The organism is Allobosea sp. BK604 (assembly GCF_004341515.1).
Lineage (GTDB): Bacteria > Pseudomonadota > Alphaproteobacteria > Rhizobiales > Beijerinckiaceae > Allobosea.
Genome location: NZ_SLZF01000009.1, coordinates 173,015 through 229,814, shown reverse-complemented (window position 1 = coordinate 229,814; position 56,800 = coordinate 173,015). Strand labels below are relative to the sequence as shown.

Annotated in this window: 54 protein-coding genes (1 of these 54 only partly in view); 28 read left to right on the top strand and 26 right to left on the bottom strand. The window is 63.9% G+C overall.

Annotated elements, in window-relative coordinates:
- The first annotated feature begins 687 nt into the window (after positions 1 to 687).
- The 3 genes from EV560_RS26165 (at position 688) to EV560_RS36730 (ending at position 1,651) form a co-directional block, all read left to right on the top strand.
- The gene (locus tag EV560_RS26165; protein WP_131858768.1) at positions 688 to 963 is read left to right on the top strand and encodes a hypothetical protein; all 276 of its coding nucleotides are present in this window, start codon (positions 688 to 690) and stop codon (positions 961 to 963) included.
- Between the two features lie 91 nt (positions 964 to 1,054).
- The gene (locus EV560_RS26160; RefSeq protein ID WP_131858767.1) at positions 1,055 to 1,303 is read left to right on the top strand and encodes a hypothetical protein; all 249 of its coding nucleotides are present in this window, start codon (positions 1,055 to 1,057) and stop codon (positions 1,301 to 1,303) included.
- 213 nt (positions 1,304 to 1,516) lie between these two features.
- Positions 1,517 to 1,651 (top strand): hypothetical protein, encoded by a 135-nt coding sequence (locus tag EV560_RS36730; RefSeq protein WP_282568878.1) that lies wholly within the window; start codon positions 1,517 to 1,519, stop codon positions 1,649 to 1,651.
- A 288-nt stretch (positions 1,652 to 1,939) separates the two neighbouring features.
- Here EV560_RS36730 and EV560_RS26155 read toward each other — a convergent pair whose 3' ends face one another.
- Positions 1,940 to 2,593: a lipocalin family protein gene (locus tag EV560_RS26155; protein WP_248312215.1), complete on the bottom strand. Its 654-nt coding sequence runs from the start codon at positions 2,591 to 2,593 to the stop codon at positions 1,940 to 1,942.
- 260 nt (positions 2,594 to 2,853) lie between these two features.
- Here EV560_RS26155 and EV560_RS26150 point away from each other — a divergent pair, with 260 nt between their 5' ends.
- Positions 2,854 to 3,591, top strand: coding sequence for an SDR family oxidoreductase (locus tag EV560_RS26150; protein WP_131858766.1), 738 nt, complete (start codon positions 2,854 to 2,856; stop codon positions 3,589 to 3,591).
- Here the strand turns inward: EV560_RS26150 and EV560_RS36900 are convergent.
- Both EV560_RS36900 and EV560_RS26140 read right to left on the bottom strand, forming a co-directional pair.
- Positions 3,542 to 4,003 carry a LysR substrate-binding domain-containing protein gene (locus EV560_RS36900; protein WP_165923632.1) on the bottom strand — a complete coding sequence of 154 codons (462 nt, stop codon included), beginning with the start codon at positions 4,001 to 4,003 and terminating at the stop codon, positions 3,542 to 3,544. The genes EV560_RS26150 and EV560_RS36900 overlap by 50 nt on opposite strands.
- A 367-nt stretch (positions 4,004 to 4,370) precedes the next feature.
- A complete protein-coding gene (locus EV560_RS26140) occupies positions 4,371 to 4,688 on the bottom strand; it encodes a hypothetical protein (protein ID WP_131858765.1) in 318 nt (105 codons plus the stop codon).
- 851 nt (positions 4,689 to 5,539) lie between these two features.
- Here EV560_RS26140 and EV560_RS26130 point away from each other — a divergent pair.
- Positions 5,540 to 7,117 (top strand): arylsulfatase, encoded by a 1,578-nt coding sequence (locus tag EV560_RS26130; RefSeq protein ID WP_131858882.1) that lies wholly within the window; start codon positions 5,540 to 5,542, stop codon positions 7,115 to 7,117.
- 775 nt (positions 7,118 to 7,892) lie between these two features.
- Positions 7,893 to 9,146: an HWE histidine kinase domain-containing protein gene (locus EV560_RS26125; RefSeq protein ID WP_131858764.1), complete on the top strand. Its 1,254-nt coding sequence runs from the start codon at positions 7,893 to 7,895 to the stop codon at positions 9,144 to 9,146.
- Here the strand turns inward: EV560_RS26125 and EV560_RS26120 are convergent.
- Positions 9,143 to 9,496, bottom strand: a complete 354-nt coding sequence (locus tag EV560_RS26120) for a response regulator (RefSeq protein ID WP_131858763.1) — start codon at positions 9,494 to 9,496, stop codon at positions 9,143 to 9,145. The two genes, EV560_RS26125 and EV560_RS26120, sit on opposite strands and share 4 nt — an antisense overlap.
- 372 nt (positions 9,497 to 9,868) lie before the next feature.
- The gene (locus tag EV560_RS26115) at positions 9,869 to 10,507 is read right to left on the bottom strand and encodes a GntR family transcriptional regulator (protein WP_248312222.1); all 639 of its coding nucleotides are present in this window, start codon (positions 10,505 to 10,507) and stop codon (positions 9,869 to 9,871) included.
- Positions 10,508 to 10,784: 277 nt separating this feature from the next.
- On the opposite strand from EV560_RS26115, the gene EV560_RS26110 reads away from it, so the two are divergent.
- From EV560_RS26110 to EV560_RS26070, 8 genes are all read left to right on the top strand, one after another.
- Positions 10,785 to 11,981: an enolase C-terminal domain-like protein gene (locus EV560_RS26110; RefSeq protein WP_131858761.1), complete on the top strand. Its 1,197-nt coding sequence runs from the start codon at positions 10,785 to 10,787 to the stop codon at positions 11,979 to 11,981.
- 7 nt (positions 11,982 to 11,988) lie between these two features.
- Positions 11,989 to 13,200, top strand: a complete 1,212-nt coding sequence (locus EV560_RS26105) for an enolase C-terminal domain-like protein (protein WP_131858760.1) — start codon at positions 11,989 to 11,991, stop codon at positions 13,198 to 13,200.
- On the top strand, positions 13,152 to 14,846 hold the full coding sequence (locus EV560_RS26100; RefSeq protein ID WP_165923630.1) for an ABC transporter substrate-binding protein: 1,695 nt from the start codon (positions 13,152 to 13,154) through the stop codon (positions 14,844 to 14,846). Before EV560_RS26105 ends, EV560_RS26100 begins: the two co-directional genes overlap by 49 nt.
- Positions 14,847 to 14,892: 46 nt before the next feature.
- Complete coding sequence (locus tag EV560_RS26095) at positions 14,893 to 15,825, top strand: ABC transporter permease (RefSeq protein ID WP_131858758.1); 933 nt, start codon at positions 14,893 to 14,895, stop codon at positions 15,823 to 15,825.
- Position 15,826: 1 nt separating this feature from the next.
- Positions 15,827 to 16,642, top strand: coding sequence for an ABC transporter permease (locus EV560_RS26090; RefSeq protein WP_131858757.1), 816 nt, complete (start codon positions 15,827 to 15,829; stop codon positions 16,640 to 16,642).
- Positions 16,639 to 17,646 (top strand): ABC transporter ATP-binding protein, encoded by a 1,008-nt coding sequence (locus tag EV560_RS26085; protein WP_131858756.1) that lies wholly within the window; start codon positions 16,639 to 16,641, stop codon positions 17,644 to 17,646. The genes EV560_RS26090 and EV560_RS26085 overlap by 4 nt, the downstream gene beginning before the upstream one ends.
- Entirely contained in the window at positions 17,586 to 18,617 is a 1,032-nt protein-coding gene (locus EV560_RS26080; RefSeq protein WP_248312213.1) for an ABC transporter ATP-binding protein, read from the top strand. The genes EV560_RS26085 and EV560_RS26080 overlap by 61 nt, the downstream gene beginning before the upstream one ends.
- A 1,176-nt stretch (positions 18,618 to 19,793) precedes the next feature.
- On the top strand, positions 19,794 to 20,225 hold the full coding sequence (locus tag EV560_RS26070) for an OsmC family protein (RefSeq protein WP_131858881.1): 432 nt from the start codon (positions 19,794 to 19,796) through the stop codon (positions 20,223 to 20,225).
- Between the two features lie 1,120 nt (positions 20,226 to 21,345).
- Here EV560_RS26070 and EV560_RS26065 read toward each other — a convergent pair.
- From EV560_RS26065 to EV560_RS26045, 5 genes are read right to left on the bottom strand one after another with little or no spacing between them, the layout of a single operon-like run.
- Positions 21,346 to 22,086 carry an amino acid ABC transporter ATP-binding protein gene (locus EV560_RS26065; protein WP_131858753.1) on the bottom strand — a complete coding sequence of 247 codons (741 nt, stop codon included), beginning with the start codon at positions 22,084 to 22,086 and terminating at the stop codon, positions 21,346 to 21,348.
- Positions 22,086 to 22,730: an amino acid ABC transporter permease gene (locus tag EV560_RS26060; protein WP_131858752.1), complete on the bottom strand. Its 645-nt coding sequence runs from the start codon at positions 22,728 to 22,730 to the stop codon at positions 22,086 to 22,088. Before EV560_RS26060 ends, EV560_RS26065 begins: the two co-directional genes overlap by 1 nt.
- Complete coding sequence (locus tag EV560_RS26055) at positions 22,730 to 23,455, bottom strand: amino acid ABC transporter permease (RefSeq protein ID WP_131858751.1); 726 nt, start codon at positions 23,453 to 23,455, stop codon at positions 22,730 to 22,732. Before EV560_RS26055 ends, EV560_RS26060 begins: the two co-directional genes overlap by 1 nt.
- 22 nt (positions 23,456 to 23,477) lie before the next feature.
- Positions 23,478 to 24,659, bottom strand: a complete 1,182-nt coding sequence (locus tag EV560_RS26050) for a pyridoxal phosphate-dependent aminotransferase (protein WP_165923629.1) — start codon at positions 24,657 to 24,659, stop codon at positions 23,478 to 23,480.
- A gap of 41 nt (positions 24,660 to 24,700) precedes the next feature.
- The gene (locus EV560_RS26045; RefSeq protein WP_131858749.1) at positions 24,701 to 25,624 is read right to left on the bottom strand and encodes a transporter substrate-binding domain-containing protein; all 924 of its coding nucleotides are present in this window, start codon (positions 25,622 to 25,624) and stop codon (positions 24,701 to 24,703) included.
- 194 nt (positions 25,625 to 25,818) lie between these two features.
- On the opposite strand from EV560_RS26045, the gene EV560_RS26040 reads away from it, so the two are divergent.
- From EV560_RS26040 to EV560_RS26020, 5 genes are all read left to right on the top strand, one after another.
- The gene (locus EV560_RS26040) at positions 25,819 to 26,724 is read left to right on the top strand and encodes a LysR family transcriptional regulator (protein WP_165923628.1); all 906 of its coding nucleotides are present in this window, start codon (positions 25,819 to 25,821) and stop codon (positions 26,722 to 26,724) included.
- 116 nt (positions 26,725 to 26,840) lie between these two features.
- Entirely contained in the window at positions 26,841 to 28,949 is a 2,109-nt protein-coding gene (locus tag EV560_RS26035; protein WP_131858747.1) for a hydantoinase/oxoprolinase family protein, read from the top strand.
- Between the two features lie 2 nt (positions 28,950 to 28,951).
- Positions 28,952 to 30,742 carry a hydantoinase B/oxoprolinase family protein gene (locus tag EV560_RS26030; RefSeq protein WP_131858746.1) on the top strand — a complete coding sequence of 597 codons (1,791 nt, stop codon included), beginning with the start codon at positions 28,952 to 28,954 and terminating at the stop codon, positions 30,740 to 30,742.
- Between the two features lie 576 nt (positions 30,743 to 31,318).
- A complete protein-coding gene (gene motA, locus EV560_RS26025) occupies positions 31,319 to 32,176 on the top strand; it encodes a flagellar motor stator protein MotA (protein WP_131858745.1) in 858 nt (285 codons plus the stop codon).
- A gap of 130 nt (positions 32,177 to 32,306) precedes the next feature.
- Positions 32,307 to 33,179, top strand: a complete 873-nt coding sequence (locus tag EV560_RS26020; RefSeq protein ID WP_131858744.1) for a flagellar motor protein MotB — start codon at positions 32,307 to 32,309, stop codon at positions 33,177 to 33,179.
- Between the two features lie 79 nt (positions 33,180 to 33,258).
- On the opposite strand, the gene EV560_RS26015 is transcribed toward EV560_RS26020, so the two are convergent.
- The gene (locus EV560_RS26015; RefSeq protein WP_131858743.1) at positions 33,259 to 34,137 is read right to left on the bottom strand and encodes an aldo/keto reductase family oxidoreductase; all 879 of its coding nucleotides are present in this window, start codon (positions 34,135 to 34,137) and stop codon (positions 33,259 to 33,261) included.
- A gap of 91 nt (positions 34,138 to 34,228) precedes the next feature.
- On the opposite strand from EV560_RS26015, the gene EV560_RS26010 reads away from it, so the two are divergent.
- The 4 genes from EV560_RS26010 (at position 34,229) to EV560_RS25995 (ending at position 37,610) form a co-directional block, all read left to right on the top strand.
- The gene (locus EV560_RS26010) at positions 34,229 to 35,131 is read left to right on the top strand and encodes a LysR substrate-binding domain-containing protein (protein ID WP_131858742.1); all 903 of its coding nucleotides are present in this window, start codon (positions 34,229 to 34,231) and stop codon (positions 35,129 to 35,131) included.
- 72 nt (positions 35,132 to 35,203) lie between these two features.
- Positions 35,204 to 35,392, top strand: a complete 189-nt coding sequence (locus tag EV560_RS26005; protein ID WP_131858741.1) for a hypothetical protein — start codon at positions 35,204 to 35,206, stop codon at positions 35,390 to 35,392.
- A gap of 303 nt (positions 35,393 to 35,695) precedes the next feature.
- A complete protein-coding gene (locus EV560_RS26000; protein WP_131858740.1) occupies positions 35,696 to 36,496 on the top strand; it encodes an alpha/beta fold hydrolase in 801 nt (266 codons plus the stop codon).
- Entirely contained in the window at positions 36,489 to 37,610 is a 1,122-nt protein-coding gene (locus EV560_RS25995) for a sensor histidine kinase (RefSeq protein ID WP_131858739.1), read from the top strand. Before EV560_RS26000 ends, EV560_RS25995 begins: the two co-directional genes overlap by 8 nt.
- Here the strand turns inward: EV560_RS25995 and EV560_RS25990 are convergent.
- Both EV560_RS25990 and EV560_RS25985 read right to left on the bottom strand, forming a co-directional pair.
- Positions 37,607 to 37,963 carry a response regulator gene (locus EV560_RS25990; protein ID WP_131858738.1) on the bottom strand — a complete coding sequence of 119 codons (357 nt, stop codon included), beginning with the start codon at positions 37,961 to 37,963 and terminating at the stop codon, positions 37,607 to 37,609. The two genes, EV560_RS25995 and EV560_RS25990, sit on opposite strands and share 4 nt — an antisense overlap.
- 491 nt (positions 37,964 to 38,454) lie before the next feature.
- Complete coding sequence (locus EV560_RS25985) at positions 38,455 to 39,300, bottom strand: alpha/beta hydrolase (protein WP_165923627.1); 846 nt, start codon at positions 39,298 to 39,300, stop codon at positions 38,455 to 38,457.
- 158 nt (positions 39,301 to 39,458) lie between these two features.
- Between EV560_RS25985 and EV560_RS25980 the strand changes: the two genes are divergently transcribed.
- Complete coding sequence (locus EV560_RS25980) at positions 39,459 to 39,866, top strand: DUF2177 family protein (protein WP_131858736.1); 408 nt, start codon at positions 39,459 to 39,461, stop codon at positions 39,864 to 39,866.
- A 225-nt stretch (positions 39,867 to 40,091) separates the two neighbouring features.
- Here the strand turns inward: EV560_RS25980 and EV560_RS25975 are convergent, their stop codons facing one another.
- From EV560_RS25975 to EV560_RS25950, 6 genes are all read right to left on the bottom strand, one after another.
- A complete protein-coding gene (locus EV560_RS25975) occupies positions 40,092 to 41,114 on the bottom strand; it encodes an SAM-dependent methyltransferase (RefSeq protein ID WP_131858735.1) in 1,023 nt (340 codons plus the stop codon).
- Complete coding sequence (locus tag EV560_RS25970; RefSeq protein ID WP_248312212.1) at positions 41,111 to 41,866, bottom strand: DUF1295 domain-containing protein; 756 nt, start codon at positions 41,864 to 41,866, stop codon at positions 41,111 to 41,113. The genes EV560_RS25975 and EV560_RS25970 overlap by 4 nt, the downstream gene beginning before the upstream one ends.
- A gap of 44 nt (positions 41,867 to 41,910) precedes the next feature.
- Positions 41,911 to 42,531 carry a ChrR family anti-sigma-E factor gene (locus tag EV560_RS25965; protein ID WP_131858733.1) on the bottom strand — a complete coding sequence of 207 codons (621 nt, stop codon included), beginning with the start codon at positions 42,529 to 42,531 and terminating at the stop codon, positions 41,911 to 41,913.
- The gene (locus EV560_RS25960; protein WP_248312211.1) at positions 42,528 to 43,052 is read right to left on the bottom strand and encodes a sigma-70 family RNA polymerase sigma factor; all 525 of its coding nucleotides are present in this window, start codon (positions 43,050 to 43,052) and stop codon (positions 42,528 to 42,530) included. The genes EV560_RS25965 and EV560_RS25960 overlap by 4 nt, the downstream gene beginning before the upstream one ends.
- A gap of 153 nt (positions 43,053 to 43,205) precedes the next feature.
- Positions 43,206 to 43,574, bottom strand: a complete 369-nt coding sequence (locus EV560_RS25955; RefSeq protein WP_131858732.1) for a DUF2147 domain-containing protein — start codon at positions 43,572 to 43,574, stop codon at positions 43,206 to 43,208.
- Between the two features lie 28 nt (positions 43,575 to 43,602).
- Positions 43,603 to 44,226 (bottom strand): hypothetical protein, encoded by a 624-nt coding sequence (locus tag EV560_RS25950; RefSeq protein ID WP_207908119.1) that lies wholly within the window; start codon positions 44,224 to 44,226, stop codon positions 43,603 to 43,605.
- 107 nt (positions 44,227 to 44,333) lie between these two features.
- Between EV560_RS25950 and EV560_RS25945 the strand changes: the two genes are divergently transcribed.
- From EV560_RS25945 to EV560_RS25935, 3 genes are read left to right on the top strand one after another with little or no spacing between them, the layout of a single operon-like run.
- Positions 44,334 to 45,689 carry an NAD(P)/FAD-dependent oxidoreductase gene (locus EV560_RS25945; protein ID WP_131858731.1) on the top strand — a complete coding sequence of 452 codons (1,356 nt, stop codon included), beginning with the start codon at positions 44,334 to 44,336 and terminating at the stop codon, positions 45,687 to 45,689.
- The gene (locus EV560_RS25940) at positions 45,686 to 46,489 is read left to right on the top strand and encodes a DUF1365 domain-containing protein (RefSeq protein WP_131858730.1); all 804 of its coding nucleotides are present in this window, start codon (positions 45,686 to 45,688) and stop codon (positions 46,487 to 46,489) included. Before EV560_RS25945 ends, EV560_RS25940 begins: the two co-directional genes overlap by 4 nt.
- The gene (locus tag EV560_RS25935; RefSeq protein ID WP_131858729.1) at positions 46,486 to 47,721 is read left to right on the top strand and encodes an SAM-dependent methyltransferase; all 1,236 of its coding nucleotides are present in this window, start codon (positions 46,486 to 46,488) and stop codon (positions 47,719 to 47,721) included. Before EV560_RS25940 ends, EV560_RS25935 begins: the two co-directional genes overlap by 4 nt.
- Positions 47,722 to 47,771: 50 nt before the next feature.
- Here the strand turns inward: EV560_RS25935 and EV560_RS25930 are convergent, their stop codons facing one another.
- The 5 genes from EV560_RS25930 to EV560_RS25910 form a co-directional block, all read right to left on the bottom strand.
- On the bottom strand, positions 47,772 to 48,518 hold the full coding sequence (locus EV560_RS25930; protein ID WP_165923626.1) for a GntR family transcriptional regulator: 747 nt from the start codon (positions 48,516 to 48,518) through the stop codon (positions 47,772 to 47,774).
- On the bottom strand, positions 48,511 to 49,395 hold the full coding sequence (locus EV560_RS25925) for an ABC transporter permease (protein ID WP_131858727.1): 885 nt from the start codon (positions 49,393 to 49,395) through the stop codon (positions 48,511 to 48,513). The genes EV560_RS25930 and EV560_RS25925 overlap by 8 nt, the downstream gene beginning before the upstream one ends.
- Entirely contained in the window at positions 49,395 to 50,324 is a 930-nt protein-coding gene (locus EV560_RS25920) for an ABC transporter permease (RefSeq protein ID WP_131858726.1), read from the bottom strand. Before EV560_RS25920 ends, EV560_RS25925 begins: the two co-directional genes overlap by 1 nt.
- Before the next feature lie 7 nt (positions 50,325 to 50,331).
- Positions 50,332 to 51,936 (bottom strand): ABC transporter substrate-binding protein, encoded by a 1,605-nt coding sequence (locus tag EV560_RS25915; protein ID WP_131858879.1) that lies wholly within the window; start codon positions 51,934 to 51,936, stop codon positions 50,332 to 50,334.
- A 197-nt stretch (positions 51,937 to 52,133) separates the two neighbouring features.
- Positions 52,134 to 53,306 (bottom strand): enolase C-terminal domain-like protein, encoded by a 1,173-nt coding sequence (locus tag EV560_RS25910; RefSeq protein ID WP_131858725.1) that lies wholly within the window; start codon positions 53,304 to 53,306, stop codon positions 52,134 to 52,136.
- A 358-nt stretch (positions 53,307 to 53,664) separates the two neighbouring features.
- Here EV560_RS25910 and EV560_RS25905 point away from each other — a divergent pair, with 358 nt between their 5' ends.
- On the top strand, positions 53,665 to 54,711 hold the full coding sequence (locus EV560_RS25905) for a DUF4238 domain-containing protein (protein WP_165923625.1): 1,047 nt from the start codon (positions 53,665 to 53,667) through the stop codon (positions 54,709 to 54,711).
- Between the two features lie 175 nt (positions 54,712 to 54,886).
- Here EV560_RS25905 and EV560_RS25900 read toward each other — a convergent pair whose 3' ends face one another.
- Positions 54,887 to 55,462: a DUF3800 domain-containing protein gene (locus tag EV560_RS25900; RefSeq protein WP_131858723.1), complete on the bottom strand. Its 576-nt coding sequence runs from the start codon at positions 55,460 to 55,462 to the stop codon at positions 54,887 to 54,889.
- A gap of 98 nt (positions 55,463 to 55,560) precedes the next feature.
- A protein-coding gene (locus EV560_RS25895; protein ID WP_131858722.1) for an ATP-binding protein crosses the window boundary here: on the bottom strand, positions 55,561 to 56,800 show its 3' portion. It continues 740 nt past the right edge of the window; only the last 1,240 of its 1,980 coding nucleotides appear in the window; the start codon falls outside the window, past its right edge — the gene reads right to left on this strand; its stop codon occupies positions 55,561 to 55,563.

Here is a 56,800-nt window from a genome sequence, read left to right as displayed (position 1 = left end):
AAGGGCATCGGAGCCTGCCGGGGCCTGCGGCGTTCGTCTCGCGGCACTCATCCAGCGCCAGCCTACCGCCGACCGCTGCGAGCCGCGGATGTACCGGCCGCCCGGTCGGAGGTAGCACCGAGATCGAAAGCGACAGTTCGCACGCGCGACGACGGTCAGAAGGCCCGGCACTCCTAACGGAGGCTGGGCCTTTTCTCTCGCGAGGGTTGTTCGATCACCTCAATGGTCGGTAAGGACAAGGCGATTCTCAGGGGAACGGCTGCGCTTCCTGGTCAGTTCGCGTCATGCTGGAATTCAATGGGAGGGTTCAATGGGCCTTGTCGAATTCACGATCCTGATCGGGTGCGTTTCAGTCCGCTCGGTTCCTTAGGACGGGTAGCTGAACAAATCTCGCCGCGCCGCGTTCCGCTCGCATTCCCTTGAGATGCCACGACTTGGCCCACCGTTGTGAAAATAACGGTGGGCCTTTTCGCGGAACACATCCGCGTCGTCAGCGTTCTGCGAGTGGGAATGCCAGTCCCACGTCATGAGACTAAAGCCCCGCCAGGCCATGCTGGTGGGGCCTTTTCTTTGGCGACGGTTCAGGTGTCGAGGAATTGCTTGCGAGTTCGGATGAAATATTGTTTGGAACCAATATAAAGAAGCGATGTTCTGTACTCAGATATCCACCCCATCCGGAGTGTACAGATGAAGAAGTTCCTGCTGCTGGCCCCCCTCGCTTTCATGGCACTCCCGATGGCGGCTGCGCCCGCTTCGGCGGAGACGGTCGTTGTCAAGGAGCGCCGCCACGTGGATTCCGGCCTCCATCGTGGCTGGCGTAACGGTCACGGCCATGGCGTTCGAAAGGTCGTTGTTCGGCGCGACGTCGGCCATCGTGGGGCCACCCGCGTCACCAAGAAGGTCACCCATACGAACGCCTACGGCGATCGGGTGACCCGGAAAGTGACACGCGAAGTCAATTGACCGTTCACTGTGGGAACGCCGCCCGGTGTTCCCACTTCATCGCCGACGGCTTGCCGTCTGCAGATCAACTGACCCGAGACTGTGGCTGCATATGAAGAACGCTATCCTGACCTTGAGCCTCGCTTCGCTCCTCGCATTCGGCACTGCCGCATGGGCGGGCGAGAATTTCGACACGACCGCCTTTGCAGGAATCCCTGGGATCGAGCTGGGCGCGCGGCTCAACTCCGAGCCCAAGGGCAAGGTTCAGCCCACTTCGGAAGAGGCCAGCGAGACCTCCGTGACGACGCGGCAGGCACCGAACCAGCGCAAGGTGAGGATCGTCTATCCCCTGCCGAGATGAACGGCTCGCCGGCATGGACATCGCGCAGCTGAGCGATCGCTATCCTTCGGAGCAAAAGTTCGGCACCCCGATGGGATAGGCTCGCATGTGGCGGGAAAAACGCCCCCATGGCCACGGATGAACGCATTCTCTTGCCTTGAAGACTCGGCCCGGATGGCCCCAACGGAGCGGTTATAGGTCAAGCGTCTCGCCGCCTTCTCCGGCTCCAGCGCCTTGGTCGAAGCCGGGCTCGACCTCGCGATCAGCAAGAGCGCGACGCTCGGTGTCTCCTATACCGGGAAGCTCGCGCAGGATGCCCAGGACCACGCCTTCAAGGCGAATCTCGCGGTGAGGTTCAGCGGGGCATAGTCGCGCGGTGGCTTGGTGTAGCCTCCGCTCGGCATGTTCAGGTGGAGACGTCATCGGATGAAGTCTCATCTCGTGAACGTCCGCTTTCGGGCAGTAACCCAACGTCCGCTTCTCTAATCGGGCAGCTGGGTCAAGCTCGGATTATCTGTGCAGGGGTCTCGTTCACGCGGGTCACGCTTCTCTTCGCAGTCTGGTGGCTTCTTTTGTCGAGCAAAGCCGCTGCACGCATGCATCGGATCGGGTCTGTAGAGCCTCTGCGAGCGCCGCAAGAAGCGATGAAAGCGCGCCTCAGTGGCGTGGCTGCTCGGGGAATTCCAGCTTGCCGACATCATAGCCAAGCGCAGCCGCACGCGCGACCAACCGCTTACGCTGCGCGGCGCCAATCTGCGGATCACGCGTGAAGATATAGAGGTCGCGCAAGGTCGGATCGGCCGAGATGAACCAGCTGTAGTCGTCGGCCCGGTCCAGCACCCAATAGTCGCGCTGCACCGGCACGAAGCCATAGAGCTTATAGTCCACCCTGAGCTTTGCGTTAAAGCCGGGGTCAAGGATCGTGCCGGGGCCGCCGACCGTCTTGAGCTCGCCGCGCGGACCGCCCATACGACAGGAATCGAGCACTTGGATGCCACCGGCGCGGTCCCGCCCATATTCGGTCGCGCCGGCAACGCAGCCATCAGTGATCGTCATCGGGCGGCGGGCGATCTCTCGCCAAGTACCCGAATAGAAGCGCTGAACGTCAATCCGCTTGCGCGGCTCGGGCGCCTTCTGCGCCTGAGTCATCGAGTTCCCCGCGCAGCCGGCGAGCGAAACGGTGGCGACGGCGGCGAGCAGAATCGATTTCATGGAGGCCTCCCGGGCGACGAGCGGCCGTCCTAGCGGGCGCCTCTTGAGGGTTACGCGCGAGCCCGCCCCGCGGATCACCCATGGGGCGATTTCTGACACGGCAAACTCCGCGACACAGGTCCGCGCTCGGCAACCGTCCAATGTCCTCAACGACACAGTTTAGAGTCGGTGCCGACAGGCTTTCGGGCGGGTATCCGAGAGGTTCAGGCCTGCGCACTGCCGCCTTGATTTGTTCGCCCCGCCAACTGACTTGCGCTACGCGGCCTATCGGCAACGCCGATAACATCATCGGATCATTCCGTTTCCCAACGAGCGCCCAAAGCTGGAACACAGCCGGCAGATCGGAAATGGAGACCGAGATGACCAGCAATAGAACGAGCCCGCGCCGTATCCTCATCGCCGGCGGGAGTTCCGGCATGGGCTTCGCCTTGGCGCGACGGCTGACAGGGGCCGGTGACCATGTGGCGATCGTCGGTAGGGATTCCTCTCGGCTCCGGCGCGCACGGGATGAGCTCGGGGCTTCGCCGTTGATCACGACGTATGCAGCCGATATCACCTCCGAGGGCGAGGTGCAGGCGCTGTTCGCGAACAGCGAATGGTTCGACCATATCGTTTGTACGGCTGCCGATTTTACGGGCGCTTACGAACTGCTCCCTGCGCTCGACCTGGATGCAGCCCGGCGCGCTATCGAGAGTAAGATCATCGGCCCGATCCTGCTCGCCAAGCACGGCAGTCCGAAACTCGCCGCCGGGGGATCGCTAACCTTCACATCCGGCATCGCAGCCTACCGGCCGATGGCACGGGGAACCGTCGTCGCGACTATAAACGCGGCACTCGAAGGTCTCGTCCGAGCCCTGGCCGTCGAACTGGCTCCCATTCGCGTGAATGCAGTATCGCCGGGCTGGGTCGATACACCGATATGGCAGGCGGTCGCGGGCGAAAGGAAGGCACCGGTTCTCGCCGGGATGGCGGAGCGCCTGCCGGTCGGTCGCGTGGGTCAACCGGAGGATATCGCTGATGCCGTGGCTTTCCTCATCGGCAACGGCTTCACGACGGGCACGGTTCTTCACGTCGAAGGCGGTCATCGTCTCGTTTGAGAGAACGCCGCGCTCGTCCCGCCCGGGTCAGAAGGAGCGTCAGGCTGGGCGGTTGAACGCGACGGCGGCGCCATACCATGTCGAGTGTCGCAACGAGCTCAAACCCGGACGATGGGATCGCAGCAATGGCACCACGCTCGAACGCTTCCCTGGCCGCGATCCGAGGCACGAGGGCATAGCCGCTGCCGGCCGCGACGAGACGTACAATTGCCTCGATGCTGCCGACCTCCGCAAACGGCCTCGGTGGCTTGAGACCGATCTGGCGCCAAGCCTGATCGAACAAATGTCGATAGACGCATCCGGGCTCGGTGGTGATGAACGTTTCGGCGCGAAGTGCATCGGGATCGAATATGCTTCCTGCCGCCGGCGGTCCGATCATGACCAGCGGCCCATGCCGTGCTGAGAACGCCAATCGCAAGCGCTCCAGTCCAAAACACCAGGCGCGGCTTCCAGAAGCGCGGTGAGGTTGCCAGAGTTCGAGAGCGCCGGAGCAACCGGATTTTCGTTACGCGCCCGATCATTCAACTCTCTTAAGGCGACAACCCGATTGATTTCCAGTTGTGCTTCGACCTGGCTGGAGCGCTACGCTGAGCTGCCGAACTTGCAGCAGAGGGGCGAGCGTCGGAGAGCGATCGGATAACTTTGCATCGTCCATGCCATTCATTGATGGGCCCTCCATCGAGGACCTGTCGAAGCGGCACTGTCCCCCGGACCGGCGCCATTCTTGACGAGGATACAAGCATGGGTCTGCGAGACCTGCGCGGCCTGGCGGCGCGTCACTAGGCGAGCCGCCCAAGCGTCCGCCGCAGCGCCTTGATCTCGTCGGCCTCGGTCACGCCGGGGGGCGGTTGCGGCGCCACCTTGAGTTGGTCCGTCGTTATGCCCTGGCCGGCGCCCGTGTCGTCGCGGACCACGAAGAGCATTCCGGGCTCTTTCAGAACGAATGCCAGCGCGGCATCCAAATCCGTGGTCGAAACCTCGAACGTCAAACGCGTTCCCTCCGGCCTTGAAGCCTTGAAAATATTGACGAATCGCCGAAGCGCGGCACGGCGCTCTTCGTCGGTACCGCAAGCGGGTTTCACTTCGCTCTCAACCAAATCCGCGTCCCTTCACGTCGCGTGCCGCCCACTTGAAGTAGGCGGCGCACCTGAAAAGGGATCAACCCCGCCACGCTCATTGCGGCGTTGGCTTCAGTGCATGGGCACCGGACGGTTGCCAGAAGCTGCGTCTCCTACCATCGGTCTCAAAATGCGTTGTGGTCGCCTCGACGACAAGCCGCGGCGTCTCGCCCCTGGGGCGACCAGGTCAGTTCGCGCGGGCGAGCCGTACAGGCAACTCGGCGAGGGCGCGAATGCCGAGACGCTTCCGCCAGCGGATCTGTCCGATGGGCTTCGCAAGATGGAGATCAGGATAGCGCGCGATCGCGCGCTCCAGCGCGACCGCCGCCTCGGCGCGAGCGAGCTGAAAGCCGAGGCAGAAATGCACGCCCGTCCGTGACGGGCGAAGACGCTCGCCGGCAAATCGCCGCCCGTGATCGCCTCGCTCGCAGGCCGACTTTTTCAACGGTATCGGTCGGGAGCGGACACTGCGCGCCGTCAGCTCCAGCCGGCGGGGCCCTTTTTGCTTTCGGGCGAATGTCCGGGAACTGACCGACGAGGCACGTAAGCAACACCCCCTTGTATGAGTCGGGCGAAATGGCAGACAGTGCCCGGGGGCGTTGGAAGTATCCCCTTGAAACAGAAGTGGACCCTAAGCGACATCATCCAAAGTCAGAACGCCTTCGAAGTTGGACTGACTAATCTGATTGAGCTTGCATGGGAGACCAGTAATGGAAGCCAATAAGCCACGTAATTCAGATCAAAGTTCGTCGAATTCCACACAAAACTCCACTGCCTTGGAGCCGGACGAGAGAGGCAGCCCGTCCAGGGCAAAACTGACGCGGCGCGGGATGTTGCTAAATGGGGCGACTCTAGTGACCGCGTCTGCCCTCGGAGCGGCTGCGCAGCTTCAGAACGTGCAGGCCCAATCGCAGCCCACGGCTGCTCCTGGCGCCAAGCCGAATATCCTCGTTATCTTCGGTGACGATATCGGTCAGACAAACATTAGCGCCTATTCGTTCGGATTGATGGGTTACAAGACGCCGAACATCGACCGCATCGCCCGAGAGGGGATGATGTTCACCGACTACTATGCTGAGCAGAGCTGCACAGCTGGCCGCTCAACCTTCATTACTGGGCAATGCACCCTTCGCACTGGACTTTCCAAGGTCGGTATCCCCGGCGCTCACGCTGGCCTGCAACCGCGCGACGCCACCATCGCGGAACTGCTGAAGCCATTGGGCTATTCGACCGGTCAGTTCGGCAAAAACCATCTGGGTGATCGCGACGAATTTCTGCCAACCAACCACGGATTCGATGAGTTCTTCGGCAATCTCTACCATCTCAACGCCGAGGAGGAGCCGGAGAAGCGTACCTATCCACGCGATCCAGAATACAGAAGGAAATTCGGTCCGCGCGGTGTCCTGAAGTCATCCGCCGACGGGAAAATCGAAGATTCCGGCCCGCTTACTCGCAAGCGCATGGAAACCATCGATGACGAGACGTCGTCGGCGGCGATTGACTTCATCCAGCGTCAATCCAAGGCCAACCGTCCCTTCTTTTGCTGGTACAATTCAACACGGATGCACGCCCGAACTCACGTGCGCGAGGCGCACCGCAGCCCGCCGGGGCTCACATCCTTGACCGAGTATGCCGACGGCATGGTCGAACACGATGCAGTAATCGGAACCATCCTGAAGTCTCTCGACGATCTCAATATCGCAAACAACACGATCGTCATTTACACGACCGACAACGGGCCGCATCAGAACACTTGGCCCGACGCGGGAACGACCCCGTTCCGCAGCGAGAAGAATACCAATTGGGAAGGCGCGTTCCGCGTGCCAGCCTTGATCCGTTGGCCTGGAAAGATTCAGGCGGGATCGATCTCGAACGAACTTTTCAGCGGGCTCGACTGGATGCCGACGCTGCTGGCGGCGGCAGGCGAGCCGGACATCAAGGAAAAGCTACTGAAAGGTCACCAGGCTGGCAATAAGTCCTTCAAGGTGCACTTGGATGGGTACAATCAGTTGCCGCACCTTCTGGGCCAGCAACCCAAAGGAGCGCGCAAGCAATACATCTATTTCAATGACGATGGGGATCTCGTCGCGATAAGGCACGAGAACTGGAAGGCTGTCTTCGAGGAGCAGCGTGCGACCGGCACTATGCGCATTTGGGCAGAGCCCTTCACGAAGTTGCGCCTAGCCAAACTATTCGACCTGCGTTCGGATCCTTACGAGCGCGCGGACATCACGTCGAACACTTACTGGGACTGGGTTTTCGACAATGCTGGTCTGATGTACGGCGTGCTGGCGGAAGCTGGTGAGTTTCTCCAAACCTTCAAAGAGTTTCCGCCAAGCCAGCGGCCCGACAGCTTTAGCGTCGATCAAATGGTCGAGAAGCTTCAACGAAGCTTGGACTCCAAGTAGCGGAGATAAGCTTCGGTCGGCCGGCTCCAATGCCGGCCGACAATTGCAATTGCCTCCGTCGACCGGATGTTTCGAACGCGGTGGAGGGTGCGTTTTCAATCTCTGCGTCATTAGCAGCGCTATCCGAATTGGGCCGAAGTGGCGCCTTTAGCCCAGTGCCGCCAATGTCCGCTTGATGGCAAGGCTCCAATGTCCGCACTTGGCGCATCTGACTGCGAGCCGATGACGTAACGACTCCGGATGCGGCATTCTGGAGGGAGGATGCGATCATGGATATTGCTCGACAGCCATCGATACGTCCCGCCTGGAATACCGGACGGATAATCGGTCCGAAGCCGCCTTTTCCAAGCCTGGAACAAGCCCTGCCGCGATGGCCGCGCCGGCTACAGTGCTGATACCCGCCTTCATCGTGTCGCGACGGGTCAGTGATGGGGACTTCATGCGCGATCCTCTCCGTTGAGAACGTGAGTAAGGACGTCGTCCTGATCGCGCAGCCAGTCAGCGAAGCTCGATCCGGGCCTATCGGGCATACCTGACGGGTAGATTGCTGCCGGATGAGCCTCGGAGCAATGCGGATAAAGCGGGAATGCCCCCCGAAAGGCGCAAGGCTAGCGACGCCAGGCGCATAGCGGGCATCGACGGACGTCAGCGGATCAGAAGTCGTCAGCCGGCGCGGTCGATCGTTCACGGATTCTTCGTTCGCAAGCTGGTGGCAAGTTGGTAGTGTGATGCGATGCGCAATTCATTTGACGCCTCGGGTTTGTCCGGAGGAACCATGGCAAGCCAGCTCCAAGCCCGTTCGGACGATCTGCAACTTGTCCCGCCCGCGGCTCCGGAGATTGGACCGGACGACGTCGATCTCCTCCATCAGATCAGCGTCGAGCTGATCGGCGAACGCGATCGAACAGAGCTCTACGGCAAGATCGTCGATGCCGCAGTTTCGATCACGCGTTCCCAGTTCGGCACGATGCAGTTGCTGTGCCCCAAGGATGATCCGTCCGGCCATGGCGGCCAGTTGCAGCTTCTCTGCCACCGCGGACTGCCGCCTCATGCCGTCAAGTTCTGGCAATGGGTCAAGCCAACCGCCCACAGCAGTTGCACGGTTGCGCTCAAGGTGGGCCAGCGCGCGATCATTCCCGATTTCGAGGCGTGGGACGACATCGCAGGCACTCCCGATCTCGTTGCGTTCCGGGAAGCGGGGATCCGTGCCGCGCAGACCACGCCGCTATTGTCGCGGGACGGCGCTCTGCTCAGAATGATTTCCACCCATTGGACCGAGCCGCATCGTCCGTCCGCCCGCGACCTGCGCCTTCTCGACATTCTGGCCCGGCAGGCAGCCGATCTGCTCGAACGCACGATCCGCGAGGAAGCCCTTCAGACACGCGAACAGGAATTGGAACGCGCCTGCGAAGCTCTCCGGGACAGCGAACTGCGCCAGACGATGCTGACCGGCGAGATGAGTCACCGCGTCAAGAATCTCTTCGCGCTGGTCAACACGATGATCCGGTTCGGCGCAAAGAGCGCGACGGACAAGGATGATTTCGCGAGAAGTCTGTCAGGACGTCTTCATGCGCTGGCCGAGGCGCATCATCTGGTTCTCGCCGGGGAAGCAACAGCGTCGGTCTCGGAGCTTGAGCATATCATTCGATCGGTGGTCGAACCCCATCAGTCGGCGGACAGCCTTCGTTTCGACCTTACGGGGGCGGCGGTGTCGGTGAGACCGGAGTCGATCAGCGGTCTGGCGCTGGTGATCAACGAGCTCGCCACGAACGCAATCAAATACGGAGCGCTGGCCTCCGACGAGGGTACGGTCGCCGTTTCATGGAGCACGGAAGACGACCATCTTTCGGTTCGTTGGGAAGAACGAGGCGGAGCTGCGGTCGAGGCCGCGCCGGAGCGCATCGGCTTCGGGAGCCGCCTTCTCGACAGCACCATCGTCCGTCAGTTCGGTGGCGCGTTCTCACACGATTGGCAGCGTGAGGGTGTGGTAGTGTCGATCAAACTGCCGCTGACGTCGATCCTCGGCTAGGCGGCGGCCCGCAGGGCGGCTTCGATCTGCGCTGGCTGATACGGCTTCGCGATGAACGGCACGTATTCCGGGAGTTCGTCCGCTCCGGGCCTCATTCTTCCCGACACCACGATCACGTGGATCGGCGGCCATCTGTCACGGATGGCGAAGGCGAGCTGGATCCCGTTCATCGAACCGGGCATTTCGACATCGGTCAAGACGATCGCGATCGCGGGATACTGTTCCAGCCGAACGATCGCCTCGTCAGCGTTCGCCGCCTCGAAGACTTCGTATCCGGCGGATTGCACGATCTCGACGGCGTCCATGCGGATGAACGCATCATCTTCGACGACCAGAACACTGATTTTCAAGATTTTTGCCTAAAGCGAATCTCGGCCCCAAAAGCCCTTAACGAACCAAACCCTGCTTGGTTCGCGACAGCACAAGATATTCCTCACAGGAGCATATTCACGCCGTACGACGGAACGCTCTGCGGACTCTATCCGGAAGGCGCTCCGCCCTGCCGCTTTTGCCCGTTATGGCGCTCGCTCGGCGACATTTTTGGGCTCTGCCTCTCGAGGCATCAGCTCTATGCAAGCTCCTTCTGAGGGGGGCTGCACGTCATCTGACGCCACGCCTGTTCTTCGAGCTCGAGATCGTCACCGGGGCGGGCGTCTCAACATTCAATCTCCGCTTCGGGGCAGCAAGCCAACGTCCGGTCATGGCGCCCACGCGAAGGTCGATTAACGCGGCAATCGTTCGATGAGCTCGTCGATCGAGCGCTGGATATGGCTGCGCATCAAACGCCGGGTCAGTGCTTCGTCATTGGCTGCGCAAGCTGCGATAATCGCTTCGTGCTCGGGTATCATGTCCTGCAGGCGATGGTCCGGAAAACCGAAGCGCCGCCTCGTTGCGCCGACGAAAGCATCGTGCTGCTCGAGCAGGACCAGCGCGGATCGGTTGGGGCGGATCCTGAGGATCCTGGCATGAAAGGCGCCGTTGGTCGACGAAATCGCGGCCACGTCCCGTGCTCCGATGGCCTTGGCATAGTCGACATGGATGGCCCGGAGCGCATCGATGTCCGAAGGTCTCGCAACCGCCGCGCTATAGCCCGCCAGCGGTGGTTCGAGAGACAGCCTGATCTCGAAGAGTTCGCGGATGAAATCACGTTCGATCGAACGCACGCGCGCGCCACGATTGGGCAGGATTTCGATCCAACCCTCGCCCTCGAGCTGTCCCAGTGCCTCGCGGATCGGCGCCGGGCTGGTGCCGTAGCGCTCCACCAGCGTCGCCATCTTGAGATGCTCCGCCGGCCCATAGACGCCGGTGATGATGTCGGCGCGGATCGCGTTGCGCAGCCGCTGATAGGTCGTCGCCTGCATCGGCATGATCGGGATGACTGAACTCATTGCGACCGCCTTTCCGACCAAAGAGCTCCTGCCGACCTGAACCCAATCATATGCGGGCCAGAAGCCTACCGGCGCCGAGACTGACAAGGCCCGGGCCGGCCCACATCGTACTTGACATCTCGCATGCCTTCGCCGGTTATAGATATTATATAATCTGAATTGCGCTGGCTCGCGCCAGTCAAGTCCGACGGAATCGACATCCGATCCGGCTGCAATTCGCCAGGGTGGAAACGATCGACGGGACTGGCCGATGGACGGGTTGCGCCAAGACGAAGCCGCGCATTCGGAACGAGCTGACGGCCGTTCGAGCCGTATTTCCCGCATCGAGCTCTGGATCTTCAGCTATCCGATGGTGGGCGTCGGGCCGGGCGGCGTCGATGTGACGGGCGCGAGGTCCGAGCGCACGCGGCTCGCCGTCCGCATCGAAACCAGGGACGGCGCCCAGGGGTCCTATGTCGGCGGTCAGGCCAACGCCTTGTCCCAGGCGACCGCCTGCGCGCGCAGCGTGCTCGGCCTCGACGCCTTCGCGCGCGAGCAGGCCTATGAGCGCATCCGCCGGCAACTCCGCAAGGAGGACCGGATGGGCGCAGGCGTCATCGACATCGCGATGTGGGACCTTGCCGGCAAGAGGATGGGTCTCTCCGTCTCCCAGATGCTCGGCGGCACCAAGACCAGATTGCCCGCCTACGCCTCGACCTGGTTCGGCGGCGAAGGCGGCGGGCTCTCGACGCCGGAAGCCTTCGTCGATTTCGCCGAGGAGTGCCACGGCCTCGGCTATCGCGGGTTCAAGATGCATGGCTGGACCGATGGCAGCCCGGTGCGGGATGCCGAGGCCGTGCGCCTGCTCGGCCGGAAGGTCGGCGACCGGATGGCGCTGATGCATGACGCCGCGTGCCATCTGCGCAATTTCGCCGATGCGCTGGAGGTCGGACGCGCTTGCGACGATGCGAACTTCTTCTGGTACGAGGACCCCTACAGCGATGGCGGCCTCGCCGCACACTCCCATCGCCGCCTGCGCGAGATGCTGCGGACACCGATCCTGCTCGGCGAGCATGTCCGCGGGCTGGAATCGATGGCGACGCTGACGCTTGCAGATGGCACCGATTTCGTGAGGGCAGATCCCGATTTCGACATCGGCATCACCGGCACGATGAAGATCGCGCATTTCGCCGAAGCGCTCGGCCTCGACTGCGAGCTGCACGCGCCCGGCCCGGCCCATCGCCACTGCATGGCGGCGATGCGCAACACCAATTTCTACGAACTCTCGATGGTCGGCCCTTCGCGCGGAAACTTCAACGCGCCGGTCTATACCTGCGGTTATTCCGACGCGCTCGACGATATCGGCGAGGATGGCTGCGTCCCGGTGCCGGAAGGCCCCGGTCTCGGCGTCAGCTACGACTGGGACTATATCGCCCGCAACGCCAAATCCCATGTCGTGGTCGAGTGAGGCACCCATGCTGAACCAAGAGGCCACGCGTCACGTCGCGCGCGATATCCCGCAGGGCGAAGCCACGAGGATCAGGCGGATCGAGATCATCCGGTTCAAGCAGGAGATGGAGAACGTCGCCTTCGACGTCAGCCCGAGCGGCATCGACATGCCGGGCGTCCGCACGACGCGAAAGCGCATCGCGGTGAGGATCGAGACGCGCGACGGCGCGGTCGGCGAATATGTCGGAGGCCGCACGGATACCGCACCCCAGACGGAGTTCATTGCAAAGCGTATCATCGGGCGCGACTGCTTCGCCCGCGAGGCGGTCTACGAGGATACGCGACGCTGGCTGCGCAAGGAGGATCGGATCGGCGGCTGCCAGATCGACAATGCGCTCTGGGATCTTGCCGGCAAGCGCACGGGCCATTCGGTCAGCGACATGCTCGGAGGCCAGCGCGGCAAGCGCTTGCCTGCCTATGCCTCGACCTGGTTCGGCGGCGATGGCGGCGGGCTCGCGACGCCGGAAGCCTTCGCCGACTTCGCCGAGGAGTGCCACGGCATCGGCTATCGCGCCTTCAAGATGCATGGCTGGACCGATGGCGGTTGGCGCCGCGACGCGGCGGCGATCAGGCTGCTCGGCAGGCGCGTCGGCGGGCGCATGAAGCTGATGCATGATTCAGCCTGCCATTTGAAGACGTTCGCCGATGCGCTCGCCTGCGGCAGGGCCTGCGACGAGGCCGGCTTCTTCTGGTACGAGGATCCCTATAGCGACGGTGGCCTGGCCGCCCATGCCCACAGGCGCCTGCGAGAACTGATCAAGACGCCGATCCTGCTCGGCGAGCATATCCGGGGCGTCGAGGCGATGGCGACGCTGACGCTGGCGGACGGCACCGATTTCGTACGTGCCGATCCCGATCTCGACATCGGCATCACCGGCACCATGAAGATCGCCCATTTCGCGGAAGCACTCGGTCTCGACTGCGAGCTGCACGGCAACGGACCGGCGCATCGCCACGCCATGGCGGCGCTGCGCAACACGAATTTCTACGAGATTGCCATGGTCGGTCCGTCGCGCGGCCAGCCGGTCGGCACCTATTACACGGATGGCTATTCCGACAAGCTCGACGCCGTCGCTCCGGACGGATGCTTCGTCGTGCCGGTGGGGCCCGGCCTCGGCGTCAGCTACGATTGGGATTTCATCGAGAAGAACAAGCTCAGTCACAGCGTCTTCGAGTAAGCGCGGCCGCAAGAGCCGCCATTCGGCAAATGGAGGAAACGATGACTTTGATCACCCGACGTCTGGTCGTCGCCGGCGGCGCGGCCGCTGCTGGTCTATCCGCATTCGGCGGCACGGCATCTGCCCAGGCGGGCGATACGCTGACGCTGCGCCTTCAGGCCCGCGATCTCGGCTCGATAGACCCCGCTCTCACGAAGACCGGCGATGACGAGACCATCGTGCTTCAGATCTTCAACTCGCTGGTGAACACCAAGCGAGGTACGATGGATATCGACCTCAAGGATCTCCAGCCGGAGCTGGCGGAGCGCTGGGAGATCTCCCCGGACAAGAAGACCTGGACATTCTTCCTCAAGCCCGGCGTGAAATGGCACCAGGGCTATGGCGAGGTCTCGGCCGAGGACGTGAAATTCTCCTATGAGCGCCAGCTCGACCCCAAGCTCGGCGGCGTCCATGGCGCGACCTTCAAGGACATCGACACCATCGAGGTGGTCGATCCGCTGACGGTCCGCTTCGTGCTCAAGGGGCCGAACGCCTTCTTCCACGCCTCGGCGCTGACGCCGGGCTTCGGGCGCTTCATCGTGCCGAAGAAGGCGGTCGAGAAGCTGGGTGCCGAATTCGGCCGCGCGCCCATCGGGAGCGGGCCGTTCGCCTTTGCCGAATATCGACCGCAGGAAGCGATCGTGCTGAAGGCGAACAAGGATTATTTCCGCGGCGCGCCGCCCACGGAGACGCTGCGCTTCCGCTACATACCCGCCGACAACGCGGCCACCATCGCCTTTATCGGCAAGGAGATTGACCAGACCAGCGGGCCACGCGAGCCGCGCTGGGTGGACCAGATCCAGAAAGCCCGCTCCGATGCGAAGATCAGCATCATGCAGCCAGGCAGCTTGCAGTTCGTGCACTTCAATATGAAGATCAAGCCGCTGGATGATGTCCGCGTGCGCCGTGCCATCGCCTATGCGGTCGACCGGCGCGTCTGGAAATCGGTGTTCGGCGTCGTGCATGGGCCGCTGCCGGCCATCGTGCCGGAGGAGTTCTACGGCGCCATCAAGGCGGCCGATATTCCCGCCGATCTGCGCTACGAGTTCGACCTCGCCAAGGCCAAGGCGCTGCTGTCGGAAGCCGGGCACCCCAACGGCTTCTCGATCGAGGCGCTCTCCAGCGAGCGCTCCGACTACAAGCAAAACATGCTGATGGTGCAGGACATGCTGCGCAAGGTCGGCATCGACGTGAAGCTGAAGATCGTCGACCATGCCAGCTATCACGCCGCGATCCGCAAGGACGAGGGCACCCTCGCCATGCTGTCGACCGCGATCGCGCCGACCGCGCCCGCGGTGATCAACGAGTTCCTGCATTCTGCCGCCGCGGTGGGCAAACCCGCCTCGCTACGCAACTTCTCGCATTACGGCGAGATGGGCGGCAGCGTCGACAAGCTGGTGGACGATGCCGTCGGCGAGACCGATGTCGACAAGCAGCTGGCACTGCTCAAGGAGGCGCAGCTTCAGATCCTGCGCGACATGCCGGTGCTGCCGCTGCAGACGCAGCCGCTGGTCAGCGCGATCCAGGGCAATATCGACCTTGGCTACAAGCCCGTGAGCGGCTTCGGCCAATACGAATACGCCACGGCGCGCCGCGTCTCCCGCTGAGCGAAGGCGGCGCCGCCGCGCCGGCTTCCATCCGAGAATTGTCGAGATGGCGCGTTTCGTGATCAAGCGACTCGGGGAGGCGGTTCTAACCGCCTTTCTGGTCTTCTCCTTCGTCTTTTTCGCGATGCGCCTGCTGCCGGGCGATCCGGTGATCGCGATGCTGGGCGACCGCGCCAATGCGCAGAATGTCGAGAACGTCCGGCGCAACCTCGGCCTCGACCAGCCGCTGCTCGTCCAGTACGGCCGCTTCCTCTGGGGGCTGCTCCGGCTCGATCTCGGCCGCTCGCTCGTCAATGGTGTCGACGTGGCGCAGACCATGCTGCGCCATCTGCCCTATACGATCATGCTGACCATCGCCTCCACCCTCATCGGCATCGCGATCGGGGTGCCGGTGGGCGTCGCTTCGGCGATGCGGCCGAGCGGCGGGCTCGACCATTCGACGCGGATCGTCTCGCTGTTCGGCGCGGCGCTGCCGGACTTCTATCTCGGCCTCATTCTCCTGATCGTCTTCGGACTGAAGCTGGGCTGGTTTCCACTGCTGGGCGGAGGCGATTCGGCGCTGGACCTGCGCTATCTCGTGCTGCCGGCGATGACGCTCGGCCTGCTCAAGGGCTTCGGCCTGATACGCCTGACGCGCACCGCCGTGCTCGACGTCTCGGGCCGCGACTATGTCCGCACCGCCCGCTCGCTGGGCACGCCGGAGCGCGAGGTGGTCTGGCAGCACATCGTGCGCAACGCGCTGATCCCAATCACGACGCAGCTCTCCTTGATGATCGTCGCGACGCTGGGGGGCACGATTGCGATCGAACTCGTCTTCAACCGGCCCGGCGTGGGGCAACTGCTGGTCGGCGCGGTCACCGCCCGCGACTACAACCTGATCCAGGGCGGCATCGTGATCCTCTCCATGCTGGTGGTGCTGGTCAATCTCGCCACCGACATTCTCTACGTCGTGATCGATCCACGGGTGAGGGGGAGCTGAGATGCTGGACCGGGTCTTCCTCGGCTTCGCCGGCATCATCCTGATCCTGCTGCTCGTGGTGGTGACCTTCGCGCCGTGGCTGCAGACGCATGATCCGCTGCTGCAGGATTTCGCGGCCGCCGATCAGGGCCTCTCCGCCGAGCACTGGCTTGGAACCGACGAATACGGGCGCGACATCTTCTCCCGGCTGGTCGAGGGCGCCAGGCTGTCGATGACCATCGGCGTCGCAGCCCCGCTGATCGCCGCGATCATCGGCATCTCTCTTGGCACCTCCGCGGCTTTCTTCGGCGGCTGGACCGAGACGGTCGTGACCCGCGTCACCGACGTGATGATGTCGTTCGATCCGCTGCTGCTCGGCGTGCTGATCGTCGCGCTGCTCGGCCCCGGCGTGCAGAACCTCTCGATCGCGATCGCGGCCGCTCTGGTGCCGTCCTTCTGCCGCCTGTCCCGCGCCTCGGCGCTCTCGGTCAAGCGCGAAGCCTATGTCGACGCCTCCATCGCGATGGGGCGCGGCAGCTTCGGCACGATCTGGCTCCATGTCCTGCCGAACATCGCCGGCCCTCTCGTCGTGATGCTGACGATCTGGATTGGTTCCGCCATCAGGCTGGAGGCCTCGCTGAGCTTCATCGGCTTGGGCGCGCAGGCCCCGGCGCCGTCCTGGGGAAACATGGTGCGGGAAGGTGTCGCCGACATCTTCGGCTCGCCGCTGCCGGCGATCTTCGCCGGCCTGGCGATCACGCTCAGCGTGCTGGCCTTCAACATCATCGGCGACAGGTTGCGCGACAGGCTCGACCCCGACCGGGTGGGCGGGCGATGACGCCGCTCCTGTCGATCAGCGGGCTCGAGGTGGCGTTTCCGAGCGCGCACGGCCCGGTCCAGGCGCTGCGCGGCGTCGATCTGGAGTTGCGTGCAGGCGAATGCCTCGGCCTCGTCGGCGAATCCGGCTCCGGCAAGAGCCTGACCGCCCTCGCGATCCTCGGTCTGTTGCCTGGGGCGGCACAGGTGACCGGCGGGCAGGTCAGCTTCGACGGCGAGGATCTCTTGGCCTTGCCGCGCGCTGCCCTCGATCGCATCAGAGGGCGGCGGATCGCGATGATCTTCCAGGAGCCGATGACGGCGCTGAACCCGATCATGCCGGTCGGGCAACAGATCACCGGGCCGTTGCGGCGCCACCTCTCGCTCTCCCGCTCCGCCGCCCGCAAGCGCGCCGTCGAACTGCTCGCGCTGGTCGGTATTCCCGCACCTGACAAGCGTGTCCATGCCTATCCGCACGAATTGTCCGGCGGCATGCGCCAGCGCGTCATGATAGCGATGGCGCTCGCCTGCGAGCCGCAGATACTCATCGCCGACGAGCCGACGACGGCGCTCGACGTCACCATCCAGGCGCAGATCCTCGACCTGATCAACCGCCTGCGCAGGGAACTGGGCCTCGCGGTCGTTCTCATCACCCATGATTTCGGCGTCGTCGCCGAACTGGCCGAGCGGGTCGCCGTCATGTATGGCGGACGCGTCGTCGAGGAGACGACGACGCTGCGCCTGTTCGATGCCGCCAGCCATCCCTATTCGATAGGTTTGCTGACGGCGACGCCGGCCCTGACCGCCCCGATCGGCAATCGCCTTCCGACCGTGGCTGGAGCGGTGCCGCATCTCAGTGAGATGCCGGCCGCCTGCGCGTTCCATCCACGCTGCAAGGAGCGCTTCGACCCTTGCGATAAGCAGGTCCCCTTCCTGTTGCCGATCGAGCCCGATCATCGCGCGGCTTGCTGGGCGAGGCAGCCGTCGCCCGTGAGGCGGACCGACGGTGCGGAAGCCGTGCCATGACCGAACCGCTCCTGCGACTTGACGATCTGGAGAAGCATTTCGGGAGCGTGAGGGCGGTCGACGGCGTTTCACTCGACATCCTGCCCGGCGAGACGCTGGCGCTCGTCGGCGAGTCGGGTTGCGGAAAATCGACCCTCGCGCGCCTCGTGCTGAGGCTGACGGAACCGACAGCGGGCCATATCCGGTTCGAGGGCCGGGACATCAGCCGGCTTTCGCAGCGCCAGCTGAAATCGGTCCGCCGGGATCTCCAGTTCATCTTCCAGGATCCGTTCTCTTCGCTCGATCCGCGCATGCGCGCAGGCACGATCGTGACGGAAGCCCTGGCGATCCACGGGCTGGTCGCCGGCGGCGAGGACAGGAGAAGCGTCGCGAAACGACTGCTCGAGGCGGTGGGGCTGAGCGAGCGCCACATGAACCAGTGGCCGCGCCAGTTCTCGGGCGGCCAGCGCCAGCGCCTCGGCATCAGCCGCGCCTTCGCGATGCAGCCCAAGCTTATCGTCGCGGACGAACCCGTCTCGGCGCTGGATGTCTCGGTCCGCTCGCAGGTGATCAATCTGTTGCAGGATCTGCAGGACGAACAGGGCACCGCCTATCTCTTCATCTCGCATGACATGGCGAGCGTAAGGCACATGGCGAACAGGGTCGCCGTGATGTATCTCGGCAAAATCGTCGAGATCGCACCCAAGCAGGCATTTTTCGCCGGGCCAAAGCATCCCTATAGCCACGCTTTGCTTTCAGCCGTTCCGATCGCTCATCCCAGGGAAAAGCGCGAGCGGATTCTCCTGAGAGGCGACCCTCCCAGCCCTGCGGCCATTCCCTCCGGTTGCCGCTTTCACCCGCGCTGCCCGATCGCGCGCGACAGATGCCGGATTGAAGCCCCGGAATTGCACGAGACCGGGGAAGGTCATTTGGCGGCGTGTCACTACGCTTCATCCTGGCCCTTGAGCACAAGTTCGATCGTCCAGCCCTGACGGTGGCTCCACATCCTGAGCTCGCCCGAGTGTCGTCTCGCAGCGCAGGGAAGGCTCGCCGTCCGGCTCTCGATGCGTAGCCGCCCGGCCGACTGCTGCTACGTTGGCAAACTTCCAGTTCCGATGGCCACACCCATCACAACCGGCGAATGTCCGGTTCCCCGCAGCGCCCTAATGTCCGCAATTGGCGCAGTGCAACCACGTGGCCTTCCTACAGGGCCTTCAACGACGACGAGCATCCTCATCCGCCGGAACGGATGCCTGTGGCGTGGAACGATAGCGGAGGTTGTCGATTACTGAGTCCGAGATGCGCTCGCCCCGATCCACTACCCGTAGCGATGAACTGCCCATCGTGGGACTGGCGTGAACGAGCGCGGGCCGACTACTCCGGACGGGCGCTACTTCATCGTCGCTGGCAGACTGTGGCGATCGACGAACCCGGCGATCCCCGACGCGGAGCGCCATCGGCTTGTCGCCGAACTAATGGATGCTCGCCGTGCAGTCCAAGAGGCAAAGCGTGGGAATGGCGAGCTTCGCGCCGCCCGTGTTCGGGTCGATTCCGCGAAAGTTGCGCTTGGCGAGCGTGGACCCGTTTGGTGGGACGACGGCGCGCCTGACTGGAATCGGCACATGGCCAAGAACACGCCCTACGCGGAATGGGCGGTAGGAGTGAGGAAATGCGAGAGTTAGAGCCGGACACGATCGATGGAGCGAAAGCGGCCGTCGGCATCACCACGCGGGTCGGGACCGAAGGCTGCTTCCGCGTCGACCTGCCATTGTTCGCCGGCGATCTCAACGAGCGCCTTCTACAGACTCGTCGAGCGCCGTATTCCACATCAGGCGCGTGTGCGGATGGAGCCGGAGCCGCAAAGACGCCGTGTGAGCTTCTCGCAAGAGGCTGACGCGAAGGCGTTTGGCGAGCGTTTCGCGACGCGATTGAATTGAGGGCTCAGCGCTGCTGGAACGCGAGCCTCGCTCCGAGGGCGATGAGCCGATGACCTTGCCCTGCCACCTGCCAATTTGGCGGTGGCTATTGATCCAAACCGATCGGTCGTCACCTAACTGAGACGGGAAGGGGCGCTCGCTCAGTCCGATTGTCAGCTGTCCCGGCGAACTTGATTGGCGATGAACGCGGCATAGACTGAGTTCTCCCGCGGACAGGTAAAGGTGTTGAAGATGGCGATCAATCGGACCGGCTCGGCAATATGGTCAGGCGGCATCAAGGATGGTAAGGGCGCGATTTCCACGGAAAGCGGTGCCTTGAAGGCGTATCCCTATGGCTTTTCCAGCAGGTTCGAAGGGCAGCCGGGCAGTAACCCAGAGGAGCTTCTGGGGGCTGCACATGCCGCGTGCTTTACGATGGCGCTCTCGCTCATTCTCGGTGAGGCCGGGCTCAAGGCTGACTTGTTGGAGACGACCGCGCGGGTGACGCTCGACAAGGACAGCGCCGGCTACGCCATCACGGCAATTCATCTGAAACTCAAGGGGAAGGTTCCCGGCGCCGAGCAGGCACAATTCGCGGAGCTCGCCGGCAAGGCGAAGGCCGGCTGCCCTGTCTCCAAGGCCCTGAACGCCGAAATCTCGCTCGACGCGGAGTTGGTCGGCTGACGATTCAGTTCTTCGCCGGCGGCCTTGCTTGACCTTGCTGACCCCTGCCTGGCAACCCGCGGCGCAGTGACCCGAACTTCGGTTTCATGAAGAGCGGCGCAGTCGCGCCGCTCTCAGACGGGCATACGGCGCGGTGAGCCGCTGTCGCTCAACCCACAGCCCGTCAACATGGAAGCGTGGGCCGCGCACATACTGTTTTGCTCTCTCGCAAATCCCGCGTTGTCGAGGCCGTCTAGAGTATTTCCGCGTTTCTCCGAATCGCGAAAATTCTCTATCTATTTGTTTTGACGCATTTTCTTCACGCGAACCGGTGTCCACTTTGCTCGAAAATGCTCTAGTCCGCCGTTACGGGATCGCTATTTCTTCTCGATGTTCCAGAACAGCATGACCGGCGCTTTAAGGACGCCCCACTCACTGACCCGGCTCGCGTAGGGATGATCGAGCTGGCCGAGCACGCGAACAGTCAGCCCGATGGAACCGGCGGTATGTCGAGCTGCCTATGCGCATCGCACTGGGGAGCTTGCACCTTGCCCTTGACGTGCTGGCGTCCAACCGTTGCAATCGCCACCGTGTGGTAGCGGGAATCGTGGGAGCCGGTAATGTTTCTATCCCAACACGGGAAGCTCACCGGCGCATTGTTCGCCTTTTTCGCCTGCGCTCTTGTTCTCGATTACGTTGCTCTTGTGGAGCTGTCGGCATTCGGATCATTGGTAAAGCCGATTTTCGTTCTGGCAGGATTGGTTACAGGCGCTCTGTTCCTAGGCAGCATCATCGCGTTGGGGATCGACGAATTTAGATCCCACAGGAGACGCTAAAGTTGAGCGGCATCGCCGGTGACACGCGTATGATCTTTGGCGCCGTCCAGCATGAAACTGCTGGAGGCTAACACAGCTGAGCAGGCTGGCACGGCGGCTGTGGGTCGAGACCTACCATCCAACCGACAGCGCAGAATGTCCGCTTCCTGGCGAAGACCCCACTTCCGCTAATTGCGCAACCAGCGCGGGCGCCATAGAAGCAGCGCACGGTTCAGTGCAATCGGAGCGTACGATTGAAAGGTAGTGCTCGTCGGACCGTGAATGAAACTTGGCTTTTGTGGGTGAGTGGCCGTCGTCACCACAGCTTAAAATTTGACGAGGATCTTGTTCAGAAACTCCTTGGTTCGGTCCGCACGGGGGGCGGTGAAGAACTCCTTCACACCGCTGCGTTCGACCACCCGACCACGGTCCATGAAGATGACTTCATCGGCGACTTCCCGGGCAAACCCCATCTCGTGAGTGACGACCAGCATCGTCATGCCGCCGCGCGCGAGATCACGCATGACATAGAGCACTTCGGCGATCATCTCCGGGTCGAGAGCGGAGGTCGGCTCGTCGAACAGCATGACCTTGGGTTCGAGCGCGAGCGCCCTGGCGATTGCGGCGCGCTGCTGCTGGCCGCCGGAGAGCCGGCCGGGGTATTTGTCCGCCTGGTCGGCGATGCCGACGCGTTCGAGATAGTCGCGCGCCAGCTTTTCCGCCTGAGCCCTCGGCACGCCCTTGGCCCTGATCGGTGCGAGCGTGATGTTCTCGAGAACGGTCATGTGCGGGTAGAGCTCGAAATGCTGGAAGACCATGCCGATCCCGCGCCGTAGCTTCGGCAGGTCCGTGTTGTCGCGCACGCGGACCCCGTCGACGAAGACCTCGCCGGCCTGGAAGCGCTCCAGGCCATTGATGCAGCGCAGGAGCGTGCTCTTGCCCGAGCCGCTGGGCCCGCAGATGACGATGCACTGACCGGTCTCGACCGAGAGCGACACGCCGTCCAGCGCGGTGAACTTGTCGAAGCGCAGGCCGACATCCTCGACCCTGACGATCGGATCCGGCATCAGGCCCGTCCCTTCTCAAAGCGCCGCGCGAGCAGCGAGGCGGAATAGCAGACCACGAAGTAGATCGCGGCGACCGCGAGATACATCTCGACCGGGCGCACGGTCCGTTCCGCGATCATCGAAGTGGTGTGCAGCAGTTCGCTGTAGCCGATGACGTAGACCACGGTCGTGCCCTGGAACACGACGATGCATTGGGTGATGAGCGCCGGCATCATCGCGCGGATCGCCTGCGGCAGGACGATGAATCGCATCGTCTGGGCGTAGGTAAGGCCGGTGGAAAGGCCCGCCTGGATCTGCCGGTTTCCGACCGACTGGATGCCCGAGCGGACGATCTCCGCGAAATAGACCGAGAAGAAGACCACGAAGGCGATGATGATCGAGGTCAGGTCGTTGACGCTCTGGCCGGTGATCAGCGGGATCAGGAAATAGAACCAGAACAGGATCAGGATCAGCGGATTGCTGCGCAGCACATTGACGAAGGCCGTGCAGGCGCGGCTGAGCCAGGTCCGGTGGCTGAGCCTGCCGATCGCGATGAGACAGCCCAGCGGCAGGCTGAAGGCGATGGCGACGAAGGTCAGCTGCAGGCTGGTCAGGAGCCCCTTCAGCAGCAGCGGATAGTTGGCGGCGACGACTTTCCAGTCCATCACGCCGCTTCCCGTTCGCGCCGGATCAGGCCGGGGATGTAATAGCGCCGCTCGAGCCAGGACATGAAGACGACCACCAGGATCGTCGTGGCGGCATAGGTGAGCGAAGCAACCGTGTAGGCCTCGATGCCGCGGAAGGACCACGCCTCGATCTTGCGCGTCGTCGCCGTGATCTCGACCACGCCGATCGTGAGTGCCAGGGCGGTGTTCTTGAAAATCGTCAGGAACTCGGAGGTGAGGGCGGGGAGGATGATGCGCAGCGCATAGGGGACGATGACGAAGCGGTAGGTCTGCGTCGTGGTCAGCCCGGTCGAAAGCGCCGCCTTGAACTGGCCCGGCGGGATGGCCAGGATCGCGGAGCGGATCTGCTCGGCGACGCGCGAGGCGGTGTAGAACGAGATGCCGATGACGGCGGTCCAGTACGGAACGTAGTCGAGACGGTTCCACCACAGCCGCGTCTCCGTCGGCAGCAATTGCGGTGCGACGTAGAGCCAAAGGAAAAGCTGCACGATCAGGGGGATGTTCCGAAAGAGCTCGACATAGGCCGTGCCGATCACGCGCAGCGCCCGCGAGTTCGTGACGCGGAAGATGCCGATGACGATGCCCAGGGTCAGGGCCAGGACCCATGACAGCAAGGCGAGATGGAAGGTGGTGAGCACGCCCTCGACGATCCAGCCGAAATACGGTGACCTGAGCAGCATCCCCCAGTCGAATTCGTATTGCATGGCGGATCGGTTTCCTTCGCCCTCAGAGCGCCCGCAGGCACTCCTGCAAATGGGCGACGCCTTCCTCGATTTCCGGCAGCGGTGCATTGAAGACGAAGCGGATGTGCCCCTCGCCGCGCTGGCCGAAGACTGAGCCCGGAAGGCCGTTGACCCGGGCCCTGTCGAGAAGAAGCGCGGCGAAATCCTGCGAGGAGCGCCCGAACCCGCTGATCCTGGGGAAGGCGAAATAGGCCCCTGCCGGCATGACGCAGGTCACGCCGGGAATGGCACGCAGGCCCTCCACCAGGGCATTCCGCTGGATCTGGTAGTTCTTCATCATCTCCGGAAGCGTGAGCGTGCCCTGCACGTGGTCGCCGTCGAGCGCGGCAGCCGCGCCGGCCTGGGCGAAGGAGGTGACGCAGGTGAACATGTGCGACGAGATCATCCTGATCCGCTCGCTGATTTCGGCTGGGGCGATCACCCAGCCGACGCGCCAGCCGAACATGTTGTAGGTCTTGCTGGCGGTCTGGACCGTGATCGTTCGCGCCCGCATCCCCTCGATCGTTGCCATGCTGACATGCGCGTGGCCGTCATAGAGGAAATGCTCGTAGGCCTCGTCCATCACCACATGGAGGTCGTGCTCGATCGCGACGCCCGCGATGGCCTCGAGCTCAGCGCGTGACAGCACCGCGCCCGTGGGATTGTGCGGGCTGCACAGCACGATGACCTTGGTGCGTGGCGTGATCGCCTTCCTGATATCGGCGGCGTCGAGCCGGAATCCGTTGCTTTCATGCAGCGGCACCGGCACCGGCGTGGCGCCGGTGATGCGGATCATCGGCTCGAAGCTGAGCCAGCCGGGATCCTCCAGAATGACCTCGTCGCCGGAATCGACCAGCGCCAGCAATGTTGCGACGATGCCGGCCTTGCCGCCGGGCGTGGCGGTGATCTCCGTGTCCGGATCGACTGCGAGACCGTTCTCGCGCAGCAGCTTGCGCTGGACCGCCGCGCGGAATTCGGGGATGCCGCGCGGATCGGCGTAGAGCGAGCCCTGCGGCGAATTCATGTAGCGGGCCGCGGCGGCCTTGATATGCGTCGGCGTATCGAATTTCGAGCCGAAATCGTGGACCTTGATGCCGTTGGCCCGCAATTCGCGGATGCGGCGCATCGACATCAGGGAGGATGAGAAGCGCAGCTTCTCGATGCGCTTGGCGTAGTGGTCGAGCATGGTGCGGGTCCTGGCTGATGAAGCGGGGCGGCAGTTCGCCGCTATTTCTTCACGAGCCAGTCCTCGATGCCGAAGGCGCACTGGTTCCTCAGCACAATCTTGGTCGTTTCCGCGATCGGCAGCGAGAACCCCGCCTTTGGATTGGTCTCGCCGAACCATTCGGCCCAGAGCTTGTCGTAGCCGCCGGTGGCGATGAAGTAGCACAGCGCGTGATCGACGGTGCGCTTCCACTTCGAGTCGTTCTGGGGAAGGATGATGCCGTTCGGCGTGCACATCAGTTCCGGGCCATCGACGGCCCATTCGTCCGGGTTCTGCGCCTTGATCTGCAAGGCCTTCAAGGCGACGTCGAGGGTGACATGGGCATCGGTGCGGCCCTGCTCGAGCGCCAGGAATCCGACGGCATGGGTCGGGAAGGTGACGATCTGCGGCGGCGGCGTAATCTTGCCGGTCCGGCCCATCTCGGCCAGGAGCTTCTGTTCGACGCTGCCATTCGTCACGCCGAGACGTTTGCCACCCAGATCGTTGGCAGTGTTCACCGGCATCGACTTGCGGTGCAGCGTCTTCACGCAGACTGCGTTGTTGATGAGCGAGAAATCGACGACCTCCTCGCGCTCGACCGTCTTGCCCGTCGAACCCAGGACCCAGTCGAGGGAACCGTTGACGATCAGCGGAATGCGGGTCTCGGGCGTGACTTTGCGGAACTCCAGCGCCAGCTTGACGCCCATCTTCTGCTCGATGAGGGCGTGCAGCGCCTTGCTGAGATCGACGGCCCAGCCGGCGACTTCACCCTTCTCGTCGACATAGCCGAAAGGCGGCGTGCCTTCCTGGGCGCCGGCGATGATCCTCTTGTTCTGCAGGACGCGGTCATACTTGCTCTGGGCGCTCGCCGTGGCGATGACCGCCGGCAGCAGGCTGAGGCAGATCAGGCCGCGCAATCCGGCCGCCACGATTGGACTCACGTTCATTTCAAGCTCTCCCGGTCCGCCAACTGAAGATCATCCCCCGTCCTGTCGTCCGTGAACCACGGTGCCGAGAGGCTCCAGTTTCGCAGGATGGGTTGCGGCCGGTCGCCAAGTCCAATCCTCAATTTGGATTGGCGGCATCAGTTTTTTTTATCATGCTGCCCGGCATATGGGCGCGCATTTCTGGAGCAGCTGGCTTGATCGACCTTCGCAATCTGGAGACCTTCCTTTGGGTCGCCCGGCTGGGCGGTTTCCGGCTGGCCGCAGAGCATCTCAACACGACACAGCCGGCGATCTCCGCCCGCATCGCGCTGCTCGAGCGCGATCTTGACGTGCGGCTGTTCGAGAACCGTCCGCGCCGCGGCGTCCTCACGGCATCCGGTCTCGAACTGATGCATTATGCCGAGCGCATCCTCGCCTTGCGCGAGGAGATGGTGCATACGGTCGGCGGCGCCGCCACCCATCGGGGCGTGCTCAGGATCGGGGTGCCCGAGACCATCGTCCATACCTGGCTGGCGCTCCTGGTCGAACGGATCGCGCTCGACTATCCCTCGCTCACCCTCGACATCGAAGTCGATTCCAGCCCCAACCTGCGCGATGCGCTGTCCGCCGAGCGGCTCGACCTGGCGATGACCCACGGGCCCTGTTCCGATCCGAGGCTGAGATCGGAGCTGCTGTGCTGCTTCCCCCTGGCCTGGATGGCGGGCGAGGCCCTGGCGGACCTGCCGCGCAAGCCCGGCTTCCCGGCGCTCGCGGCGTTTCCGATCGTCACCTCCCGGCGCGGCTCGCCGGCCTATGTCGCCATCCGCTCTCTGCTCGACCAGCACGGCTTCACCAGCGCACGCATGTTCGGCAGCTCCGCGATCGCCGGGATCGTGCGCATGGCGCTCGACGGCATCGGGACCTGCGTGCTGCCGCCGGCGGTTGTGCAGAACGAGCTCCGCGACGGCCGGCTCCGGCCGCTGGAGATCGATGCGGAGCTGCCGATGCTGGATTTCTACATCAGCTTTCCCAGGGAAACAGAGGTTCCGCTGGCGCGTGTCGTCAGCGACCTCGCCATGGAGGTAGCGAGAAATTATCTCCAAGGCTTCGACAGCGCATAAAAAAAATCTATCAGGCGAATCCAAAACGAAAATTGGACCGGAATGGCCACCGGACGCGAGAGTGCCGATCCTCCACGAGCCTCCTGCCGTGGCCAGCATGATCCGGACTTCGCCGAATGGCTATAGATGCAAGATCCACCGCAAGATCGTTCCGTGTCGGGATCGATATCGGCGGGACCTTCACCGACGTCGTCGCGACCTGCGGCGATGGCGGCGTCCTGGTCAGGAAGGTCGCCTCGACGCCCGATGATTTCAGCCTTGGAAGCTCGGAAGGGCTGGCTGAACTGCTGCGGGAGAACGCGATCCTGCCTGAGGAGGTCGATGTCGTGGTCCATGCGACCACGATGGCGACGAACGCCGTGCTGGAAGGCAAGGGCGCGCTCACCGGGCTGATCACCACGGCCGGCTTTCGCGACATTCTCGAGTTCCGGCGGGTGCGCGTGCCCGAGCTCTACAACCTCGACTATGTCAAGCCGGAGCCGCTCGTGCCGCGGCAGTTGCGGCTCGAGGTGCTGGAGCGGCTGGGGCCGGGCGGCGAGGTCCGGGTACCGCTGGACGAAGCCTCGGTCGAGCGTGCGGCGATGCGGCTGAAGCGGGCCGGGGTCAAGGCCGTCGCGGTCTGCCTGCTCCATTCATATGCCAACCCGGTCCATGAGAAGCGCATCCGGGAGATCGTTGAAACGGTCTTTGCCGATGACGTCTTCGTCACCTGCTCGCACGAGATCCTGCCGGAGATCCGGGAATACGAGCGCACCAGCACGACCGTGGTGAATGCCTATCTCGGCCCCGTCATGCGCCAGTACCTGCAGCGGCTGGAGCAGCGGCTCGGGGCTCTCGGCGCCGGCCGGTCGTTGCATGTCATGACCTCGGGCGGCGGGCAGATGAGCCTCCGCTCGGCGATGAACAAATCGGCCTATCTTGTCGAATCCGGTCCGGCGGCAGGGGTGATCGCGGCCGCCAGAACGGCCAGGCGCCTCGACCTGCCCAATATCATCACCTTCGACATGGGCGGCACCACCGCCAAGACCGCCATCGTGGAGAATGCCGAGCCGGCCAAGACCAGCGAATTCGAGGTCGGCGCGGGCATCAACCTGTCGAGCAAGCTGGTCAAGGGCGCCGGCTACGCGATCAAGCTACCCTTCATCGACGTCTCCGAGATCGGTGCCGGCGGCGGCAGCAAGATCTGGTTCGACAAGGGCGGAGTGCTGAAAGTCGGCCCCGACAGTGCCGGCGCGGCGCCGGGCCCGGTCTGCTACGGGAAGGGTGGCACCGTCGCCACGCTGACCGACGCCTTCCTGGCTCTGGGCTACATCAATCCGCGCTTCCTCGTCGGCGGCGCGCTCGGCCTCCAGGCCGAGAAGTCGTTCGCGGCCCTGCAAAGCCAGATCGCGGACAGGCTGGAGAAGCCGGTTAGGGACGCTGCCCATGGCGCGGTCACGGTCGCGATCGCCAACATGGTGCGCGCCGTCAAATCCGTCTCGACCTATCGTGGTCGCGATCCGCGCGACTACACGCTGATCGGGTTCGGTGGCAACGGCCCGATCGTCGCCGCGATGATCGCCCGCGAATTGTCGATGTCGCGCGTCCTCATTCCACCGAATTCCGGCGTGCTCAGCGCCTATGGGCTGCTGGTAGCGGATCACGAGCATGAACTGGTCCGATCGTTTCCGGGTCGCACGGCCGAGATCGACCCGCTGGAGCTCGACGCCGGCTACCGCGCGCTGGCGCGCCAGGCGGTCGAGACGCTGACCGCAGAAGGTTTCGCCGAGGCCGAAATCGAAGTCCGGCGCTTCGCCGATCTGCGCTATGTCGGCCAGGCCTACGAGCTCTCGGTTCCGGTCGCAGCAGGACGGCCGCTGGTGATGGCCGAGATCGACGAGGCGTATCACCAGGAGCATCTGCGGAGCTATTCGCATATGTCGCGGGCGGAGCCGGTCGGGCTCGTCAGCATCCGGGTCATTGCCAGCGTGCGCTCGCCGGACCAGGGCGCGCGCACGCTGCCGGGAGGCGAGGCCGGCTCCGGCGCGCCGGTGACCAGGGAGGTCTATTTCGGCCCCGGTCCGGGCTTGTGGACGACACCGGTTCTGCGCCGCGCGGACCTTCTCGGCGTCGCCAGCGCCGGCCCGCTCATCATCGAGGAATATGATTCAACCTGTGTCATTCCACCGGGGGCGACGGCGACCGTTGACCGCTGGAACAACATCGTCATCGAGCTCGGGAACTGATCATGCGCAAGCGCTTCGACCCGATCACGCTTGATGTCATCCAGAACGCGCTGGGCTCGATTGCCGACGAGCTGGCGCTGGTCATCATGCGATCCGCCTATTCCAACATCGTGCGCGACTCGATGGATTACTCGACGGCCGTCTGCGACCATGAGGGCCGGACGATCGCGCAGGGGCTGACCACCCCGGTGCATCTCGGCTCCTTTCCCGACGCCCTGCGGACGCTCGTGCGCGAATATGGATCGCGGATGGCGCCGGGCGATATCTTCCTCTTCAACGATCCCTACGAGGCCGGCGGGATGCACCTGCCGGATTACTACGTCATCAAGCCGGTCTTCGTGAACGACCGTGTCGAGGGCTACATCGCCACGCTGGCGCATCAATGCGATGTCGGTGGCATCGCGCCCGGCGGCATGGCGGTGTACGGCACGGAGATCTACCAGGAAGGCATGCGGATCCCGATCCTCAAGCTCCACGAGGCCGGAGTGCCGAACGAGGCGATCTTCAAGCTGGTCGCCTTGAACTCGCGCCAGCCCGTCGAGGTGCTCGGCGATCTCCGCGCCCAGCTCGCGGCCTGCGGCAATGGCGAGAAGGGCCTCAAGGCCCTGATCGAGCGCTACGGTGCCGAGGAGTTTCGCTTCTACACGCAGGAACTCCACGACTATGCCGAGCGGCTGATCCGGGCCGAGATCGGCGCCTTGCCCGACGGCACCTACGAGTTCGAGGATTTCCTCGACGGCCTCGGCGAGAATCCGGAGCCGATCCGCTTCAAGGTCGCGCTGACGATCGCGGGCGATCAGGTCATCGTCGACTGGACCGGCACCTCGCCGCAGGTCAAGGCGGCGATCAACGGGCCGATGCCGACGACCAATGCCATGGCCTATCTGGCCGTGCGCTGCGCCATCGGCGCGACGATCCCGAACTGCGAAGGCTATATGCGCGCCATCACCGTCAAGGCGCCGAAGGGGTCGATCGTCAATCCCAACGAGCCGGCCGCCTGCGGCGCTCGCGGCGTGATCTGCTTTCGCATGTACGAGGCCATGCTCGGGGCCTTCGCCCAGATCCTGCCGCAGCGCATTCCCGGCGCCAGCGAGGGCGGCTCCTCCGCCCCGCACATCGCGGGACGGACCAGACAGAACAAGCCCTTCATGATCTCGGGCGGCCTGATGGGCTGCTGGGGCGGCAGTGCCGCGCGCGATGGGCAGGAGGGCATCTCGAATCCCGCGGCCAATCTCGGCAATGCGCCGATCGAGATCGTCGAGGCGCGCCTGCCCGTGGAGATCACCTGCTACAGCTTCGTGCAGAACTCCGGCGGGCCGGGGCGACATCGCGGCGGGGCAGCCCTGATGCGGGGCTATCGTCTGCTGGAGGACGAGGCGGAGCTGATCATGCGCTCGGACCGCCGCGACATCCTACCCTACGGGCTCTTCGGCGGCTTGCCGGGAACGCCGTCCTGGAACCTGATCAATCCAGGGCCCAACCAGAAGGTGCTTCCGGTGTGCCCGATGGAGAGCACCCCGATGAAGAAGGATGACGTCTTCGTCCATATCCAGGCAGGGGCGGGCGGCTATGGCGACCCGCTGGAGCGGGCTCCCGAAAAGGTTCTGGCTGATGTCGTCAAGGAGCTCATAACGCGTGAATACGCGGCGGACGTCTATGGCGTCATCATCGAAGACCATGGCGTGGACGCGGCGGCAACCGCACAGAAGCGCGCGCAGTTGGCAGAGAGTGGAACATACCGAAACGCCTATCTCACTCACTTCGCTAATGAGGTCGGCACGTCCCGGTCATAGACCCATTTGCTGCATGGTTGTTTGAACGTGCACTGCCACAAGGCAATGCTTCCGCCTAGGGAATTCGTGCCTTGGCTGAGAGGCGCTTGGGGTGGGGACGGACGGTACGACGAACCAGCAACAAAGTCCGACTTGGGTCGGGAGCTGCCGTCCAACCGTCAGCGCGGAACGTCTGCTCCCTGGCGAGGAGCCAACTTCTGCTAGAGCATTTCCGCGTTTCTTCGAATCGCGAAAATGCTCTATCTATTTGTTTTGACGCATTTTCTTCACGCGAACCGGCATCCACTTCGCTCGAAAATGCTCTAATGGCGCAGCGCGGCCCCGAGCCACGGCCAACGTCGAGTGACCAGCTTGGGTGGAGAGCTGAACTTCGCCGGATCCCCTCGGATCGGCGGCATCGCGCCACAACCTGGGCCTATCCTGCCGCCCCAAGCCTCAAAGCCTTGGCCGGAGGAGGGCGCTTACAGCCTGCGGGCCAATGCCCGTAAACTCAGCCTTAACCTTAATCGTTCATTTCCTCGGATCAGTAGTGGCTTCGCGTGGGCTGTACCTGCTGCGGTGCGAGGGTGACAAACCATGCGGCTGATCGTCGGCACAATCATCGTCTTCGTCTGCGTCTTCGGCAGCTACGCGGCGATGGGTGGCCACCTCGAGGTTCTTTGGCAGCCGTTCGAGTTTGTCATCATCCTCGGTGCGGCGATCGGTGCCTTCATCATCGGCAACCCCGGGCCGGTGCTCAAGGCCGTGCCCGCCATGCTCGGCACGCTCGTGAAGGGCACCAAGTACAAGCAGGAATGCTATGTCGAACTGCTGGGGATGCAGTACTCATTATACAAGCTTGTGAAGCAGAAGGGCATGCTCGCGGTCGAGGAGCACATTGAGAATCCGAGCAATTCGACGTTGTTCAATGCCTTCCCGACTTTTGCGGCGAACCATCACGCGGTCGAGTTCGTCTGCGACTACATGCGCATGTTGACGATGGGGGCCAACAACGTCCACGAGATCGACGCTCTCATGGACGAGGAACTGGAGACTCACCACCAGGAGCAGGAGCGTGTCGTTGCGGCCATGCAGTCGATCGCCGACGGAACACCGGCGCTCGGCATCGTCGCCGCCGTGCTCGGCGTGATCAAGACGATGGGGTCGATCACCGAGCCGCCGGAGGTGCTGGGACATCTGATCGGCGGCGCGCTCGTAGGCACCTTCTTCGGCGTCTTCGTCGCCTATGGCTTCTTCGGGCCCATGGCGCAGTCGCTCAAGGGCATCTTCGAGGCGGAATCCAAATACTACCTTTCACTCAAGGCGGGTCTCCTCGCCCATATCAACGGCCAGCCGCCGGTGATGGCGGTCGAATTTGCCCGCAAGGCTCTGATGAGCGACGTCCGCCCGACCTTCGCCGAAGTGGAAGCGGCAACCGCCAATCTGCCCGCCTAGAGCATTTCCGCGTTTCTGCGAAACGCGTAAATTCTCTATCCCTTTGTTTTAACGCATTTTCTTCACGCGAACCGGGATCCACTTCGCTCGAAAATGCTCTAGATCTGACCCAATCTCCAGTAGGACCCCGATGGACAAGCCCCTGCAGCCGATCATCATCAAGAAGGTCAAGAAGGCCGCTCACGCGCACCATGGCGGGGCCTGGAAGATCGCCTATGCGGACTTCGTGACCGCCATGATGGCGTTCTTCCTGCTGATGTGGCTGATCAGCATGACGACGCAGGAGCAAAAGGTCGGCCTGGCGGAATACTTCGCGCCGGCGGCTGTGAGTCCCAGCACCAGTGGCGCTGGCGGCGTCCTGATGGGCACCGCCCTGGACAAATCAGGCAACAGACCGTCGGTGCCCCGCGACGCGGCGAGGGGCACCACCGGGCTGGATGACAAAGCGCTCCCGAACAGCTCGGGCCGCCCCGGCGGCCGCGAGGTCAGCCGCCCGGCCGCCGACGCGCAGGCCAACCACAGCGCCATAGCCAGCCTCCGGCAGGCGCTCCAGAAACTGCCCGAAATTGCGGAGCTGTCGCGCAACATCGTGATCGAGGAGACCAAGGAGGGGGTCGACGTTTCCCTCGTGGACGAGGACGGCCGCTCGATGTTCGCCGAGGGCTCGGTCCGCCCCTACGATCGCACCCGCCTCGTGCTGGAGGCGATCGCGCCCACCCTGCGCCGGCTGCCCAACCGCCTGAGGGTCACCGGCCACACGGCCGCCGCGCGCCCGGGCTCGGTCGGGGCCGTCGATCCCTGGAGCCTCACCGCCGGGCGCGCGCTCGCCGTGCGCGAGATCCTGTCGGGTGCCGGGCTCCCCAACGACAGCTTCTTCTCCGTGGTGGGACGCGGCGACGCCGAGCCGGTCTTCCCCGACAACCCCTACCTCGCGCCGAACCGCCGCGTGACGATCACGCTGCTCAATACGGACCCGCCGCTGCCCCCGAACGTCTTTCGCTGACGACAAGGCTTCGGGCCTAGGGCCCGCAGGCGCGTGACGCTCCCGTGGGCCGGACGTTCCGAATGTCGGCGAGGGGGCGCTATGACGCCCGGGTTGCCGCGATGCCGTCGAGGGCTGCGATCGCATCGTCAGGCAGGGTCAGCGATGCGGCTGCGATGTTCTCGCGCAGATGCGCTACCGAAGAGGTGCCGGGAATAAGGAGAATGTTCGGGGCTCTCCGCAACAGCCAGGCGAGGGCCACCTGCATCGGTGTTGCGCCCAGCCGCCCGGCTACATGGGAGAGGGTCGCAGATTGCAGCGGGGCGAATCCTCCCAAGGGAAAGAACGGCACGTAGGCGATGCCGTCCCCGGCCAGGGCATCGATGAGCGCGTCGTCGCCGCGATTTGCGATATTATATTGGTTCTGCACGCAGACGATCTCGGCGATTTTGCGCGCTTCCTCCACCTGCGCCGGGGTCACATTGCTCAGGCCGATATGCCGGACCAGTCCACGTCGCTGAAGGGTGGCGAGCACCTCGAGTGGCGCGGCAATGGACCCTTCGGCCGGGCCGTGGGTGTCGAACATGATCCGGAGGTTGACCACGTCCAGCGCCTCGAGTCCGAGGTTGCGCAGGTTGTCGTCCACGGCCCGCCCGAGCTCGTCGGCGCCAAAGGCCGGCAGCCATGAGCCATCTTCTCCCCGCCGGGCGCCGATCTTGGTCACGATCGCCAGATTGCCGGGATAGGGCGAAAGTGCCTCGCGGATCAGCCGGTTGGTGACGTGCGGGCCGTAGAAGTCGCTCGTGTCGATGTGGTCGATGCCGGCGCTCACTGCTTCCTGCAGTACCGCAAGCGCCGCATCCCTGTCGCGGGGTGGCCCGAACACCCCTGGTCCGGCGAGTTGCATGGCGCCGTAGCCGAGCCGCTTCACGCGGCGGTCTCCGAGGTTGAAGGTGCCGGCTCGCTCAATCGTCTGCATGGCTGTCTCCTTTCGATGACCATCAGCTAAACCTTGCAGACTGCTGGGATAATCCGGCATTGTCTGCACGGGCTGTGCGGAAATTCGAACAATGAAAGTGGATCTCAGCGATCTCAATGCCTTTCTCGCCGTGACGCAGGCCCGGGGTTTCCGCGATGCGGCCCGCGCTGGGGCTGCCAGCGCGTCTGCATTGAGCGATGCGGTCCGCCGTCTCGAATCCAGGCTGGGCGTTCGCCTGCTCCATCGCACCACCCGGAGCGTCACTCCGACGGAAGCGGGGGCCCGGCTGATCGACCGTCTGGGCCCGGCCCTCGATGAAGTGGAGGCAGCGCTCGACGTCGTGAAGAGCCTCGGAGACGAGCCGGCAGGCACGCTCCGCCTCAACGTGCCGGTCAGCGCCGCCCGGCTCGTGCTCCCAGCCATTCTGCCGGGCTTCCTGGCCGCCTATCCCGACATCACTCTGGAGATTGTCGCGGATGACAGCTTCGTCGACGTGATGGCCGCGGGTTGCGATGCCGGCATTCGCTACGACGAGCGCCTGGAGCAGGACATGATCGCTGTTCCTATCGGGCCGCGCATTCAGCGCTTCGCCACTGCCGCGGCGCCAAGCTATCTCGACCGGCACGGCCGTCCCCGACATCCGAGGGACCTGCTCGGCCATGCCTGCCTGCTCGGCCGTTTCGCCAGTGGGGCGACGACGAGCCCTTGGGAGTTCGAGCGGGAGGGCGCGGTCGTGCGCGTCGAACCGCGGGGACCATTGGTGGTGCGCGTCGGCGGCGCCACCGATCTCGCCGTCGTGATGGCGGTCGCCGGTATCGGAATCATCCAACTTTTCGAGGAATGGCTGCGCCCCCATCTCGAAACCGGCGCTCTCGAACCCGTTCTTGAGGATTGGTGGCAGCCTTTCTCGGGCCCGTTCCTCTATTATTCCGGCCGTCGCCTCGTGCCCCCACCGCTCCGCGCCTTTGTCGACTTCATCAAGGCAAGGCAGTGAAACGAACGGTGCTCCCGAGCGCCGCCCAGATCCGCCCCTGCTCACCAGCAGAACCTCCTCAAAGCCTGTTCGGTGAACAACCTCATCGCGACAAAGAATGAGAACGGGACGATCTCGGTCCAATTCGGCGGCTGCGACGACAAGATACCGAATTGCCTGCCGATCACGCCCGGCTGGAACGACATGGTCCGGCTGTACCGGTCAAAGCCGACCGTTCTCAATGGCTTGTGGAAGTTCCCTGAGGCGCGCCCGGTGCTGTAGCGCCACAAAGCGGACGTCCTCGGTGATCGCTACGGGTCGGTTCCGGTACGACGGCTCTGCGCGGCGGACGTCCGCTTTCGGGCAGCGACCCAATGTCCGGAAGTGGCGCAACGCGATAGGGGACACATGGCGCCTCGCGCCCGCGCGCCATTCGAGGCCGCTTGGGGGTTCTCAGCGGCGTTCATTTCGGGTTCAGCGCAGGCTGGGCTATGACTAATCTGTAGACATTCTAAAAGGCCTTGATCGGGACCGACCGACAGCGCGTGGAAGACTCGTCGACTGCGGGAATGCTAGGACCCGAGAATGTTGGATAGAAAGACCGCCCTTCTGCGAAACAACGTCGTGACGGATGGCTCAGGCGACCGGGCCCTAGTGTTCGCGCACGGCTTCGGCTGCGATCAGAACATGTGGCGGTTGGTGGAGCCGTCCTTCCGTCCGCAGTTCACGACCGTCCGGTTCGATCACGTAGGAGCCGGCAAGTCCGACCTATCCGCATTCAATCCCGATAAGTACGCGAGCCTCGCCGGCTATGCCGAAGACATTGTGGAGATCGGCAACGAGCTCGGGCTCCAAGACGCCATCTTCGTCGGCCATTCCGTCAGTGCGATGATCGGCGTGCTCGCCTCGCTCAGGGCGCCGGGGATGTTTGGCAAGCTGGTCCTGGTCGGGCCGTCTCCGCGCTACATCAATGACGGCGAGTATGTCGGCGGCTTCACCGCCGGCGACGTCGATGACTTGCTGGGTTCGCTGGCGGAGAATCACATGGGCTGGTCGAACGCGATGGCACCCGCGATCATGGGGAATGCCGACCGCCCCGAGCTGGGTGAGGAGCTGACGGCAAGCTTTTGCCGCACCGATCCCGACATCGCCAGGCAGTTCGCGCGGACGACGTTCACCTCCGACAACCGCGCCGATCTGCTGCTGGTGGCGGTGCCGACGCTGATTCTGCAATGCCAGGACGACATCATCGCCGCCGAGAAAGTCGGGCGTTTCGTCCACGACAACATCGCGGGCAGTAAATTCGTCATGCTGGACGCCTCGGGCCACTGCCCGAATCTCAGCGCGCCCGCCGAGGTCATCCGTGAGATCCGCGCCTTTGTCTGACCCGGCAGTCCATTCCGGCGATCTGGACGATCTCTACGAAAACGCGCCTTGCGGGTACGTCGTTCTCCTCGCAGACGGCAGAATCGCCAAGGTCAACGCCACCCTTTGCGATTGGCTCGGCGTCCCGGCTCACGAACTGGTCGGCGGGAGATTTCGGGACCGGCTCACGATGCCGGGGCGCATACTCTATGAGACGCACCTGATCCCGCTCCTGCGGATGCAGGGCTTTGTCACGGAGATCGCCCTGGACCTGATGACAGCGACTGGCAAGTTCCCGGTTTTCGTCAGCGCCAATGAACGGCGGGACGCCGAGGAGAATCTCGAACTTACCCGTCTCGTCGTCTTCCAGGCCGAGCAGCGCCGCACCTTCGAGCAATCCCTCGTCCGATCCCGCGACGACGCCTACCAGGGGCTCGCCGACGAAAGGGCGACAAGCGCGCTGCGGGAGCAATTCATCGCCGTACTGGGACACGACCTGCGCAACCCGCTGGCCTCGATCGACGCAGGATTGCGTATGGCCAGCAAGGAGCCGCTCAGCCCGAAGCAAACCCGCCTCGTCGGGTTGATGCAGGCGAGCTCGCTGCGGATGTCGAGCCTGATCGACAACGTGCTAGACTTTGCCCGCGGTCAGCTCGGCGGCGGGCTGACGCTATCGCGCGATCCCTCGAAGCCGCTGGAGCCGACGCTTCGACAGGTGGTGGCCGAACTCCAGGCGACGCATCCGGACGTCGAGATCGTGGAGGACTTCTCCATCCACGCGCCCGTCGATTGCGACCACTCCAGAATCGCGCAGCTCCTGTCGAACCTGCTGGGCAACGCGCTGACCCACGGGGCGGTTGGCACACCCATCCGCGTCGAGGCTGCAACCGCCAATGAAGGCTTGGAGATCTCCGTCGCCAATGGGGGAGATCCGATTCCCGCCGCGGCCATGGAGCGCCTGTTCCAGCCGTTCTTCCGAGGTGACGTCCGTCATAGTGCGAACGGCCTCGGGCTCGGGCTTCACATCGCGTCCGAGATCGCCAAGGCTCATGGCGGCACGCTGACCGTTGCATCGTCGGAGGCCGAGACCCGGTTCACGTTTCGGATGCCGGGACAGCCAGACCAGGTGCCCTAGGCCGCCCGTCGAAGGGCAGCGATCACTTTATCGGGGCGATACTGTTTCCTCAGATAAAGCGCGTTGTCCGGCAGGTCGCCTTCTGCGGGAACGACACGCCCACTGGCCACGACGATCATCATCGGCGGCCATCCATGACGGACGGCATGAGCGAACTCGATGCCGTCCATGGAGCCGGGCATCTCGATGTCGGTGAAGACGGCGTCGACGTCCCTGCCATCGGCCAATACGGCCATAGCCTCGTCGGCATGCGCCGCCTCGATCACCTCGAAACCGGCTTCCTCAAGGAAATCCACCGCGTCCATCCGGAGCAGCGGCTCGTCTTCAACGATCAGGACGACCAGTTTCGACATGGCTGACTTTCGGTTGTTCAGTTAGCCAACTGCCGCCGCAGAAAGTAGTTGCCTGCGATTAAAAACAATTGTCCAGATCATCCTTAGCAATTTATTGCTCTCGCGGACCAGCGCGACCTGGGCGTCGTCGGTGGCTGCCTAGATGGTCGGAAATTCAATGGGATCGTCGAACGTCTCGGGGCCATCGCCAGCGTCCGTCGTAATCGTGAACTTGGGCATTCGCTGAACTCAGGCCGGTGCGGCCTGTGAGCGGAACGGGCGAGTGAGGCATCCTGTTCCGGCTATGCTCCGGGCAATGCAAAGCCCTCCAAGTGCCGCTCGGCGAGCCTCCCTGACGTGCACGGGGCTGTGGCCAAGTCAGCCCTCGAAGTATAGCCCCCCGACGTCGGAGTTAGGTCGCAACCAGCCACCCCGAACCGGAGCCGGGAATGTCCGCTTTCGGGCAGCGACCCAATGTCCGGAAGTGGCGCCGACCGGCATGTCTGGATTGGTCACCGGGCAGTCAGAAACGTGACGACGTCGTCGAGGACAGGGGCTTGCCATTGCAGAAGCCTGGAGAGCGCAGTGGCTGTGCCCGCGTGACCGAGCCCGGGATAGATCTTGAGAGAGACCGATCGAGCGCCGGCCTTCTCGAGCGCCAGCGCCAGGCGCTCGCTGTTGCGCGGCAGGACCGTTGTGTCCTCCGACCCTGTCGCCAGGAAGATCGGCGGAGTGTCGCGCCGGGCAAAGTTGATGGGCTGTGTCTGGGCCGGGACAGGGGCGCTGCCGAAGGCATCCTTCGTCACATCGATGTCGAAGGGCAGAAAATCATAGGGGCCGGAAAGCCCGACGGTGGAACGGATCTCGCCGGACCGCATCCCCACGGCGGTGAGGTAGCGCTTGTCCAGGGTCAGCATCATCGCATTATAGGCGCCCGCCGAGTGCCCCATCAGATGGAGGGCTCGCGGCGAGCCGCCGAAGCGGGCGATGATGTCGCGAACGACGCGCAGCGCCAGCGCGCCGTCCTCGATGAAGACGGGAAAGCGGACCTCCGGCACGAGGCGGTAATCCGCGATCACCGTGACGAAGCCGCGAGCTGAAAGAGCGTCCCCCACGAAGGAATAGGTTTCCTTGGCCCCGTTCGCCCACGAGCCGCCATAGATGAAGAAGACGACCGGCTTCGGAGCGTCCTGAACGCCCTTGGGCACGTAAATGTCCATGCGCTGCCGGGGGTGCGGTCCATAGGCGACATCCCGCGTGCCCTCGCTGAAGCCGCCTGGGCGCAAGGCCTCGCAGGCGGGCAGCGCAAGCCCGGCAAGCAGCGGCAGGATCGTGCGGCGGGCAATCTGGATCGTCATGGTCGCCGGTGGCTGGAGGAGCATCCCGATCTATACGCTCGCAATGCCGGAACGGATCCGTACATCTGCCGATCGGGATTTGTCGCCGCGATCGAAGAAGGCCCTGAACCAGAAGGGCAAACCCCGCGTATCTCCCAGCAAAGACCCTGGAGAACGCCATGCGCTTCGTCGTCGGTTACATCGCCTTCCTCGTCGCCTTCGGCATCTGCGATGCCATCTGGCTGAGTACGATGACCGCGAAGCTGTACCGTCCCGCGCTCGGCGACCTGATCGTGGAGCAGGTGCGCTACTGGCCGGCGGCGCTGTTCTATTTCGGCTTCCCGCTCGGCGTCGTCTACTTCGCGCTGATGCCAGCGCTACGCGACGGCAGCGCAAGCACCGCGCTGCTCAACGGGGCGCTGATCGGCCTGCTCGCCTATGCGACCTACGACCTGACGAACTACGCCACGCTGCGTCCCTGGACATTGACGATCACGCTCGCGGACCTTGCCTACGGCACGGTCGTCGTCGGATTCTGCACCTGGGTCGCCTATGGCGTCGTCCGTCGCGCTGCCGACTGGGTTTAGAGCATTTTCGAGCGAAGTGGGCACCGGTTCGCGTGAAGAAAATGCGTTAAAACAAAGGGACAAAGCATTTTCGCGATTCGGAGAAGCGCGGAAATGCTCTAGAGCATTTTCGAGCGAAGTGGGCACCGGTTCGCGTGAAGAAAATGCGTTAAAACAAAGGGACAAAGCATTTTCGCGATTCGGAGAAACGCGGAAATGCTCTAGCCTCCCAAGACGGCTCTCCGCTCAGGTCGCCTGCAGCCGATAGTGATGCACGCCCCAGGCTTCGCCACCGGCATGGCCGAACAAGCCGCTCGTCGCCAGGAAGAACAGCCGCCAGCGCCGGCGCCAGAGCGGCGCTTCCGCACCGTAGACCTCCCGAAGGATGGGATCGATCGTCGGCAGGTTGCTGTCGAAATTGGCCAGCCAGTCTTCAGCCGTTGCGCGGTAGTGATCACCACTCCAGCGCCACTCGGCTTCGACGGCGAAGAGGTCGGAAAACTGGCGCGCGAGCGCAGCACTCGGCATCAGACCGCCGGTGAAGAAATGCTGCGCGATCCAGTCGCCACTGTCTGCGGCATCGAACCGGTAGCAGCCCTGGGTGTGCGCGAAGACATGGATGAAGAGCCGGCCGTCGCGCTTTAGCCAGCCGTGTATCCGCCCGAGAAGCGCGCGCCAGTTCGCCATATGCTCGAACATCTCCACGGAAACCACGCGATCGAAGAGCTCATCCGTCGCGAAGTCGTTCATGTCGGCCGTGACGACGCGCAGATTTGCGAGCTGGCGGTGGCGTGCCTGTTCTTCGATGAAGGCGCGCTGCGAAGCCGAGTTCGAGACCGAGACGATCCGGGCCATCGGATAATGCTCGGCCATCCACAGCGACAGCGAGCCCCAGCCGCAGCCCAGTTCGAGAATGTCCTGCCCGTCGGCGAGACCGGCATGTTCCGACGTCAGCGCCAGCGCTTTCTCTTCCGCGGCCTCCAAGGTGGTGCCGGGACCGGCATAGTAGCAGCAGGAATATTTTCGCCGCGGGCCGAGGATCTGGTCGAAGAAGGCGGCCGGGACCTCGTAATGCTGGGCATTGGCAGCATCGGCATGAACCGCGATCGGGAACTCTGCCATGTCGCGGGCAAAGGCCGCGGCATCGCCTGGCTGCGCCGCGAGAGAACGAGCGGTGCGCCCGACCAGCGATGCAATCACCATACGGATGACGGCATCGGGAACGGGGAGGCCTTCGCCCCAACTCGAAAGCCTCTGCATCAGCGTCATGGCGTCGCTCCTTTCGGGGGCTGCGGGATCAAGGCGCTGGTTCGACGCTGGTATGCGCGATAGGCGTCGCCATGCTTGGCGAGCATGTGCTCCTCCAGAGGCGGAATCCCGGAGATGCGGGTGAGCAGCAGCGTGATGCAGGCCGGTGCCAGCAGGGCGAACCAGCCCCAAGGGTAACCGGACCCCAGCGCGATCACCGGGTACGAGCACCAGAGCACGCATTCGAAGAAGTAATTGGGATGGCGCGACCAGCGCCAAAGACCGCGGTCGCAGACGCCGCCATGGCCCGAGCGTGAGAAAGCGCGCAATTGCCGGTCGGCGAGCGCTCCGCCCGTAAGACCCGCCGCGAAAACGGCGAGGCCTGCGATATCGTTCCAACTCAACGCGGGTGCGGGCCTATGGGCCGCCAGGACAATTCCGAGCGCCAGCGGAATGCTGGCCAGTGCTTGCATCTGGAGCAACCGAGCCATCTGCCGGGGCGCATCGCTCCCCCAGTCGCGCTTCAGCCTCGCATAGCGCGGATCCTCGGTGATGCCGGTCGTCCGTCGCGCGATGTGCTGGCCGAGCCGAAGCCCCCATGCCAGTGCGAGCCCGGCCACGAGCAGGCGCCTCGACATCGGTCCCGCGCCAAAAGGCAGCAACGCGCCAGCGATGCCCGTCAGGCCGAGCCCGATCGTCCAGACCACGTCGATCCAGCCGGAATTTCCGGTGCGGCGCTCGACCACCGCCGCCAGGGCCATGAAGGCGGACATGGCCGCGGCCACGAGAGCAAGGGCTGTTGCGAAGGAGGTGACAGTCAAAACCGCACCAGCGGTTGCAACATCCGGCCGAGCCACCCCTGGAGCAGTACGTTTCCGGTCATGGCGACGATGCAGGTGCAGCCCTCGACGGGGTCGACGCGCGGCGTGTGCTCATGCTCGGCATCGGCCTCGTCGAAATCCCCCGCCGCATAGCGCCCGTATTCATGCTCGTAGGCACCGGCGAGAATCGTGGTCCATTCGACCCCCGTATGCTTGTGGTGCGGCAAGGCGATGCCCGGCCCGGCGCGCAGCATGAAGACGCGCGCACCTGCGCCGGGGACCTCGACGCGCCGCATGGCGATGCGGATACCGATCGGCCGCCATGGGCCAAAGCCATAGGGACGAAGCACCTGCGGCATCCCGGCTTCGGATACCGGGGCCGCAGAATCCGGCGCGCCCTGTGCGATGCCGCTCGCATCACGCGGGCCGGCCGCCATCGCGACGGGCTCGATCGCATCCAGCAATGCGCCTTGCACCGCGTCAAGCTCCCGCAGGCGTTGCCGGCTCTCCCGGTTCGCCTCGACGTGACAGGCGACGACCACGGCCAGGCCTTCGTCGAGCTGTCCTGCGGCGAAGGCGGCGAGCGTTTCGTCGGATGGGCGGTGCGCGATGCTCATCGCAGATCCTCCAGCCGGCCGCGCAGATGCGACAGCGCCAGTCTTAGGCGAGATTTCACCGTGCCCAGCGGAATCGCGAGGCGATGGGCGACATCCTGGTGGCTGAAGCCCTCGAGAAAGGCGAGTTCGACCACACGGTACTGGTCGGGGGAGAGTCGGGTCATGGCGTCACGCACGCGTGCGTCGCGCTCGGCGCCGGACAGCGTCGCGTCGGGTTGTTCGGGGGCTTCTTCATCCAGAATCTCGTAGACTTGCGACAGCCGCGATCGTGTCTCGCGACGAGCGATGTCGATGCGCAGGTTGCGCGCGATCGTGGCGATCCAGGTCGAGGCGCTTGCTTTCGCGGGGTCGAACAGGCCGGCCTTGCGCCAGACCGCCAGCAGGGTTTCCTGCGCGACCTCCTCCGCCAGTTCGGCCGAGGCGCCGCCACGCATCAGCAAGCCCTTCACGCGCGGCGCGAAATGGTCGAACAGCGCCGCAAAAGCCTCGCGGTCGCCCGATCGGGCGATGGCGGCGATCAATGCGTTGGGATCGATCAAGGCGACGAACGGACCTCCTCCCCGGACTGCTCTCGTCCTGCGCATCCCACCGGCATTCAGAGCGAGTGCAGCGACCATAGACGAGATACGCAAGCACCGTCGCGCCGGATCACTCGCTCGCACCGCCGAGGGCGGTCAGTCTGCGGCCTTCCAGTTCACGTCGCGGCAGATCAGGCGCCCGACGATGCAGCCGCGCGTGATGAGCGCGCCGGGCGTGGCAGTGATCGTCATGGAATAGGTCCAGTCGCGCTTGGGATCATAGGCGGTGCCGGAAAAGCTCCCGTCGGGCTGGCGGGCCAGCGTCAGGATGAGCCTGTCGCCTGCCGCCTCGCCCTTGCTGGTATCGCCGATCCAGAGGTTGGTGGCGCAGGTCTTGTCGCCGCAAGGCGCGATGCGCACGCGTGCATTGCCGTCGTCGCGCAGCCATGTCCCGTCGATGGTGCCGGCGGCTGCGCCTCCAGCCGAAGCTGCGGCCAGGGCAAGAGCAAGCAGAAGGCGCGTCATGACGAGGTCCTTTCAGAAGATGCCCAGTCTACGTCTCGCGCTTGCCTTCGGTTTCGTCGGCGCGTGAATTCGTGTCGAGGGACCCGACGAAGAGCCATCCGATCAGTACGGTGAGGGATGCGGCGCTCAGGAAGTTGAGGCGCTGCAGGGCTGCATACTCGCCTGGCTCGTAGAGATGGACGGGCGCGCCGAGAAGCGCGGCCGGCAGCAGATAGGAGATGATGGCGAGCGCTGCGAAGCCGAGCGCCAAGGCGCGCTCCGAGCGGCGAAACAGCAGCAGCGCGAGCATGAGGCAAGGAAACAGGAAGACCTCGACGCCGGAGGCGGGGCCGAACGTGACACGACAGAGCAACGTGTTGCCGATACCGGCGAGGAGAAGCAGGGCTCGCCCGATCAGGGAGTTGCGCCGCATGGCGGCCGGCACGGCGGCGAAGAACGGCGTCGACAGGAACGTGACATAGGACGGCGAGATGACGGGCGACACCGCCCAGTAGAGATAGAGCGGATAGAAGGGCTGGTTCGAGACAATCACGAGCGCAATCGCATTTGCGATCGCGGCCCGCGGATCGGGATGCGCTGCATAGCCAGCGATCGCCGCGGTCCCCTGCCTCAGCCGCACCATCATCGTCCGGCCCTCCCGGCGGAATGCCATCTCCGTTTCCGTGCTTACGCAGGAAGCCCGGCACTGGGTCATAAGGCCTGCGCGCTTTTACGGGCATCGAGGCAAATCCAGTCCGGCTGTTGCCACGTATATCGGCCATGACAGTCAGAGAGGCGACGATGGAGAAGGCACAGGGAAAGGCGATGAGGATCGCCGTGATCGGTGCCGGCATCTCCGGCCTTTCGGCGGCCTGGCTCCTGGGGCAAGGGCACGAGGTCGTGCTGTTCGAGGCAGCGCCTCGCCTCGGCGGCCACGCGAACACGGTCCGCATCGCCGGCGATGACGGTGAGACACCCGTAGATACCGGCTTCATCGTCTACAACGAGGCGACCTATCCGAATTTCGTCGCCCTGATGGAGCATCTTCGCGTCGCCACGCAGCCGACCGAAATGTCTTTCGCCGTGTCGCTCGACCAGGGCCGGCTTGAATACAGCGGCACCGGCGTCGCGGGCCTGTTCGCACAGCGCAGCAATCTGGTGCGTCCGCGCTTCTGGTCGATGTTGCAGGACATCATCCGATTCTACAGAACCGCGTCCAGGGACGCGCTCGCTGGCGGAGCGGCGAACCTTTCGCTGGGCGACTATATTGCCGCCGGCGGCTATGGTGCGGCTTTCCGGGACGACCATCTGCTGCCCATGGCGGCGGCCATCTGGTCAGCGCCCTGCGCGGAAATCCTGTCCTATCCCGCGGCCGCCTTCCTGCGCTTCCATCACAATCACGGGCTGCTCCAGCTCACCGACCGCCCGGTCTGGCGCACCGTGACCGGCGGCAGCAGCGTCTATGTGCAGAGGTTGCGCAGCGCCTTTTCGGGCGAGGTCAGGGCCGGCTCGCCGGTCAGGCAGGTCCAGCGCGCAGCCAACGGCGTCACACTGATGGGGGAGGGCTGGAACGAGACCTTCGACCATGTCGTCTTCGCCACCCACGCCGACCAGACGCTTGCCATGCTCGCCGATCCCGCCCGGGCCGAGACCGAGGCGCTCGGAGCGTTCCGCTACAACCGCAACCGCGCGGTGCTGCATGGCGATGAGGCGTTGATGCCCAGACGCCGCCGCGCCTGGGCGAGTTGGAACCATCTTGGGGATCTGTCCAGGCCGGACGCCTGCGCGGTCACCTACTGGATGAACCGTCTTCAGGGCCTGCCGCACGAGCGGCCCTTCTTCGTCACCCTCAACCCGCCGGACAGGTTGCGTGCAGACAGCATTCTCCATGAGGAGATCTACGAGCATCCGCTGTTCGACGCGGCGGCGCTCGCCGCGCAGGAGCGGCTCTGGGCCTTGCAGGGGGCGCGCCGCAGCTGGTTCTGCGGCGCCTATTTCGGCTCGGGCTTCCATGAGGACGGGCTGCAGGCCGGGCTCGCCGTCGGCGAGGCACTCGGCGGCGTCCGCCGGCCCTGGCGGGTGCGCAACGAGTCGGGGCGCATTCCGAACCTGCCCCGGTTGGAGCAGGCCGCATGAGCTGGCGATCCGCCCTCTATGTCGGCCGGGTGCGGCATCATCGCTTTCGCCCCCGGTCACATGCGCTGAACTACAGGGTCTTCTGGATGCTGATCGATCTCGACGAGATCGATCGCCTCGCTGCAGAACTGAGGCTGTTCTCGCGCAACCGCTTCAATCTCTACGCTTTTCGCGAGGCGGATTACGGGGATCGCAGTGGCCGGGCTTTGCGCCCGCAGATCGAGGTCGCGTTGAGCGACGCCGGGATCGCGCATGATGGCGGCCCGATCCGGCTGCTGACCATGCCGCGCATCCTGGGCTACGCGTTCAACCCTCTCAGCACCTATTTCTGTTACCGCCGCGACGGCAGCCTCTGCGCCACGGTCTACGAGGTGCACAACACCTTCGGCGAGACCCACAGCTATGTCTCTCCGGTTGAGGCCGATCAGAGCTCGCTTCGACAGGAGGCCGAAAAGGTCTTTCACGTCTCGCCTTTCATGCAGCTCGACATGCGCTACGCTTTCACGGTCACCCCTCCGGGGCAGCGCATTTCCGTCGCCATCGATGGTCATGACGCCGAGGGGCGCCTGATCACGGCCGTACTGAGCGGCAAGCGAACGGAACTGAGCGATGCCGCCCTGCTGCGGCTGCTCGTCTCGCATCCTCTCCTCACGCTGAAGGTCACCGCCGCCATCCATTGGCATGCGCTGCGGCTGCTCGCGAAGCGTATCCGCTGGCGGCCTCATCCGGCCGCGCCGGAGCGCCCCTTCAGTCTCGGCAGCGCCGTGGCGCCGCACGCGAAAGGTCCGGTGCAGCCATGAGCCGGCCCGATACCGAACAGCGTCTTCGCATGCCCGAGCAGGCCTTCGCTCCGGCGCGCGGCATCGGCCTGTCGCGCTGGTTCCTGCGCCGCCTGCTCTCCCGCATCGCCATCGGCCAATTGACGGTTTTCACGCCCGAGGGCGAACGGCTTTGCAGCGCGCAGGCGGCGCCAGGCCCGCAGGCGACGCTGATCCTGAACGACTGGCGCCCGATACGCCGCCTTCTGCTCGACGGCGATATCGGCCTGGCCGAGGCTTATCGCGACGGCGACCTTCATACGCCGGACCTCACGGTGCTGATCGAGCTCGCTGCGCGCAATGACGCGACGCTGCGCGAGCTCGTGTCGGGCGCGTTGCCGTCCCGCCTACTCAACCGTCTGCGGCATGTCCTGAACGCCAATACGCGCCGCGGCAGCCGTCGCAACATCACGGCGCATTACGATCTCGGCAATGAGTTCTACGGTCGCTGGCTTGACGCCAGCATGATGTACTCCTCGGCTCTCTACGAGGCGCCGGGCGAGACGCTCGAGGCCGCCCAGCAGCGCCGGCTGGACCGGATCGTCGCCATGCTCGATCTTTCGGGCGGCGAGCATGTCCTCGAGATCGGCTGCGGCTGGGGCGCGCTGGCGGAGCGGCTGGCTCGGGAAGGTTGCCGGGTGACGGCGATCACCTTGTCGCCGGCGCAGCGCGAAGCCGCGCAGCAACGCATATCCGAGGCCGGACTGGCCGCCCGCGTCGATATTGAGCTCCGGGACTATCGCGACGTCGCGGGCCAGTTCGATCGCATCGTTTCCATCGAGATGATCGAGGCGGTCGGCCGCGCCTACTGGCCGTCGTATTTCGACACCCTCAGTCGCTCGCTGCGCCCCGGTGGCCGCGTCGTCCTGCAGGCGATCACGATCGACGATGCGCTGTTCGAGAGCTACCAGCAGGGCACCGATTTCATCCAGCGCTACATCTTTCCCGGTGGGTGCCTTCCATCCGTCCCGGTGCTGAAACTCAGCGCAAGGACGGCAGGCCTTGACGTGGTCGAACAGCTCGACTTCGGCGACAGCTATGCCTTGACCCTGAAGGAATGGCGCCGCCGCTTTCTGGAGAGCTGGGCCGAGATCGCGCCCCTGGGCTTCGACGAGCCGTTCCGGCGGTTGTGGGAATTCTATCTCTGCTACTGCGAAGCGGGCTTCCGCGCCCGGACGATCGACGTCAATCTGATCGCCCTGCAGGGCCGCTGACCGAGGCGGCATTCAACCGCACGTCACGACATCGTGGACAAGATGCGGACCTATTCGGACAGGGTTCCGGAACCGATCAGGGCCATCAGCTCTTCGCACGAATTGCGCAGATGGATCGCGCTGAACTTGAAGGCCTCGTCGCCGTCATTGCGCCGGAAGGCGTCGATCAGTTGCCGATGTTCCTGGATGACCTGGCCCGGCCTCGCCAACGAGAAGCCGTAGCGATTGCGCAGCGCCTTCAGCAGCCCGTGATGCCGCGCGAGAATCTGGACCGCCTCCTGGTTGGGACGGATGGCGAGCATGGTGCGGTGAAGCTCGATATTGCGGGCGATCGACTCCGGCCAATCGCCGCGGTTCGCCGCGGCTTCATAATGCTCTTCGATCGCCAGCAGCTCCTGGACCGTGGCGGATGTGGCGATCCCGGCGCGTTGGCCGTCCAGGTAGGGAATGAGGCCGAGGCGGACCTCGTAGATTTCGGCGAGGAAATCGATCGAGATCGAGCGAACGATCGCGCCGCGCTTGGGATGAAGCAAGACGATGCCTTCGGCGGAGAGGTGATTGAGGGCTTCCCTGATCGGCGCCAGGCTCAGGCCGTAAAGCTTGGCGAGCTCCAGCGTGGTCAGGCGCTGCCCGTCCTCGAACTGGCCGTCGATGACCGCATGGCGGATCGCCTCCGCGACCCGCATGTAATTGGGCACGCCAAGCTGCAGCGCCTGTTCGTGCCCCTGGGGCACGCGAGCTACGGCAGCATTGCCCGCAGTTTTCACGGTCTTCCCCCTGGTCTGTGGTTCAGTCACGGGTTTCCGGATCCAGGGCGTCGCGGATCGCATCGCCGACCATGTTGAACGCCAGCACGCATATCGTGATCGCGAGCCCTGCCGCAAGCACGGGCCATGGCGTGACCAGCATCTCGGTCAGGCCATCCCGAATGATGTTGCCCCAGCTTGGCGCCGGCGGCTGGGTGCCGAGCCCCAGGAAGCTCAGGCTGGCTTCGATCCGGATGGCGGTGGCGACCCAGAGGGTCGCGACGACGACAAGCGGGCCCGAGATATTGGGCAGAACATGGCGCAGCAGGATGCGGATCGGGCCCTGTCCTGACGCGATGGCGGCATCGATGTAGGGTTCGGCGCGGATCGCCATGGTGGAGGCGCGGGCGACGCGGATGAAGCGCGGCAGGAAGGCGAAGGCGATCGCCACGACGAGGTTGGTGAAACCCGGCCCGAGCGCGGCGGCAATCATGATGCCGATCAGGAGCGACGGGAAGGCCATCAGGACGTCGCTGAGCCGCCCGATCACGCGATCGATCCAGCCGCCGAAATAGCCGGCGAGCATGCCGATTGCCGTGCCGAGCACGCCGGCCAGCAGCGGGGCGGTGATGCCCAGTGCCAGCGAGGGCTGCGCGCCGTGGATGACGCGCGAGAGGATGTCCCGGCCGAACCGGTCGGTGCCCAGCCAGTTCACGCTCGAGGGACCCCGGCTCATCGCCATGATGTTCTGCTTGAGCGGATCGTACGGCGCCAGCAGGTCGGCGAAGACCGCCATCAGGCAGAACAGCACGATCAGGACGAGGCCCGTCACGGTCACCGGATCGGCAAACAGGGAGAGCCACGGGCTTTTTCGGGTCGGATGCCCCGCGACCGCGGCGACGGGAGGTTCGATGCGGGCGGACGTCATCAGCCCTGCCTCCTCAGGCGCGGGTCGATCAGGACGTAGAGCATGTCCATGGTGAAATTGACCAGGACGACGAACAGGGCGAAGACCAGCAGGCCGGCCTGCACCATCGGATAGTCCCGGCTGGCGATGCCGTTGACGAGCACGCTGCCGACGCCGGGCCGCGCGAAGATCAGCTCGATGGCGATGGAGCCCGACAGCATCGTCAGGATGTAGATGCCGAAGCCGGTCACGACCGGGATCAGGGCATTGCGCAGCGCATGGCGATAGGTCACCCAGCGCTCCTCGACGCCCTTGGCCCGGGCGGTCCGGATGTAGTCGCGCTTCAGGACCTCGAGCAGGGCCGAGCGCGTCAATCGGCTGGTGAATGCGGCCATGACCAGGCCCAGCGTCATGGCCGGGAGCACGATATGGCTGATCCGCTCGGCAAGGCCGCTTCCGCCGCCCATGACCGGGAAGAGATCGAGCTTCAGGCCGAACACGATCAGGATCAGCGCTCCCAGGAAGAAGTCCGGGACGCAGAAGCCCGCCAGCGCGACGATGCGGGCGAGGTAGTCGACGGACGAGCCTCTGCGGGTGGCGGAGAGGACGCCGATGGGAACGCCGAGCAGCATCCCGACGATCATCGCGGCGAAGGAAAGCTCGAGCGTATAGGGCAGGTTGATCAGCAGGATCTCGGAAATCGGCTGGCCCGAGATCAGCGATGTCCCCAGATCAAGCGTGGCGATGCTGACGAAGAAATGGATGAACTGCTGCCAGAGCGGAACGTCCAGGCCGAAGCGCTGGCGGAACTGCGCCAGCTGCTCGGGCGTCGCATATTCGCCGAGGGCGGAGACGGCGGGGTCGCCGGGAAGCACGCGCATGGCGACGAAGACCAGGCACAGCACCAGGAACACCGTCAGGATCGCATCGAGAATGCGGCTCACGATCATGGTCGGCTCAGGCCGTGAACTGCGCCTGCGACAGGCGGTAGCGCGCATAGCCTGCCTTGACGTCGAACCCGAGCGAGAGCCGCGGATTGCGCGCAAAGACGAATGACAGCGTGCAGATCGTGAAGGCGGGCATGTCGGCGAGGATCTTCAGCTCGGCCTGGCGAATGATCTCCTGCCGCCGTTGCAGATCGGATTCGGTCTGCGCCTTGTCCAGCAGATCATCGACGCCGCCCCCGCCGATGACACCGTAATGGCTGTAATTGTTCAGCCCTTTGCCATCCGACTTGACCACCGCCGAACTGTGGAAATAGGCGAGGGGGATCTGCGTTTCGACCGGCGCGAAAGTCGATGACTGCAGGACGACTGCGTTGACGTTCTTGTTCTTCTCGGAGTGATAGGTGGTGTGGTCGATCGTGCGGATCGCCATGTCGACGCCGATCGAGCGCCACATGTCCTGGACCATCAGCATGATCGAGGCATAGTCCTCGCGCTGGGTCATGATGATCTCGAATTTCAGGCCCCGCCCCAGGCCGGCCTCGGCGAGCAGGGCGCGGGCCTTCTTCGGATCGTAGTAATAGCGCAGCTCCTCCGGCAGCTCCTTTTCCGTGAAGGCGCCGGGAAACTCCGGCGGGTTGACCCCCCAGCTCGGCCCGGCAATGCCGCCAAAGGCCTTGATCAACACCTCCCGGTCGATGCCGTAGCGCAAGGCCCGCCGCACCCGGACATCGTCGAAGGGCTTGCGGCTCATGTTGAAGTAGAGCGTGTTGATGCTTCCCGGGCGGGTCTGGTCGAAGATCGTATCCGGCTTCTGTTGCCGCAACTGGTCGACCCATCCCGGCAGGCGCGCGCCTTCGATGATGTCGAGGTCGCCCTTCAGGAAGGCGAGCGTGCGCGCCGTCGGGTCGGCCATGTAGCGGAATTCGATCGTCTCGATCTTCGGCCTGGCGCCGTGATAGCCGTCGAAGGCCTTGAGCACGACGCCCCGATTGGGATCGACCGTCACGAATTCATAGGGCCCGCTGCCGATAGGCGAGCGTGAAAAGGTCTCGAACGGCACGTTCTCGGCCTGGCGCGGGATGATCGAGCCGATGATCGAGATCAGCCCGGAGGCGTGGAAGGTCGGGTTGGGCTGGTTGAGCAGGAATTCGACGGTATAGTCGTCTACGATGCGGACGGTTTCGAGATCCGACAGATAGATGCGCTGCGTCGAGGCGCTCTTCGGATCGGTCATGCTGTCATAGGTGTACTTGACGTCGGCGGCGGTCAGTTCGCCGGCATTCCGGTGGAATTTGATGCCGCGGCGTAGCTTGACCGTCCAGGTCCTGGCATCGGGCGAGACCTGCCAGCTTTCCGCGATCTCGTTCAGGACCTTGTCATAGGCGAGATCGAAGGTTCCGTAGGGCGGGTCCATCAGCGAGTCGTAGATCTGCCGCGAGATGAACTGGTCGGCATTCTGCACGCTGCGGCGCGGATCGAGCGAGAACATGTTCGTTGCCGAGACGGCGACGCGCAGCGGCCTGGGGTTTTGCGCCGAGACCGGGCCCGGAAGCGCCGCCGCGGCGGCACCGGCAGCCGCTCCGGCGAGAAGTTGACGGCGATGGATCGTCCTCATGCTGACCTCCCTGGAATAGTTTTTCACGACCGCAAGGTCTTCGCCTCGCTGAGATCTCGGCCTTTGCTGGGAAAGGCAGGGGAGGGCGGCGCCGCCGGAGCATTTTCGCGTGTATCCGAAGCGCGAAAACCCTCACTCCCGTTGTCTTGATGCATTTTCTTCACGCGAACCGGCGTCCACTTCGCCCTGAAAATGCGCTAGAGCTTGTGTTCGTAGCGCTCCAGGGTCTGCTTCTCGATATAGCCCCAGTCGTAATCGACCCCGAGGCCGGGGCGTTGGGGAACGGGGAAACACCCGTCCTTGCCGACCGAATCGAGCGCATCGCTATAGCCGCAGGTGTAGAAGTCGCCGGTGAAGCAGCCGCGGCTCGGGCCGACCATGGAGAGCTCGTAGAAGTTGCTGTTGCGGATCGCCGACATGCAGGCCCGCTGCGCCGGCCCGGGGGCGTGCAGCTCGACATCGAGGCCCAGGGCCTCGGCCAGATGGGCGATCTTCATCGTCCCGGTGATGCCCATGTCGAAATCCGGATCCGCGCGGACGAAATCGGTGCCGTCGGCGACGAGCAGGTTGGCCATCGCCTCCAGGCCGCGCACATGCTCGCCGATCAGCAGGGGAGTCTTGATCAGCTCGCGCAGCCGGCGATGGGCGTGGCTCGACAGGCCGCCATCGCTGAACGGATCCTCGTACCAGTAGAACCCGGCCTCGTCGCAGGCGCGCCCGACCAGCAAGGCATCGGCGAACGTGCGCAGATGGCAGCCCGGGTCGATCATCAGCGCCATGCGCCCGGCCAGCGACTTGCCGAGCAGCAGGACATTCTGGGCTTCGCGCTCGGGATCATCGTCCTTCCAGCCATGCACCTTGAAGCCGCGATAGCCCAGCTCGCGGCATTCCTCCGCGAAGGCGACATAGTCCTCGGGCCGGTCGAGGCCGCCCCCTTCGCCGCCATGCCAGGTGCTGGCATAGGCCGGCAACCGGCCGCGACTGCCGCCGAGCAGGTCGCTGACCGAGGCGCCGAAGCGCTTGCCGGCGAGATCCCAGAGCGCGTTGTCGAAGACCCCGACGCCCATCCGGTCGGTCTTGCGCAGATCGCGCTTCATCTCTTCGTAGAAATGCTCGCGCTCCAGCGCGCCGAAGCCGACCAGCGCCTTGGCGGCGAGCCTTGCCTGGCCGAACATCGTGTCGTTGCCGCCGACATATTCGCCGCGCGAGCCATCCCTGGTCTCGATCCGGACGGCCAGGCGCGTGCGCTGCGACTTCGCCCCGGGCAGGTCGATCCCGCGCGCCACGTTTTCGATCGGGAAGGAGAAAATCCGCAGCTCGACGCGGGTGATGACGGTTCCCGGCTCGGGCGTTTCGCGTTTTGCGCTCATCAGGCTCGTCTCAATATCAGCACTCCCTCGTCGCTATTATCGATAATCGTTTTTGTCAACCGGGCGCGAGTCGTCGGCGACGGGGTTGGCCCGATGCTGACGTCTGGAACGTCCGTTTCCCGCCAGTGTGATCACGTGGGCAAACCAGCGGCTGCAGCCGACCATCAGATATTCCCTTCAGCGATCGTCGCCCGCATGGACTGAAACCGCATGGCGGGTTCGGTGCAGGCGCGTGCGCCGGCGAAAGCGCGGTCTGCCGCTGAGGCGGAGACGGCGATTTCACTGTTTAAGGGCAGCTCCCCGGACTTGCGGCGCGCCGCTGCGATCACAGATAGTGATGCCTCCTGGATGCAAGATCATGCCGAATAATCGATCGACCGCACGTGGCCAGCATCATGTGCCAATCATGCTGCAAGATGCCTTTGCCACTTCGGGAAGCGGCAAGAAGCGGCAGGTTCATGTGTTCGACAAACACGAGGGTCGGACCTTTCGGACGTCGCCGGAGAACATTCTGCGAGAGCGTGACTTCAACACGTTCCAGGATGGCGAGACCATCTATTGCCTTGAAGAGGGCATGGGCAAAATCGAGCACGCGGCAGCTCCGGCTTTCCGCAAATTGATCGCGCACCGCACGTTGATGTGCCTGGAAGAAAGCGAACGCGCGGCAATTCTGGTCTTCGCAGCGCTTCAACGCATCCGCGGCGTCCACACGCGCACCAGCATGCTGGACGTCGCAGAGAAAATACGTGGCCGGCTTCGCGAGAATGGCGACGATCCGGACGCCGTTCCCCAGCTGCGCGACAGCGACGATCCCGAGGCCATCAAGCTTTCAGCGCTGATGCTTATCGGGAAAGGCATGCCCGATTTCCTGCGCTCTTACACCAACAAGGTCATGGTGTTGATGGAGGCGGTTCCGGGAGAGACGTTTCTGCTCGGTGATACGCCCGTCGTGCTCGCAAACCAGCGGGATACGTTTCCCTATGGTAATCTCGGTCTGGAGGTGAAGGGTATTGAGATCTACCTGCCGATATCGCCAGAGCTGACGATCGCGTTTTGGTGTCCCAGCATTGTCGAGATGATCGAGAACGCTCTTCGCATGTGTGAGGATAGCATCCGGAGAGCCAGCGCGGTGGCGCTGCTGGGAATAGGCCCGGATGCAGACAAACTGCGCGAGCTTCAGCCTCAACTCAAAGCGAAAGCCGAGATGCTTCAGCGCGATCTGTCGGCAATTAGAGACGGACGGCCGCTGGTGAATGCTCGCGAGAACATGGAGTACGTCAACTCACTGCAGGTATCGTTCGCCGAGCGATACATCCTGTCATCGACAGGTGATTTCGCATTGCCAAGGCGCATGATCGCCGAGAACAGCGGATATCGCCGGGGGCATCGCTGGCAGCTCGCTTAGCAAACTTTGCAGCCGAAGCGCCCTCAGGCGTGGAGCGGTGCTGAGCGACACGCAGCATGCCCAACGGAAGCGCCACCGGCATTCTTGTTTGGAGACGGCAAACACGTGCGGACTGGAAACTCACATGCCAGAAGGAGAGAACCTTTGCTCGGGCACGATGCCAAGCCGGTGTATATCATACCGCGAGAGCACAAACGCCACGCCCGTCCGCAGCATCGGTCAGCGCCACAAGGCGGTGAAAGGCTCGTTGCGCCTGATCGGTCGGTGCGCGTTCGCCATACAGTAGATCTCTGGCGAATCGCATCACGAAGCCCGCAAGGATGTCAGCCGCTTGGATACCGGGCGAGGCATGCGGGTGCGCGAATACAAACGTTGCTTGCTCCTCGAAATGGTAGTCGGCGGAAGGCATCACTGGCACAGAGCCCATCCGAGCAAGTTCCTCGGCGCCCTGCTTGGCGCTCCGAAGGATGTCGTCGAATTGGACCTGCTCGTCATGAAAGAGGGTGAGGCCGCCGATGCGGCGTCGATGCAGGAGATTGATGCGCGCGCGCACTAGGGACGATTTGAACTCGGGCGCCTGAATATGGTGGGCAATCTTCAGCCTGGCGATTTCAGCTTCAAGCGCGTCTGCATTTTCAACGCCCAGGCAGGCAAGTGAGAAGATTTGCTGCTGGGCAAATTCAAAACCTTTGCCCGAACGTGTAAGATTGCCACTGTTACCGCTTTCGTCGACATAGTATTTCTTTATCATATATGGACAATGCGCGGTCGCCTGAACGTCGTTGAATTCGTTTGGACTGATGATTTGAAATGTCCGCTGGCATTTTCTCTGCTCTCGGCGTCCGCAGTCTACTCGTCTAGCAAGACCGAGAAGAAGGCTTGGTTTCGTTTTTTTGCCATCTCAAGGAGGGTTTCGTAGCCGAGAGCTTGAATGAAGATTCGCTCGTTGTCCCGATAGCGAATATACATCTTGGGATTCCAGTCGTTCTTGAAATCATGACCCTTCAGCACCTTGTGGAGGGAAGGCGTGAGATCGGCCACGATAAATGCGAAGCGCCTGACGACGCCGGCGAAACTCATATGCGAGCCGTCTGTCCGGGTAATTCCTCCAGCCGCGATGGCACCCTCCAGCGTCTCGATGACTTGCAGGACCGGATCTGTTTTGACGTTGCCGAACCTGTAGTCATCGCGGCTCGGGCGCTTGAATTCCACGATGGTCAGCGTGCTACCGTCTTCATCTCCAAGCACCATACTGTCATCGAAGAAGACGAGATCGGTGATTTTGTCTCCGGCTTTGCGGCCTTTGCCGTGCATCGCCCGGTCGCTCGATATGTAGGGCAAGAAGCTGAGCGCATCGTCGATCAGCCAGAGATTGTGCTCGAAATACCCGGTCTGGACGTTGTCGCTGAAGCGCCTGAAAACGAGTTCGTGAATGTCGTCTTCCGGCGCCCGTTTGCCATCGTCCTGATACTTCCGGGCGGATTCTACGAGTGCAATAATGTTCTTTCGATGAATGACGTATTCGGCCAGCGCCTCCTTTTTGCCCGCATCCAGCTTGTCGACCAGATCCTTGATCCTACGCTCATAGTCCGCAGGGCTGCTGGCGGCGGCTGTGATTTGTTTTGTGAGATCCGCCGTGGCCCGGAACCGTTCGATAGCGAGGTCCGAAACGAATTGCTCCGCCTTCCAGTGGTTAGGCTTCGCTGCGACGTAATCCGTGAGTGACCGGCCTCTCAGGCCGAGGCGCAAGATTGGGTTTTCTCGAAGGGCGCCGGTCAGGTCAGCCGACTGCTCCGACTTGATCTTGTCGATCTGTCCCTTCTCCTTTGCTTGAATGGCGTCAGAGACCGAAGACACGATCGTCTCGATCGCCTTGGGTGAAAGATTGATGGAAGTCCGAGCGTCGTTGAGGCGCCTTTCGAATGCGTCGCCGCGCACGACGGCAATTACGATGTAAGGCCTGCTGTTCTCGTCCAGGAAATGCGGCTGGCCGAGCTTGTTGGTCAGGTCACGAGGGTAGCCGACGATGCGATCTGCTGCGGATAGCAGCAGGCAGTGGCTCTTAAACTGCCGGCTCCTTGGAATCCGC

Bases quoted from the DNA above. Each gene is read 5' to 3' on its own strand.
- EV560_RS25905 (WP_165923625.1), top strand. From the start codon at position 53,665: ATGCCGAATAATCGATCGACCGCACGTGGCCAGCATCATGTGCCAATC.
- EV560_RS25985 (WP_165923627.1), bottom strand. From the start codon at position 39,300: ATGACGATCCAGATTGCCCGCCGCACGATCCTGCCGCTGCTTGCCGGG.
- EV560_RS26065 (WP_131858753.1), bottom strand. From the start codon at position 22,086: ATGCCGGATCCGATCGTCAGGGTCGAGGATGTCGGCCTGCGCTTCGAC.
- EV560_RS25980 (WP_131858736.1), top strand. From the start codon at position 39,459: ATGCGCTTCGTCGTCGGTTACATCGCCTTCCTCGTCGCCTTCGGCATC.
- EV560_RS25920 (WP_131858726.1), bottom strand. From the start codon at position 50,324: ATGATCGTGAGCCGCATTCTCGATGCGATCCTGACGGTGTTCCTGGTG.
- EV560_RS25935 (WP_131858729.1), top strand. From the start codon at position 46,486: ATGAGCCGGCCCGATACCGAACAGCGTCTTCGCATGCCCGAGCAGGCC.
- EV560_RS26165 (WP_131858768.1), top strand. From the start codon at position 688: ATGAAGAAGTTCCTGCTGCTGGCCCCCCTCGCTTTCATGGCACTCCCG.
- EV560_RS26095 (WP_131858758.1), top strand. From the start codon at position 14,893: ATGGCGCGTTTCGTGATCAAGCGACTCGGGGAGGCGGTTCTAACCGCC.
- EV560_RS26125 (WP_131858764.1), top strand. From the start codon at position 7,893: ATGGCAAGCCAGCTCCAAGCCCGTTCGGACGATCTGCAACTTGTCCCG.
- EV560_RS25970 (WP_248312212.1), bottom strand. From the start codon at position 41,866: ATGTCCGCCTTCATGGCCCTGGCGGCGGTGGTCGAGCGCCGCACCGGA.
- EV560_RS26105 (WP_131858760.1), top strand. From the start codon at position 11,989: ATGCTGAACCAAGAGGCCACGCGTCACGTCGCGCGCGATATCCCGCAG.
- EV560_RS26130 (WP_131858882.1), top strand. From the start codon at position 5,540: ATGTTGCTAAATGGGGCGACTCTAGTGACCGCGTCTGCCCTCGGAGCG.
- EV560_RS26115 (WP_248312222.1), bottom strand. From the start codon at position 10,507: ATGCAGGCGACGACCTATCAGCGGCTGCGCAACGCGATCCGCGCCGAC.
- EV560_RS25945 (WP_131858731.1), top strand. From the start codon at position 44,334: ATGACAGTCAGAGAGGCGACGATGGAGAAGGCACAGGGAAAGGCGATG.
- EV560_RS26150 (WP_131858766.1), top strand. From the start codon at position 2,854: ATGACCAGCAATAGAACGAGCCCGCGCCGTATCCTCATCGCCGGCGGG.
- EV560_RS25950 (WP_207908119.1), bottom strand. From the start codon at position 44,226: ATGGCATTCCGCCGGGAGGGCCGGACGATGATGGTGCGGCTGAGGCAG.
- motA (WP_131858745.1), top strand. From the start codon at position 31,319: ATGCGGCTGATCGTCGGCACAATCATCGTCTTCGTCTGCGTCTTCGGC.
- EV560_RS25925 (WP_131858727.1), bottom strand. From the start codon at position 49,395: ATGACGTCCGCCCGCATCGAACCTCCCGTCGCCGCGGTCGCGGGGCAT.
- EV560_RS26050 (WP_165923629.1), bottom strand. From the start codon at position 24,659: ATGCTCGACCACTACGCCAAGCGCATCGAGAAGCTGCGCTTCTCATCC.
- EV560_RS25900 (WP_131858723.1), bottom strand. From the start codon at position 55,462: ATGATAAAGAAATACTATGTCGACGAAAGCGGTAACAGTGGCAATCTT.
- EV560_RS26160 (WP_131858767.1), top strand. From the start codon at position 1,055: ATGAAGAACGCTATCCTGACCTTGAGCCTCGCTTCGCTCCTCGCATTC.
- EV560_RS25910 (WP_131858725.1), bottom strand. From the start codon at position 53,306: ATGAGCGCAAAACGCGAAACGCCCGAGCCGGGAACCGTCATCACCCGC.
- EV560_RS25955 (WP_131858732.1), bottom strand. From the start codon at position 43,574: ATGACGCGCCTTCTGCTTGCTCTTGCCCTGGCCGCAGCTTCGGCTGGA.
- EV560_RS25975 (WP_131858735.1), bottom strand. From the start codon at position 41,114: ATGACGCTGATGCAGAGGCTTTCGAGTTGGGGCGAAGGCCTCCCCGTT.
- EV560_RS25965 (WP_131858733.1), bottom strand. From the start codon at position 42,531: ATGAGCATCGCGCACCGCCCATCCGACGAAACGCTCGCCGCCTTCGCC.
- EV560_RS26045 (WP_131858749.1), bottom strand. From the start codon at position 25,624: ATGAACGTGAGTCCAATCGTGGCGGCCGGATTGCGCGGCCTGATCTGC.
- EV560_RS26110 (WP_131858761.1), top strand. From the start codon at position 10,785: ATGGACGGGTTGCGCCAAGACGAAGCCGCGCATTCGGAACGAGCTGAC.
- EV560_RS26085 (WP_131858756.1), top strand. From the start codon at position 16,639: ATGACGCCGCTCCTGTCGATCAGCGGGCTCGAGGTGGCGTTTCCGAGC.
- EV560_RS26010 (WP_131858742.1), top strand. From the start codon at position 34,229: ATGAAAGTGGATCTCAGCGATCTCAATGCCTTTCTCGCCGTGACGCAG.
- EV560_RS26035 (WP_131858747.1), top strand. From the start codon at position 26,841: ATGGCTATAGATGCAAGATCCACCGCAAGATCGTTCCGTGTCGGGATC.
- EV560_RS26030 (WP_131858746.1), top strand. From the start codon at position 28,952: ATGCGCAAGCGCTTCGACCCGATCACGCTTGATGTCATCCAGAACGCG.
- EV560_RS26055 (WP_131858751.1), bottom strand. From the start codon at position 23,455: ATGCAATACGAATTCGACTGGGGGATGCTGCTCAGGTCACCGTATTTC.
- EV560_RS26070 (WP_131858881.1), top strand. From the start codon at position 19,794: ATGGCGATCAATCGGACCGGCTCGGCAATATGGTCAGGCGGCATCAAG.
- EV560_RS26060 (WP_131858752.1), bottom strand. From the start codon at position 22,730: ATGGACTGGAAAGTCGTCGCCGCCAACTATCCGCTGCTGCTGAAGGGG.
- EV560_RS26000 (WP_131858740.1), top strand. From the start codon at position 35,696: ATGTTGGATAGAAAGACCGCCCTTCTGCGAAACAACGTCGTGACGGAT.
- EV560_RS26020 (WP_131858744.1), top strand. From the start codon at position 32,307: ATGGACAAGCCCCTGCAGCCGATCATCATCAAGAAGGTCAAGAAGGCC.
- EV560_RS25940 (WP_131858730.1), top strand. From the start codon at position 45,686: ATGAGCTGGCGATCCGCCCTCTATGTCGGCCGGGTGCGGCATCATCGC.
- EV560_RS26015 (WP_131858743.1), bottom strand. From the start codon at position 34,137: ATGCAGACGATTGAGCGAGCCGGCACCTTCAACCTCGGAGACCGCCGC.
- EV560_RS25915 (WP_131858879.1), bottom strand. From the start codon at position 51,936: ATGAGGACGATCCATCGCCGTCAACTTCTCGCCGGAGCGGCTGCCGGT.
- EV560_RS25990 (WP_131858738.1), bottom strand. From the start codon at position 37,963: ATGTCGAAACTGGTCGTCCTGATCGTTGAAGACGAGCCGCTGCTCCGG.
- EV560_RS26090 (WP_131858757.1), top strand. From the start codon at position 15,827: ATGCTGGACCGGGTCTTCCTCGGCTTCGCCGGCATCATCCTGATCCTG.